This window comes from Prevotella sp. MA2016, from assembly GCF_000619825.1.
Taxonomy (GTDB): domain Bacteria; phylum Bacteroidota; class Bacteroidia; order Bacteroidales; family Bacteroidaceae; genus Prevotella.
In genome coordinates this window covers 461,373-519,043 of sequence record NZ_JHUW01000006.1, presented here as the reverse complement: position 1 = coordinate 519,043, position 57,671 = coordinate 461,373, and the positions used below count along the sequence as shown (strand labels likewise).

The window sequence follows — 57,671 nt, the reverse complement described above, 5'->3', positions numbered from 1 at the left end:
CCGACAAGATGGACCCCGTGACGAGCTATGTGGAGAGTGGCAACCTGCAGCGCATCCGTCTTGACTCCGGTCTCGACGGTAATCCACAGGCCACCGGCAATATCGGTGGTAGCATAGACCTGAAACTGCGCAAGGCAGGATTTGACGCCAAGTCGCACGCATATAATGCCACCATGGGCTATGAGGCCAACGGGCATCTGCAGGTGTATGGTGCCGATGCAGCATTCTCCACCGATAGATTCTATAGTAATGTGGGAGCCTTTTACCGCCATGCAGACAACTACAAGGCTGGTGGACATGAGGAGGTGGAATTCTCACAGTTCCAGAAGGTGAACACATTTCTGAATCTCGGTTGGCAACCGGTCAAGAATCACATCATCGAGGGTACTGTCATCTTCGATCGTGCCACCGATGTGGGCTATCCTGCCCTCACCATGGACGTGAGCGATGCCACAGGTTTCATCTCGTCGCTCTCCTACCGTCGCGAGCAGTTGCATGGACTTTTCTACCGTTGGGAGACCAAGGCTTATTACAACCATATCACCCACAATATGGACGATACCCATCGTCCCGATGTGGTTATCCACATGGACATGCCAGGGCGCAGCAGCACCACAGGTCTCTATAGCCTATTGCAGGGCAGCAGTGCCAACCACCAATATCAACTCAACTACGATGCCTATTACAACACCCTCTTTGCCGATATGACGATGTATGTTAAAGGCGCCAAACCCATGTATATGCTCACGTGGCCCGATGTGGGCACCCTGAGTCAGGGACTGGCACTGACTGACGACATCCAACTGGCACCCCATCACACCATCCATCTGTCGGCCAAGGGGGCATGGCAATATCGCCGCATCAACGATGATGAAGGTTTTCGTGCACTGAGCATCTATTTTCCTGGTATGGAGCGCACAGCATCCGACCTGACAGGACGCGTGGCATTTAGCTATGCTTACAGACACAACGGTTGGAAACTGGCTGTGGGCACAGGCTATGGCAGTCGTACCCCCTCTGTCACTGAGGCCTACGGCTATTTTCTCAACAACACCTTCGACCGCTACGATTACATCGGCAATCCCAACCTGAAGCATGAGCGTGCTTTTGAACTCAACGGCTCACTGGCCTGGACATCCGAAACAGTTGAAGCCAGTTTGGAGGCCAATACCTTTTTCTTTCAGAACTATATCATCGGTACCCCCGACGAACGCCTGTCACCCATGACCATCGGTGCCGAGGGTGTAAAAGTGTATCACAACCTGAACGACGCACAGATCATCAATGCCGCAGCCGTGGTAAACTGGCAGTTGACCGACTGGCTCAGTTGGCACAATCGCCTGACCTATAGCTATGGCAAGGAGAACACCGGTGCCCGACTGCCCATGATAGCCCCACTCACCTATCAGGGTGCACTCAAGTTATTCTGGAAGAACCTTGAGTCGGAAGCCGGCGTACAGGCTGTGGCACGCAACAGTCATTACGGCAGCAAATACGGTGAGACCCCTACGGCAGGCTATGCCATCTGGCATTTCAACATTGGCGGTCATTTCCAGTTTGGCACCGTAGGCACCGACATCCACCTTGGTGTAGAAAACCTTTTCGACCGCCATTACTCCACCTATTCCGACTGGAATCACATTCCCCAGAAAGGTCGGAACATCTATTTCAATCTTTCTTTCCAGCTATAATAACATATTAAATAATTGTTAGATATGAAGTTCTTTGCTAATATTTGTATCTTTGCAGCCGAAAACGTATGGTCAGATTCGTGTGTAGCCACCATGGTAAACCACGATGAATCCATATAAATAGGGATTGCGAAAAAAACGCAGAACCACTACCTTTGCACCCGATTTCAATGATAACGAGAATCGGATTTAAGCAATAGGTATGATACAATACAAATCCATCAACCATCTCAACACATCGCTAGATGAACGTGAGAATTACTTCAAACAGCTAAACCGCGATACCGAGAGTCCTTCGGTGTTTCTTCAGACATGCAACCGTGTAGAGCTCTACTACGGCGATGGCGAGGTACCCGACGACGTGGCACGCCACTTGTTTCGTGTGGTATGCGGCTTAGAGTCGGCTATCGTTGGCGAGCGTGCCGTACAGGGTCAGGTGAAGGAGGCCTATCAGAATGCCCGCAACAGCGGCAAGAAGCTGTCAGCAGGACTGCACAAGCTCTTTGAGTGCGCTCTGCAGATAGGCAAACGCGTAAGAACAGAGACACAGATATCACAAGGTGCCGTGAGCCACAGTCTGGCAGCCATCGAGATTATCGAGCAGCAGCATCTGGACCTTGTGAATGCCCATATCACCATCATCGGTGTGAATAAGTTGACCGAGGATATCATCAAGTTCCTGAAGAACAAGGGTGCCAAGGTGATGATGCTGGCCAACCGCACGGAAGAGAAAGCCCGCAAGATGGCAGCACCTTACGGCATAGACGTGCGACCACTGAACGAGAAAAATGATTTCCTGAAGGATACTGACATTCTGATCAGTGCCACATCATCTGAGCACGCCATCATCTACAAGGAAGACTTGAACCCTGAGCGTCCCTTGCTAGCCATCGACCTGGCTTTCCCACGTGATATCGACCCTGCAGTGGTTGACTACCCCAACGTGACGCTCTATAATCTGCAGGATGTGGAGCGCAAGGTGCAGGACAACATTGCCATCAGAGGCGATGAGGTGAAGAAAGCCGAGCTCATGATTGAGGAGGAGATAGGACTGCTACGCGAGATTATGGAGCGCCGCCGCAGTCATAACACCGTTCGCATTGTGGCGCGCAGCAGCAAACTGTCGCAACTGCAGGTGCAGGAAGTGATGAACCGCCTGCCCGACGTGGCCTATAAACTCAAGATACAACAGTCATTTGGCGATAAGCACCAGAAGATATCGCTGCTGAATGGCGAAGCCCCCGACGACATGTTCACCCGCGAACTAGACCAAGCCCTGCTGAAGGGTGAGGCCGACATTGCCATCCACTCGGCCAAAGACCTGCCCGAACGGCTCAATGGCGGACTGGAGGTGATAGCACTCTACGAGGCTTTCGACAAGACCGACTCACTGGTGAGCCGCAACCATCTCTCGCTGGCACAACTGCCTGCTGGCAGCAAAATAGGTACCAGTTCACCGCTGCGCCGCAAGGAACTGATGGCCCTGCGACCCGACGTTGAGATAGTAGGCATCCGCGGATGTATTGAAGACCGCGTACAGCAGGTGCGCAACGGTGAGGTGGATGCCGCCATCGTGGCCACCTGTGCCTTGAAGCGATTGGGGATGGAAGATGAGATAACCGAGGTGCTGCCTTTTGCCACGCATCCCATGCAGGGCCGACTGGCCATCACCGCACGCAAAGGCCGCGAAGACCTGAAAACCCTCTTTGCCAAAGACAGCATCCTATGACCACACTCTATACAGGCATCGTCAGCCACGACAATCAGGAGCAGCTGCAGCAACGCTATGGCGCTGATGTGGTGTGCACCCCGCTGATAGAGATTGTGCCCGTGAGCGACGAGCGCACACTGCAGGAAACCGCAGCAGGCATCAACAGCTACGACTATCTGCTTTTCACCAGCAGGCATACCGTCAAGCACTTTGCCAAGTTTCTGCATCAGCCCCTGCCACCATCGGTGCGCATCGTGTCAATCGGCTGCACTACCACTGCCGCTCTGCAAAAGGCTGGGTTTAAGGATATCAGTCAAACTGCCAGCGACAACTCATATGGTGTTATCGAGTGGTTCAGCCAGCAGCCCCGAGGCCATGTTCTCATACCGCGCTCCGACATAGCTCTGAGCATCATCCCCGACGGTTTGCGCTATCGTGGCTTCCAGGTGACCACCGTCACCGCCTATCACAACCGCATGCCGGAAAATCCGCAGAAGGTGGATATCAGCACCATCGACCGCATTGTGTTTACATCGCCATCCACCGTGAGCCATTTCATCAGTCTATATGGCTCATTACCCACCGACAAGGTTTATGAGACCCGAGGCCCCATCACCCGCAATTATTTCGAAACCCAATTTAAAATATAAACGATATGAAACGATTCAGAGAATTCAGAAAGGACCAAGCTACACGCGACCGCTATGCCGACGTGAGTGTAGATGTGAAAGACTTTATCTACCCCTACTTTGTAGTAGAAGGTGAGCATGTAAAGGATGAAATCAGCACGATGCCAGGCATCTACCGTTTCTCTATCGACACCCTCGTTGAGGATATCAAGGAAATCTACGCCCTGGGCATCGACAAGGTGCTGCTGTTTGGCGTTATTGAGGATTCACAGAAAGACGAGCGCGGCTCACTGGCTTATGCCGAGGATGCGCTGGTTTGCCGTGCCGTCATGGCCATCAAGGCAGCCCAGCCCGAGGTGTGCGTCATCACCGATGTTTGTCTGTGCGAATATACCAGTCATGGCCACTGCGGACTGCTGCACGACCATGATGTAGAAAACGACTCTACCCTGCCCCTGCTGGCTGAGATGGCTTACGTGCATGCCAAGGCCGGTGCCGACTTCGTGGCTCCTTCGGCTATGATGGACGGACAGATTGAAGCGCTGGACAAGCGTCTGCGCGAGGCCGGTCTGCGCGACAAGTGCAAGATCCTGGCTTACTCGGCCAAGTATGCTTCGGCCTTCTATGGCCCATTCCGTGATGCTGCCGACTCGGCTCCTGCCTTCGGCGACCGTAAGACCTATCAGATGGACTACCGTACCCACGATCAGGGTCTCGATGAGATTGCCGCTGATATTGAGGAGGGTGCCGACTGGACCATGGTGAAGCCCGCCATGCCTTATCTCGACATGATAGCTCGCGGTGTGGAGCGATTCCCTAACATCCCCATGGTGGCTTATCAGGTGAGTGGTGAGTATTCGATGCTGAAGGCTGCTGCCAAGTTGGGTTATCTCGATGAGCAGCGCGTGGTTTACGAGAGTCTGATTGCCATCAAGCGTGCTGGTGCGCAGTATATCATTTCGTATTACGCTAAGGAATACATGGAAAAATTTAAAAATTAAAGAATTGAAAAATTAAATGATAAACGAACGTATAAAATCTGCGGCGGCTTTTGAGCAGGCACTGAAGGTGATTCCCGGCGGTGTGAACAGTCCGGTGAGAGCGCTGAAGAGCGTGGGCACCACACCCCTCTTTGTGAAGGAGGCCCAAGGAGCCTATTTCACCGATATCGATGACAACCGCATCATCGACTTCTGTATGTCGTGGGGTGTGTTTATTCTGGGGCATAACAATGCGCGTGTCAGTCAGGCTGCTATCGACGCTGTAGGTCGTGGCAGCAGCTACGGCATCCCTACCGTGAGCGAGACCACCTTGGCCGAGAAAGTACGTCAGGCATTCCCATCTATGGAGCGCCTGCGCTTTGTGAACAGCGGCACCGAGGCCACCATGTCGGCCATCCGTGTGGCACGTGGCTTTACTGGTCGCAACATTTTGGTGAAGTTCGAGGGCAACTATCATGGTCATGCCGACCACCTGCTGGTATCGGCTGGTTCGGGTGTGGCCAATATCTCTAACGCCTCATCTGCCGGTGTGCCCGATGGATTTGTGAAATATACAGCCGTGCTGCCTTATAACGACACCGAGGCCCTGCGCCAGTTCTTCAGCGAGCATGGCCATGAGGTGGCAGCACTCATCATCGAGCCTGTGGCTTGTAACATGGGTGTGGTGGTACCTACCGAGGACTTCCTCAAGGCTACCCGCGAGGTGACTGAGCAGTATGGTGCCATCTTGATTTTCGACGAGGTGATTACCGGTTTCCGCCTGTCTCTGGGTGGTGCGCAGCAGCGCTTCGGCATCAAGCCCGATATGACCACCGTTGGTAAGATTGTAGGTGGCGGATTCCCAGCAGCCGCCTTTGGTGGTCGCGAGGATATCATGAAGGTGCTGGCTCCCGACGGCCCTGTCTATCAGGCTGGCACACTGAGTGGCAACCCTGTGGCTATGGCAGCAGGTATCGAGACGCTCACACAGCTGTCGCGCCCTGGTTTCTACGATGAGCTCGAAGCCAAGAGCGATGCCTTCATTGCTAAACTTGAGCAGATTATTGCTGGCAAAGGTATTCAGTTGAACCGTTGTGGCTCGATGTTCACATTGTTCTTCAACGACAGTGCGGTGCGCAATTTCAAGGACACACAGCGCTCCGATCAGCAGCGTTTTGCCCGCTACTTCCGCAACATGCTCAGTCGCGGCATCTACGTCAGTCCGTCGCAGTTCGAGGGCAACTTCATCTCCGAGACTCACACACCTGAGATTCTCGATTATGTATTACAAAGCATAGCCGAAAGTATTGATTAACTTTCGGCTATGATCTTAGTGATGCGCTTGGCCAGTGCCATGATAGTCAGGATGGGTGGCAACCCTAATGACTGCGGCAGCAGCGAAGCATCGCAAACATAAAGATTATCGGGCAACAGTGGCGAGTGGAGTGTCTCCGCTTCGGCCTCAGTCAGTGGCAGCATACCACCTGGATGCCCAGCGTTGAGCGTGCCAAGGAAGACATCCTCTTTTTTGGCACCCATACGTAATAACACCTCACGACAGTCGTCCACACCTTGCTGAAGGCGCAAATGGTCCATCGCTGTCAGTTTCTTCTGCATTTTATTGTGGTGCACATCACCCTGCTCTACATCGGCCAGTTTGATCATCAGACTGACCATACCATCCATGGGCTTATACCACTTGCGGTTGAAGAAGAAGCTGAGCCAGTCCATATAGGGTGAGATGATATACTTCTCGCGCATGCTCACGAAAGGCATGAGCAACTGATGGTCCTGACGGGCTTTCTCCATAGGTGCAGCCACACAGAGCACAGGATCTACGAACAGACGGGGCTCGCACTCGATGCCCGACGCACGCAGAATATCCGGGGTGCCATAACCGCCAGCAGCCACAATCACCACATCGGCATCGAAGGTCAGGTGCTGCAGACCTTTGGTGGCATGCACACGCTTGGCCTTACCATCGCCAATCTCGATACGGCTGACACGACAGTTGGTCACCACATTGATGCCATCAAGCAGCTCGCGCACATCCCACTTGGCACGCGTAGGGCAACCGATAGAGCAATGGCCACACATACGGCAACCATTGGGACGCAACAGCTTTGGCATGGGTTTTGGATCCAGCCCCATCTCCTGCATCACCTTGAAAGTCTGCTTGGTGATAGAGTTCCAGTAGCGCTGATGATCGGTGGTGATGGGCAGTTCGCGATTCAGCTCTTCGAATTCGGCATCCAGGTTGATGCCAATCTTCTTCAAGCCCTCGTCGGCACGCACGGCATTACCCGTGGCCAGTGTTGTGGTGCCACCCACGCCACGGCCATACACCATCACCATGTCTTTATCGCGGTCGATACGCATCGATGGCAACAGCAGCTGAATCATGCGCTCATCGAAGTAGATACCAGTCTTGCGAAACATCGCCAACTTATCGAGCGAGAATGAGAATGGCTTGAAATTGCCACCGGCCTCCAGCACAGTCACGTCGAAGTTTTTTGCCAGCATGCGGGCTGCCATAGCTCCACCGGCTCCACTACCAATAACGATTGCTTTCTTCATGTTCCTTTATATATTAATGTTTTTGTTTGGTTCTTTTTTGATCACTGCCTTACAGCAACTGCACCCTTCGGTGATGCGCTGACTGAAGTGCAGCTGACCGGCAGCCAGACCAGTGATGCCACGGATGATGCCATCATCCAGGGCCGAGGCTGCCCGGCAAACAGCAGGCGTGTAGAAACGACTGAAATAACAGCTGTGGAAACACAACTCATCATCAGCCGTAAACTGCATGTTGATGCCTATATGACGATAAAGCTTCACCACCAGTCGCTGTGCAGCTTTGTTGCTGCACACGAAGAAGAGCCTGCGCAAGCGGCACCCCATCAGATAGGCCTCGCTATTCATGCGCTGCAGCAACTGCCTGCTGGCTCCACCCTGCAGATGGCGGTTGGTATAGGTAGCATAGGCACGCAAGGCATCGGCACTGGATAATGTCCAGATGCGTTCTGCAGGCTGCTGAATAGCCTTGGCTGTGAGGTTCATCAGCAGCTGCAGTTCCACGCGTGCGTAAAGATTGCTAACCATACAGTTCATTGATTTCTTTCTGATAATGCGCTATCACCACCTGTCGCTTCACCTTCAGACTGGGTGTCAGCTCGCCACGACCTATCGTCAGCGGCGTGTCGATGATTTTGTAGCGCTTCACCTGTTCCGGATGCGACAGTTGAGCGTTCATGCACTCTATGTCGGCAGCCAGATGCGCGGTGTCGCCAATGGTCCACAGCAGTGCGGTGCAGTAAGGACGCTGCTCGCCTACCAGCACGGCCTGATCCACACATGGGATGTCCATCAGTCGCTGTTCAATCTTCGTACAGTTGATGTTCTTGCCGTACGAGGTGATAAGCATGTCTTTCTTTCGGCCGCTGATATACACATTGCCTGCGTCATCAAGATAACCCAAGTCGCCTGTGTACAGCTTGCCGTCCCTGAAGGTATCACTATCCAGCTGATAGTAACCCAGAGCCACCTGCGGACCACTCACCACCAGCTCGCCATCGGCAGAGGTGCTGACGGTGGTGTCGGGCAGTGGCTGGCCGATACTTGGCACCACATTATGCCCCAGTCGGTTCAGCGTGATGAGCGGTGCCTCGGTCTGTCCGTAGGCATTGTGAATCTCGATACCTAACTTTCGGAAATGCAACAGCAGCTCCTCGCTGATGGGGGCTGAGCCCACCAGCAACTGATTACACTGATCGAGACCGGCCTTTCGCAACACCATCCGACGCAGCATGCGCCCTGCGAGTCGTTTCAGCATGCCATCGCTCATCTTCAGGTAGCAGCGGCCTACGGGATTCTGCTCTATCTGCTCCCACAACTTCTCATAGAATCGTGGTACCGAGAAGAACACCGTCGGGCGCACTTTGGGCAGGGCACTGGTGAGCAACTGGAAGTCGGTCAGATAATAAATCTTAGCCTTGCACAGCATGCAATAAGGTGCATAGGCAGCCAAGATACCCTCTACCACATGACTCATCGGCAGAAACGAGAGGTATCTCATCTCGCTGTTGCGGTCGCGCCACGACAGCAAGTTTGTAAGAACTTGGCCCATCCATTTCAACTGGTTGAAGTTGAACATCACGCCCTTAGGTTCGCCTGTGGTGCCTGATGTGTAGCGGATGGTGGCCAATTCCTGACTATATATTGAAAGTTTTGTGTTTCGTATGTTGAGTGTTGAGTGTTCTTGCGTCCCTCCGGTAGCAAGCGAGCAAAGCTCGAGCGGAGGGTTGAGAGGACCGAACTTGATGATCTGCACGGGCAGACCGTCGGTATTCTTCATCACGCGCTCGTCACCAACAAAGAACCAGCGTGCACCGCTCTTTTTCATCAGCAGGGCAATCTCGTCGGCAGGTGTGGTGTAATAGATGGGCACACTCACGGCACCAAGCAAACCGATGGCATTGTCGATGGCAGCGTGCTCGGCACAGTTGATGCCCGAGAGTGCCACCGCATCACCGGCCTTCACACCGATGGTTTTCAACTTCGACACATACATATCTACCAGTGCATTCATCTCGCGGCCTGATACGCGCTCCATGCCCTTGGCTGTGATATTATAATAGGTGATGGGATAGTGCTTGCTGGCACGACGGGTTACTGCCTGCTGGAAGATGGTCTGATCGGTGAGTCGCATAAAATTATGACGACAAGCGAAATCCAGCATTCTGGGCACAAACTCACGCCAGTCGAGCGTATATTCTCCACCATACAGATTGGTGTTGGTACGATCGAAGATATGGTCGTCGAAGAAATAAGGCATCAGCGCCGTCAGATTCGACAGGATGGTGCGCTTCTTCTCGTCCTTACCCTCGTTGTAGCGGCGACCGATGTTGCGCAGAAATGGCATTGGCAGATAGATAGGCTTGGGCACGTCAATCTGCAACTGCTCCTTGGCCCATGCTCTCACCGCCTCTACCAGATCTTCCACAGTGGGCAGCATGCTGTTAGGAGCTGTCAGGTGGAAAGTGCTATACTCTGCAGCCGTTGTCAGCGTCAGGTCGGCCACCATTTTTGCCACATAATCCACGGGCACCACGTTCACCGTCTGCTGACGGCTCACAGGCATCACGCGCATCTTACCCTGCAGTATCAACTTGAGCACATAATAAACGGTGTTGAACACGCTGGTTCTACCCGTCTGACTATTGCCCACAATCATACCTGGTCGGCACACAATGAATGGCAGACCAGAGTCTCTTACAATCTTTTCGGCCTCGGCCTTGCTACGCTCGTAGTGTGTATAAAACTCGCTTCCTAATGGTGCTGACTCGGCTATGCGCCCCGTCTGCATGCCAGCCACATAGGCTGTTGAGATATAGGTGAAGCGCTTCAGCATGGGCAGGCCCTCGGCCATCTCCACCACGTTGCGCGTACCGTCAACATTAATGCTGCGCAACTCCTGGCGCGACTTCTGCACACCCGTTTCGGCAGCACTGTGAATCACGTGCGTCACATGGGGTGGCACGTTCATCATGCGCTGGGTGATATCCCCCACCACCGGTAATATGCGACTACCCACGGCAGCCACCAGCTGCTCGCTGTCGCTCCAGAGCGCACGCAGTCGGCGCTCTGCATCATCATCATTCTCGGCTCTCACCAGCACATAGATGGTACTCTGGGTAGTGGCAAGCAAATATGCCACTACCTCAGTTCCTACCAGTCCAGTAGCGCCTGTAATCAAAATTGTGTTTTCAGCCATGTCGTAAAGAATTGGCTCATCGCCTTTGTTTTGCGTTTATACTCAGAAAGGTGGCGCTTAATGGCCTCACTTATTTCCTGCTCATGCTCTCCGGCAATGCGCAAGGAGTTTGTTATCCTGTTTTCTAAATCTTCATCATTAGCATGGTGCAGATAGCCGTCGGCCAGCTCCACCTCGCGCATCACACCATTCAGGCGGGCATCGATAGATACGGCCACGATGGGGCAGGCTTTCTCCATACTCAGCACCGATGCATGGTAGCGCGATGTGAGCAGGATAGAGAGCTGGCGCAGCAGACTTGTCATCTGAAACACGTCGTTTGTTTTCGAGGTGAAGATGGCATGCTTACCATCTAAACGGCGGGCCAGCTGTTCGCACACACTGGCATCCAGTTTCTCCATGCCCAGCACCACCACAAAAGCGTCATGCTCCTTGCTGTACTTGTTGGTGGCAGCGGCCATCGCCTGCAGGTAATGTTCGAACTGTAGGCGACGCTCTGCACTGTCACTGAAAAAATAGAATTTATCGTATTGCAATGAAAAATCACGTGTCAGCTGTGCCTTCAGCCAGCGTCCTATCGACGGGCGCACCGGCCAGCAGAAGGGGTTCAGCGGTGCCACTCCCATCAGCGGCTGCTTGCCGTCCCAGCCTGCCTGTATCAGGCACTGGCGGGCCCACGACTCATCGTCGGCACTGCTCTCGAAGGTCCAGGCCGTGTCGGTACCTACATGTCCTTTCAGTCCCAGAGCCTGCAGATTGCGCAATGACTCTTCCGTGCGCACCATGAAATAGGTGTCGCGACACATGTCGCTACTCAACCGAGCCAGCCAACCCGACAGACTGCCCACCTCAGAACCATAAGCCATACAAGGCTTGCCCTGACGGCGCATCACGCCTGCTGCCTCGCAGAAGAACACGCAGAGGGCCTCGGCAAAGGTGGGTGTGAGTGTGGATCCCTCGCATAATATCGCAACATGATGCTGCGAACAAGCACGCATCAGCTTGAGCACGAATACGGTTGAGAAATGTAACAGCTTGATCTGTTTCGAGAAGTAGCCGGCCACGTTATCCATGTCGAGCGTCATCACGGTGAGCTCGGATGTATGTGCCCCCATGGCCTGCTGCAGCTGCTGCACCAATGCCACCACGCGTGCGTCAGCACCTGTGTTGCGAGCGCCGTTGTAGCCAACCAAGAGAATCTTGAGGGGCTGTCCCTGCGTGTGACTCTCAAAACGAGCCAGTCCCAGGCGCGAAAGAGGCTTCGCAAAGCCCGAAAGCCATACCACTATACGTACTATAAAAGATAGAATTCTGTCCATTTACAACTATATCATACTCATTTTGCGGTGCAAAGTTACAAATAATAGGTTGTATCGCGAGCGATTTATGTTAAACTTTAAGTATGTTTAACAATATATCGTCTGCGATACATAAAAAAGATTAAAGCGCATCGGCGTTCATGATTTTTTTGTACCTTTGCAGCCAAATTTAAACAAGATGGCAATACAAGACGCAATTTTCAGACGTTCGGAGCTTCTGCTTGGCAATGAAAGCATGGACATGATAGCACAAAAACGAGTGATTATTTTTGGTGTAGGCGGTGTAGGCTCATGGTGCGCCGAGAGCCTGATACGCAGTGGCATACGCCAACTGACGATTGTGGATAGCGACCGCGTGTGCATCACCAACATCAATCGCCAGCTCATGGCCACCACCAAGACCATCGGACAGGTGAAGGTGGATGCACTGAAGGAGCGCCTGCTCACCATCAACCCTGCAGCCGAGATTACTGCCCTGCAAAAGATTTTTACGGCAGAGAATGCGCATGAGTTTGAGCTGGAGAGCTATGACTACATCGTTGACGCCATCGACTCGCTGAAAGACAAGGCTGCCCTGATATTGCTGGCTTGCAAGACCCAAGCCAAGTTCTTCTCATCGATGGGTGCAGCCCTGAAGCTGGACCCCACACGTATCAAGGTGACTGAATTCTGGAAGGTGCAAGGCGACCCTCTGGCACGCGCGCTGCGCAAGAAATTCAAGAGTCAGAAGCAGTTCCCCAAGCACAAGTTCCAGTGCGTGTATAGCGACGAGCTGCTGGAGAACCGCGGTCACAATGCCACCTGCGGCACCGAGAAATGCATGTGCCCCAAAGCCCAAAATGGTCCAGGAGACCAAAGTCTGCTGAACCATGAATGGTGCTCATCAAAAGCACAAATAAACGGAACCTTGTCGCATATCACGGCCATCTTCGGCTTTATGCTGGCAGGACTGATTATTGAGGACGCTGCCTCTTGATACAAAAACTATAGGTGCGGTTATGCCTTCTCGGCTATCACCTCTATCTCTACCAAGGCACCCTTAGGCAGCGTCTTTACAGCCACAGCCGAACGGGCTGGGAATGGCTCTGCAAAGAACTCGGCATAAACGGCATTCATATCGGCAAAGTCGGCCATATCAGCCAGAAACACAGTGGTCTTAACCACGTTGGCCAGTGATGTGCCAGCCTCTTCGAGAATGGCCTTCACATTGGTGAGCGACTGGCGGGTCTGACCCTTGATACCACCCTCGGCAAACTGGCCTGTAGCAGGGTCGATGGGTATCTGTCCTGATGTAAACACGAGATTACCCACCTGGATGGCCTGACTGTAAGGACCGATGGCTGCCGGAGCCTTTGGAGTGCTTATTACCTTTTTCATATATATACCTTATTTCTTTTTCTGTGAAAGATATTTTTCCAACTTATCCACCACTACTGTGGCCAGATCAATCTTACCCTCGGGGTTGATCACTACGATGGATGGAATCCACTTCACACCGTAGGCCTTAGAGATGTCTGTATCGTGGAATTTCTTGAGCTCGCTCACCTGCAGATACTCTATACCAAACTGCTTGACCACCTTGCGCCATGCATCCACATTGGTATCCATCGACACACCTACAAACACCACATCGTCAGAGTGATAGGCATTATAGAGCTTCACCACCGCTGGGGCATCCTTGCGGCAATCGGGGCACCACGATGCCCAGAAATCCAGCACCACCGTCTTTCCCTTCAGCTCGCTCAGCTGGAAGGGCTTGCCGTCGATGGTGTTCATCTTGAAGTCGGGTGCCACTGTTCCTGGCTGCAACAGCTCGGTAGCATACTTGGCATCCAGATCCTCCTCGGCAGCCTGCGCCTTCACGTCGATGACAGCCACACTCGCCATGAGTGCCACCATCAGGCTTACATACATTTTTCTTATCTTCATCTTATTTCTAATTTAATTCCGGATGCAAAAGTAAGCATTCTTTTACAAAAAACACACCAATCTATCATTTTTTAATAAAAAATACCACACGTTTGGTATATCAGTTTAGAATATTATTCTATGAAACGGGCTCTGGCACTCAAAAGAAAAGAAAAATAGTCTAAACAAGCAACATTTGTAGATAAATTATCTGTTTTTTGGCAATTATTTGGAGGTTATATCTAAACTTCGTATCTTTGCACCCAAAATCTGAACAATATGGCAAAGTATATATTAGCTGACAACCAAGAAATCACCCGATTCGCCATCGACAGTCTGTTGCGACAAGATGAAGAGAATCAAATCTACCGTGCCTCAGACAAGACCAGTTTGGTAGAGCAACTCAAGGAGCACGAGAATGCTATTGTTGTGCTCGACTACACACTATTCAACTTTGCCGATGAAGACCAGCTGCTCATTGTGAGCGAGCGCTTTGCCTTGTCGCAGTGGCTGCTCATCAGCGAGGAGCTCACCCCCCAGTTTCTGCGCCGCGTCATCTACTCTTCCCACCAGTTTAGTGTGATTTTCAAGGATGGCCCGATGAAGGATCTGCGCGATGCCCTGCGCGCTGTGACCCACCACGAGCGCTTTATCAGTCAGCGTGCCCTCGAAGTGATTATCAGTCAGCAGCAAGACGAGGAACGTCCCGACATCCTGACTGCCACCGAGGCCGAGATTGTGAAGGCCATTGCCCAGGGCAAGACCACCAAGGAGATAGCCGAAGAGCGCTACTCCAGCATCCACACCATCACCACCCACCGCAAGAACATCTTCCGCAAGCTGGGCATCAACACAGCCCACGAAGTGATAAAATACGCCATCCGCGCCGGCCTGGTAGATCCTTCGGAGTTTTATATATAAAAAAAACAGGGAAGGAGAAACATTCGTTTCCCCTCCCCCAAGCCTTTCGACTCATTAACCATTCAGCTTAATACCCCATACACGAGGTAGTGCCCAGCGCCGTGATTATCGCCGACGCAATCGACGCTATCAGCTGCGCCACAAACTTAATCGTCTCTTTCTTGCTCATAACTCAATTTTTGCATTTTTGCATTTTCAATTTTTGCATTTTTACATTTTTCAATTTAAAGTTGGGTGGGGCCGAAGCCCCAAACCCTTAGTCACCGTTCGGCTCGTCTATCGGATCATAGCTACCACCGCCAGAGGTGTTTCCACCGCCGCTATTCTCCCCTCCCTGGGAGGGGCTGGGGGAGGTCCCAGGGGAGGTTTCCTCTCCCTTCACCAAACTCTCGATGTTGATAAACTCGGCCTTCTTCAGGAACTCTCTCGACGAGATATTCTCCTCGGCAGCCTGCTCGGGCAGGAATCGGATGTGCAGCGCCTTCAGGTGCTTACCCACGTTGAAATCCTCCTTCTTCACCGCACCGTTCTTCTGGTTCTCCAAGGTGCAGTAGAACGTGCCAAGGCCGTCAATCTTCACCTTCTTACTCTCCAGCAGCATCTCAATGAGACACGAGCGAAACTTTTCCAGCACGCCAAACACCACGTCGGGGGTGTAGATAGAGCCATGCTCCGAGATGTGATTAGCCAACCTGCGCGTGTTCAGCGTTTCCAGGTTCTTGATGTTAGCGAACCACTTACCAAAAGCACTCGATGCGCTGTTAGTGTTCTGCTTTACTTCATACAAAATTTTTGCCATAATTTAAATGTGTTTTACATGGTATTAGATTCATTGCGGCCAACTACATCGGGTGACCTGCCTCCCGCTTCTACTGCAAGTGAAGTGTATCTCCAAATGCACTGCAAAGGTACAACATTTCTCGTGCGCATCCAAAATTCGTCCCTCCAATTGGCCCGATTTTGATGAAGAATTTGATGAATTTTGAAGAGAAGTAATCTTCGAGGCTCGAAGCCGTAATTTTCGGCCCTCGTGTATTACTTTTCGCCGATAACGGGCAAGATGCGCATTTTCGGTTGCCACATCGCCACTTTGCCACTTTGCAACATTAAGCCCCCTCAAAACTGCACCCCTGCCCTAACTACAAATATATAATAATTAAAATTATTATATATTCTAAAGACACACCCACGGAAACAAGCAAGTACCTTAATGTGACATTGTCACAAAGTGGCGATGTGACGACAAATTATTAAAAAGACACAAATTTACGTCATTATGATTTCACTATGACGTAAAAATGATTATATTTGCAGCAATAAAACAGATAAGAATATGGCACAGGTATCTATGACCGTGAGGCTGGACTCACAACTAAAGAAGCAGTTCAACGAACTGTGTAACGAGATCGGGATGAGCGCCAACACCGCCATCAACGTTTTTGTAAAAGCTGCAGTGAGAACGCGTAGCATTCCATTCAAGATTGATCTCAACGAGCCCGAGGCCGAAAATCCCGCACTAAAGAGGTTTCAGGAATTTCGCGCGAGTGTAGTTGCCGATGATTCCCGTCCGGAAATGACTCTTGATGAAATCAACGAAGAAATTAGATTGGCCCGCGAAGAAAGGAAAAGGCGGAAACAATGAAGATCTTGGAATCATTATAAAGATAGATATGACAAATCCCCCAAAATTTAAAGTTGGCGATACAATATACTGGTATTGCGATGAGGATGGACGAGTGCATCATGCAGAAGTCCAGTATGTAAATTATGCCAAAGTTGGCAACTATTATATTGAGGTGAATTATGAAGTTGAAGAAGAACGTAATGGCATAAAGAAAACGTTTTTCATAGACGATTATGACGCAATGGATAGTGAATTATAATATCAGGTAGATATAAATTTACCGCAGAGCTGACAATGGAACAGACAAGAACTGACACATATTGAGAGAAGGTTATTCAAAAGAACTGGACAAATGAAACGGTGGCAAATTGTCACCAGTTGAAAAAATGAATGTTGTCAAGACTGGTGGTACATAAATATGATGCGATTGACAATATTTAACCATAAAATTTTCCCCGTTCGTATCAAGAAGAGCGGGATTTTTTCTATCTTTGCGCGCTGAAAAAAAAACTATAAGACAACATGAACATAGAATACTATAAAGAGTACATTCAGGATAGCGTCATCAATCCATTAGAGCTGCTGATGGGTAATGATGTTGAGGAGGTGTCGGTCTACAAGAAGTATTACCATCGTGAAGGTTTCCCACCGAAAGATGCAACATACCAAAAACTACTGCACGAAATGATGCTACCTTATTACAAGATGTACCTGAATGGCGACACGCGTATTTGTTGTGTAGGAACAAAGTTGGAAAGCATACGCCACAAGATGGATCACGCCATAGAGGACGATGACCAATTTGGCCAGTGGGCCTCTGAGCAAGACCTGATTGTGGCGGCTGAAGGCTGGGGTGACAACCTGAATCGCTTTGAAAAGGAGGAGAAACGTATCTACCGGTTCTTCCATCTGCTGAAAATGCTGTTCGAAAGCGGTTGCAAGCAAGACTGGGTGAGACTGTCGGAGAAATTGAAAGAGATGCTTTTCAAGGCTGAGATGTGCTACAATTATAAGACCGACGAGGTGCTGTGTATATTGCACGCCTTCACAATGATTATGCAGCAGGAGTGGACACTGGAGAAGAAGAGGGAACAGTTGGCTCTGCTCAACAACCAATGGAAGTTTCTGAAGCACTACTATTCGGTAATGATACGGCATATCATCGGTGTCAGATGGACCAGCTTCAAGAAGGTGGCTGAAACCGTGTTGAAGGCAAGCCAGTCGTTCAGACCCCACATGCACATCTTCTACTGCGGCCTTATTGACTGCGTGGACGAACTGCATCTTGACCGCAGGCATCAACGTGAGATGGACAAGATCATCATGCTGATGGGAGAGGAACTGAACCGGATAAAAGACCATTCGGAGGTACTCTATGAGTTATGCGACGCACTGTTCCCTGAGGATTTCCAACGTATGCTCCGTGAGAACAGACCCAAGAGCTATAAGGAGGTGGAGGACGAGAGTAATCATAAAGACGAACTGATTGCCGAGATGGAACATCAGACAAAACTATTGCACAAGCAGCTGGACAGGGCAGAGGACATGTTGCAGAAGATGGTGCTTTCGGCTATCCCTATCGAAGATGTTGACAAGGAGCTGATGAAGTATCCTCCAGGTGTGGCGTGGGATTTTCTGTTGAAGTTGAATGCCAATCCCATCATCTGTATGCAGGAGGCTTGGCGTGAGAATTATCCATCTCTGCTTGAAAAATATCGCAAGCGTCTATATGAACCTATTGACCAGCAACGCGACTTGACCGATGCGATAATGAAAGTTGCCGAGCGGCCAACCACCTCGTACAACTATGCCAGCGGAGCCACCCACGATGATAAGCGCAGCCAACTGGTGCTGGGAGAAGAAAAAGACAAGGTAGTACAACTAAAACGACTGACCAATGAGTGACAATTATCATTATGAAGACGGAGCCATTCATCATGACCACAAGAAGGTGCTCCATATTGACCATGTGAGCGGCGACAACTTAGGTACACTTATCAAAGCATTCTTCAAAGACAATGTCGAGGAAGCCGAGGTTGTGGAAGAAGTCAAGGAAACCGCAGGGGAATGTAACGAGTTGCTGGTCAATGATGTTTTCTCTGATGAGTTGTTTACCACCAACGAGCGATTGTTGCAGTTGCGAACAATCATCAACGAATCCGTCGGCATGGGTGATCAGGAAAAGATAGACCTTAGCACAGGCTTGGAGTGGTATTGGCTATATCAGGCCATCTACGATGCCGGATTGTTTGAGACACGCAGCAATCACGAGAATGTGGTAACCGCGGTGGGCTTTGTGCGCCAGATAGCCAAATGGCTCCCTGATATCATCAGTACAGATGATGAGGAACGTATCCGTAACATCTGTAAAAGCGTCTCTGCTGAGCAGGCCAAATGGATGATGAACGGCAGGCCCGTAAACCTTGTAGATATCGAGGCTAACCGCCGACGCATGACGGCAATGAAGCCCGCGAAAATAGAACGTATCGTCAGAGTTGCCTATCATGGGCTATACACAAAACTTATTGCCCTGAAACAAGATATATTGAAGGAGAATATTACTCGATAGGCTTTTTTAGAAATGCAGCCAACTCATCAAAACGCGCCAGGATCAATTCTAGGTCTGGGTGCGTTTTTTCTACGATAATAGCGCCATAGTTGGGAGTATTATCGTCCATCACGTCCTCAACGGTACGGATTTCATATAGGTCGCGATGCTCATAGGTATTGAACCAGCGCAGAAACAAGCGGAAGCGGTACTTCTGCATATCGTCGCCAGTAGCACAGATATAAAGCAGTACGCCACCATTAGTACGGAAGAACTCTTCGATGATGGCAAGGATGGTATCGCGGAGTTTGCGGTCATTGGGTGATGGCTTTTTATTCTTATTATTGATATCGAAAGCACATACCTCCATCTGTAGTATCTCTGTATTGACGCTCAAACCAATTTCGTAACATACTTCGTAATCAGTATCAAACGCAAAAACTCCGTCCTTCACCTTCCAAACAAAATAGGGAGAACGGAGATTAAGCCGATTTAAATCAAGTGTGTACATAAATGTCTAAACAGCAAGTTCGTGTTCAACGACTCTCTTTTCCAAACGTTTGTTTGATTCCTCAAACCATTTACGCTGCCTTGCCTGAAATGCTCGCACTGCAGCAAGCATCTCTTCGTTTGAACGTGGTGTGAATCTCTTGTCCATTTTTGTCCTTTCTTCTTTTCTTGGTGCAAATATATTGCAAATAATTGAGAATTCCAAGAAAAGAGGCAAAAATCTGAATATTATACGTTTTTTGAGTCATTTAGTTAGACATTTTATTAGATTCATTAGACAGAAATACGCCAATGAATTAGACTCATTAGACAAGCGAGGATATAGTGCAAAAATTATTCGGAAGGGCCCCTTTTTCCATATACCTTTGCACTCGGAAAACAGAAAAACCGAATGCAACGGTGCGGAGGTTAAGCCCTGTGAGTACACCATTATTTTTATGTCAATAAAAAAGCAAATTTTCAAAGAAAACTACCCTCTGATGGTTAATCAGGCTCGACAGCAGATGGCGCTGATGAACAAGTGCAGAATGCTGAGTAGAAGAACTAACAGAGGGGGCAATCAACCTTTCTACATGCAGTATCTTAATCGCTAACAAATTTTCAAGTTTTTAACTCTGAGTTGAGGTGAACGGAGTCTCGCGAGATTTCAATCACAATCGAAAGGTGGCCACCCTTCTGAAGCTTCGCTCAACCAAAACCCAGAAACAATGAATCCTCAGAATTATCAAGAACAGATTCTTAATAGCACCATCCAGATGGATGCAAGTATTAACTTCATGGCCAACGGCGATATCAACATATATCCATGTCCGTGGGAGAATGAGAAGCAGGTGACTGATGGCAGTCGGGTGCGCTATCGTGCAGGCGTAGAGGTGGATGCCGACGGACGCACCAGAGTGAAGCGCTACAATGTGGGCAAGAAAGGTCCTAGACACGAGACGCTTTACGAGACGGCACATGGGGCTGTGAAAATAACCAGACCGCAGTATCGCCTCAAGGCCGACGGGTATCACAAAGAAGGACCACGCCGACGTATGGACGAGGAGTTTGTATACGTAACCTTTAAGTTCCCGAAGAAATACGGGCTGGCACTCACCAAGGCTCTCTACCAAGAGGAGGCCGACGAGATTATGTCGTACTTTAAAACAAGAAAGGAGGAAACAATATGGAAGTAAACGAGCTGATGGAACAGGAATATTTCACTTGTATAGGTAGGGGACACGGTGCCCCCTGCCTACCCTCGACCCGAAAAGAATGGGAAGCCCTGCGACGCGAACCTTGGTTGGCTGAGATGTGCCAACGCATAGAGAACGGTCAGGACGAGCTGAAGCACAGACTGCCCGTGTGGACACCGAGTTGCGCTGAGTTTAAGGATAACCATCGCGCTGCAGCTGATGCACTCAAACCTTTGAACCGCCTGATGATGGACTTTGATGAGAAGGGACACACGGAGGAGATCCTTCAAAAGTTGAAGAGTGGAAGTGTTGAAGAGTGGAAGTTATCGCTGCCAGCGGGCATGGAGGTGCTGCTGGTGGAGGAGTCGGCCCGTAGGGGTACGCATGTGCTGGTGGAGTTGCCTGCCGGCATGGATGCTGCCACTGCCCAACAGCTGATGAAAGAGGCTACGGGGTTTGAGCCTGATAAGCAGGTGAAGGGTGTTGACAGATGTATCTATATGGTGCCGGAGGATCATACCCACTATGTGAGTGAGAGACTGTTCACCTCACCCGTCACCTCCCCGCTCGAGTTCTGCTCGCTTGCTACCGAAGGGGTGCAAGAAGGAGAGGAGAGGTGCTTCAAAGGCATTTCGTATTCAGACATTATCGCTGAGTGGTGGCATCGCAATGGTGGTGAGCCTGCCGAGGGCGAGCGTAATGTAAAGCTGCACCAGCTGGCCGTGAACCTGCGCGCTATCTGCGATAATAAGAAAGAGGTGCTGATGCAGGTGATGCCACGATTCGGGCTCGCTGAGACTGAGTTGAAATCGATTATCGATTCGGCCTGCAAAGAGGAGCCTAAAGGCATCTCGAAGGTGATACAGCAGATAGTGGATCAACTATCAATCTGCCCCGACCCCTCACAAGCAGCAGAGATGGATCAGGATGAAGCTCTCTCTCCCTGGAAGAAGGTTGGGGTGAGGTCGCTGCCCATCGGACTGAAAGAGTCGCTGGTTGGTGTGCCCGCGTCGATGCACATGCCTGTGCTCTGCGGTGTGCTGCCGATAGCTGCTGCCTATGCCGACCAGGTGGAGGTGGAGTATTGCGACGGCAACCGTCAGCATCTGGGGCTGATGTCGATTATCCGTGGTGAGCAGGCTTCTAATAAGAGTGTGGTGAAGAATGCCGTTGACATCTGGAAGCGACAGTTTGACGAAGAGGACAGACTGGCCCGCAAGCGCGAAGAGGAATGGAAGGAGCGCAAGAAGAGTCGTAAGGCTAATGAAAAAGCTCCCGACGACCCGAAGGTGCTGATACGTATGGTGCCGGTGACGGTGAGCTGCTCTACCCTCTTGAAGCGACTGAAGAATGGACAGGGACACACACTCTACAGCTTCGGTGAGGAACTGGACACGCTGCGCAAGACCAACGGTGCCGGCTCATGGAGCTCGAAGTACGACATCTACCGACTGTCGTTCGACCGAGGTGAGTGGGGTCAGGACTACAACAGCGATGCTGCCGAATCGGGTGTGGTTGACGTGGCCTACAACTGGACGATGCTGGGCACCAACGGTGCTATGCGCAAATGCTTTAAGAGCGACAATATCGAGAACGGTCTCTCATCACGCATATTGGTGGCCGAGATGCCCGACAGCTCATTCTCAAAAATGCCCAAATTTGGCCGACGTTCTGCCGACGACGAAGCCAGGATTCAAGAAGCCGTGAGCCGTCTGCGCTCTTACAGCGGACTTATCGACACTCCCCGACTGCGCAAGGCTATCGAAAACTGGGTAGAGCAGAAGCGCGTAGAGGCAGCCAAGGACATCGACCACGTGAAGGACACCTACCGCAAGCGTGCTGCCGTCATCGCTTTCCGCTGCGGCGTGGTTTTCCACCTGCTCTCAGCTGCAACCCGCGAATCCAAGGCTTGTATCGACTTTGCCCTGATGATGGCCGACTACTGTCTGATGCAGCAAATCAAAACCTTCGGCGATGCCCTGCAGAACCAGTATGTAGAAGCCAGCGAAGAATGCCAGCGATATGGTGCCAACCACAGCGTGTTCGACCAGCTGGCTCCCACCTTCACCCTCGACGACCTGCGAGCCCTGAAGCGCGGCTACTGCTCGGAATCGGCCCTGCGCATGATCATCTCACGCTGGATGCGCGACGGATGGATCATCAAAATCGACCGCCACCACTGGAGGAAGGAAAAATTGAAAAATGTAAAAATGTAAAAATTGAAGGCTGCGATTAAGCGAAGGCAGAGCCATGCTTGCATGAGCTATGCTGAGCGTGAGCAGGCTCAATACGAAGTATTAAGAATTGAAGTTATGGAATTGATATTAGAACGTATAGCAAAGCGCAAAACTTATACCATCGGTCATATCTACATTCAGCGACATGTGGATGATGAGTATCTGGCAGGCACGGAGAACCAGTACTTCTGCGACACACTGGAACCCACTTGGCGCGACTATGCCCATGGTGCCTACAAGGTGAAAGGCCACTCGGCCATACCTGAAGGTAGGTATGCCGTGGTGATCAGTTGGAGCCCCAGGTTTCAGCAGTGGTTGCCCATCCTGCTTGGCGTGCCCAAGTTTGAGGGCATACGCATCCACGCAGGCAACACAGCCGCCGACACCGAAGGCTGCATCCTGGTAGGTAAGAACAAGCTGGTGGGGCAGGTCGTTGACAGTCGCATCTGGCTGCACCGTCTGAAACAGAAGATTGTAGAGGCCAAAGACCGCGACGAGCCGGTGTGGATAACCGTCAAGTAGTCGCTCTTCGTAATTCGTTTTGGCCGGTTCGCTGAATTAATTTGGCGGATCGGCCTCATCATACTACCTTTGCAGCATGAAAAAATAAGTTTAAGTTTTAATTTAAAACAATATGAAACAGGTAATACTCAACTCGATGCTTATCGCATCGATGATTACAATGGCCAGCTGTTCGACCGAAGATCCGTTCAGCGGCAATAGTGACAATTGGTTCGGCGGTGACAACAGCAGCGAGATGCCTACACCAGGCGGTACCGGTAATTCGACGACTACCGGCGAGCTGACCACCTTTGCCGTGACTATCGACAAGACAACGGCAGAACCCAGCGCCACAGCCACTGCCTATCTGCCCGATGAGGAGGATGCCCTGGAGAACAACAGCTTTACGACTGAGATCGCTATCGACCTGAGCAACCCTACTGCCAAGACAGAGAACGGTGTAGAGATCACGGTGAAAAACGGTCATATCACAGCCAATCACGGCTCTACCAAGAGCATCTGCTACGTATTGAGCGGCACTACCACCAATGGCTCGCTGACCGTTCTGGGTGATAAGAAATACGAGGTAAAACTGAATGGTGCCAACATCACCAATCCCGATTCAGCAGCACTCAACCTGCTGAGCGGTAAGCGTGCCTTTATCGTGCTGGCCGACGGCACCAGCAACTCGCTGACCGACGGCACCAGCGGCAGTCAGAAAGGTGCGCTCTACTGCAAAGGAAAACTTCTCATCAACGGCACAGGACAGCTGAGCGTGACGGGAAACACCAACAATGCCATACACTCGGCAGACTACATCATCTTCAATAGGGGTAACAATATATATGCCAAATCCACAGCCAATCATGGCATCAAAGCCAACGACGGTGTGTTTATCAACGGCGGCATCATCAATGTGGAGGTATCGGCCGCTGCAGCCAAGGGCATCAACTGCGAGAGCAACATCATCGTCAATGGCGGCCGCACGACCGTGATCACCACTGGCGACGGCACCTACGACACCGACGACAAGGAAGCGAAAGGAGCAGCTGGCATCAAAGCTGACTCTACGTTCACCATCAATGGCGGTGAGCTGTGGCTCAAGAGTACTGGTAGCGGTGGCAAGGGCATCAACGTGGATCAGAACGCCAACTTCTGTGGTGGAGCCGTCTATATCGTGACCGAAGGTGGACAGTTCAAGAGCAACAATGACACCGCCTCTCCCAAGGGCATCAAGGTGGATGGTGATATCAACATCAGTGGCGGCACCATCTGGGTGCGCACCAACGGCTATAACGGCGAAGGCATAGAAACCAAGAGCGCGCTGAACATCAGCGGTGGCGAGGTAGCCAGCTATGCCTACGATGATGCCATCAACTCGAAAGGCGACATGACCATCACTGGTGGCTATGTCTATGCACAGGGCAAGAACAACGACGGTCTGGATGCCAACGGCAATATCTACCTGAAAGGCGGACTGGTGTATGCCATCTGCTCAGGCCAGCCCGAAGTGGCCATCGATGCCAACAGCGAAGGTGGCAAGAAGATCTACCTCACCGGTGGCACCATCGTGGCCGTAGGCGGACTGGAGAGTGGCAGCAGTCTGAGTCAGGCTTGCTATCAGACTTCATCATGGAGCAAGAGCACCTGGTACACGATGACCATCGGTGACAACACCTTCTCCTTCCGCACCCCGTCCAGCGGTGGTTCAGGTCTGGTGGTTTCTGCTGCATCCACTCCCACCCTGCAGTCGGGCACCAGCATCAGCGGCGGCAGCAGTTTCTTTGGCGGACTGGGCATTGCCGGCGGCACCATCTCAGGCGGAAGCAGCGTTTCGCTGTCCGGCTATACTGGCGGTAATAGCATGGGTGGAGGCGGTGGCTGGCCTGGTGGCTGGCATTGAAAGAAATCTCACCGAGAGCACAATAAATCACTTTTCCACACGTTATTATTAGTAGTAATAGGTATGTACTGGATGAAGAATCAATCTCGACAGGAGAATCTGCTATATCTGGCGGTGTGGGGACTGCTTTTTGCAGCCCCACTCATCAGTCTGGGAGTGCGCAGCGTGAACGAGGCCGAAACGGTGTTCAACTGGCACGAAGTGCTGATGGTGTGGGACCGGTTTGGGGTGTTTCTCCTGCTGTTTCTGCTGCACAACTTCCTGCTGGCACCACTGCTCATCCACCAGCATCGCCGTGTGCTCTACACCACACTGACGATATTGCTGATAGCAGGATATATGGTATTCCAATACCAATACGCTCCCCGATACATGGGGGTCCGCCGACCGCCTATGGAGCAGCGCGGACCATATCCTATGGATATGCGCGAACCGCATCCTATGGATCAGCACGAGCCTCCCGGCATGCCTCAGCCGGCAGCGCCTGACGACAGAACACCACGGCACGAGTTGCGCCAAGAACATGAGATGCGCGCAAGGCGCCACCACTTTGGTGAGCGCGACATCATGGGGGGAGTGATGCTACTGCTGATGCTGGCCGCCAATCTGGGTGCCAAGCTCTACTTCCGCAGCAGCAACGACCGACGGAAACTGGAGGAGCTGGAAAAGCAGAATCTGGAGCAGCAGCTGGAATATCTGAAATATCAGATTAACCCACACTTCTTCATGAACACGCTCAACAACATCCATGCGCTGGTGGATATCAACCCTCAGAAAGCCCAAGACACCATCTTGGAACTGTCGAAGATGATGCGCTTTGTGCTCTACGAGGGGGATAAGAGCGGCGTGCCCCTCACCAAGGAGTTTGAGTTCATCCGCAACTACACCCGACTGATGCAGCTGCGCTATACCGACAAGGTGAAAATCAGCGTTGATCTCCCCACCGAGGCACCCGACAAAACCATTCCTCCCCTGATGCTCATCACGTTTATCGAAAACGCCTTCAAGCATGGGGTGAGCTATCAGCACGACTCGTTTATCAACATCAAGATAACGATAGACAATGACCACCTCTACTTTGACTGTCAGAACTCCAAAGCCGAGAGGCTGCATAAAGAAAATGCACAGGGAGCCAACGGCACGTCGGAAAAGAAAGGAGGAGTAGGTTTGACCAACGTCAGGAAACGACTCAACCTGCTGTACGACAAGCGCTACACGCTCGACATTAAGGATGAACCCGATATTTACACAGTCAAACTAGTTTTACCACTATGATACGTTGTTTAGCTATCGATGATGAGCCGCTGGCTCTTGAGCAGATCACTGCTTATATTAATAAGGTGCCGTTTCTGGAACTGGCTGCCAAATGCCAGAGCGCACTCGAAGCACGTACGTACTTAGAGAGCGACACCGTTGATGCCATTTTCTGCGATATCAACATGCCCGACCTGAACGGTATGGACTTTGTGAAATCGCTGGCCGTTCCGCCGCTGATTGTATTCACCACCGCCTACTCAGAATATGCGGTAGAAGGGTTTAAAGTGAATGCCGTTGACTATCTGCTGAAGCCTTTTGGCTTGCAGGACCTGCAGCGTGCTGCCAATCGCATCAAGGACCGACTGACCGAATCGGTAGCTGCAGCAAAGCCTGCAACCGATAGCGACGACTCGCTCTTCCTGAAAACCGACTACCGCATTGTAAAGGTGAGCATCCCCAACATCAGGTATATCGAGGCCATGAGCGAATACCTGAAAGTGTGGATAGAGGGTGAGTCCAAACCCATCATCACCCTGCTTTCGATGAAGAAGATGGAGGAACGTCTGCCCAGCAATTTCATGCGCATCCACCGCTCTTATATCATCAATCTCAATAAGATACAGGAGGTGAACAAGAATCGTGTCATCATGGACGCCGACACCTATCTGCCTATAGGCGATATGTACAAAGAAACCTTCCAGACCTATCTCGATACCAAGTTTTTAGGTAAATAAATACCTATTATTGATTATATTATTTAAGGAATCTCCCGACAGTGTGATGCCTAAACACTCAGTTTTAGGTATTGCACTGTTCTTATTTTACCTGTACCTTTGCACCCGGAATTCTTAAAAAAGACAAAATTAGGAGATGAAAAGGATTGTAAACACATTGATGATGATGGCCATCTGCTTAACTGGAAGTGCCCAGACAAGCAGCGCCGACAGTACTAAAACTTCTCGCCTGACCGTTGGTGGCTATGGCGAAGCTAACTTCACACGCAACTATTATAGCGACCACGTGAGCCGCTATAGTCAGCCCGAAGAGCATAAGAACGACCCTAGCCATGGACGTTTCGATATCCCCCATGCTGTGATATACCTTGGCTACGACTTTGGTAAAGGTTGGAGCTTTGGCACCGAGATAGAGTTTGAGCACGGTGGTGCTGGCATCGCCTATGAGAAAGAAGACGAAGAAGGCGGTGAATGGGAACAGGAAACCGAGAAAGGCGGCGAGGTGGAGCTGGAGCAGTTCTGGCTGCAGAAGTCGTTTGCCCGTTGGGCCAACCTGCGCGTAGGCCATATCGTGGTGCCTGTAGGTTTGAACAATGCCCACCACGAGCCATTGAGCTACTTCACCGTTTACCGTCCTGAAGGCGAGAACACCATCATGCCCAGCACATGGCACCAGACGGGTGTATCTTTCTGGGGCCGCCATGGCAAATTCCGCTATGAGGCGCAGTTCCTGGCTGGCTTGAATGCCGACCAGTTTACCAACGTGGGTTGGATTCACAAGGGCCACAAGTCGCCACTGGAGTTTGATGTGGCCAACAAATATGCCACTGCCCTGCGCATCGACAACTACTCTATCCCCGGTCTGCGCATCGGTTTGAGCGGCTATTATGGTCATAGCATCGGCAACACCTATCCTAATGATGCCAACGGCACTGGTGCTACTAATAAAGGTAAGGTGGCCATCGGCGCCATCGACTTCACTTATAAAGCCCACAACTGGATTGTGCGCGGACAGGCCGACTACGGCTATCTGAGCAACGCCAGCGAGCTGAAGTATATGTACAACCGACTGAACTCTAAATCGCCTTTCAAGCACTCGGCTTTTGTGAGCAGCAATGCTTATGCCATGGGTGTAGAGGCTGGTTACGACATCTTCTCGCAGATTCAGAGCATGCGCCAGCAGGGCGAGCGCCTGTATGTGTTCGGTCGCTACGAGGCTTACAATCCTTATGCCAGCGACACCAAAGGCGTGAGCTACGACTACACCGCCGTGAAGCGTATGGCTGTAGGTTTGAACTATCACCCCATCAGTCAGATTGTGATCAAGGCCGAATACTCTCAGCGTTTCCTGAAGAGCCAGTATAACAACGAGCCTTCTATCAACATCGGCGTGGCCTACGAAGGATTCTTCCTCTAAGAACAGTTAGTAATAACCATATAAATCGTAAAAAAAGCAATGAAAAAATCAATTTACGCAATGTCGGTCCTGATGCTGGGACTTTCATTTACTGCCTGCAGCGACAGTGAGAACAACAACGAAGAGAACAATAACGAGTTCAACGTTGTCAACACTACCCCACTGGTAGATGAGGACACTTACGCTCAGAATACTACAGCTGGAAACTATAGCAGCAAGGCCTTCGGTCAGGGTGCTATCGACAACTGCCTCTCACTCATCAACGAGCTTGAGAATGCCAATACCATCATTGCCACCTCAAAGCTCAACGAGGCTCAGGAGGCCTATCTGCACAAGGTGCTCGAGACGCTGGTTGGCAATGTGATTGTGCCTACCTACACTCAGTTGGCCGATGATGTAGAGGACCTGGAGAAGACCCTCAACGGTCTGACCGTCAACAACATCACTCAGGCTCAGATTGACAAGGCTTGTGCCGACTTCAAGCAGGCTCGCCAGAACTGGGAGCGCTCGGAGGCCTTCCTGATGGGCGCCGCCAGCGATTTCGATATCGACCCTACCATCGACTCATGGCCACTGAACCGCAGCTTGTTGCTCAACTATTTTAATAATGGTATGAACGACGAGATGCTTGAAGATGCCACCATCCTTGGTTTCCACGCACTGGAGTTCATCCTGTTCCGCAACGGTCAGAACCGTAAGGTGGCTGAGCTGCAGGGCAACGACACCTATACCAACTTTGAGAAGATAAGCGGTGCTCAAGAGCTGGCTTATGCTCAGACCATCTGCAACCTGCTCAAGCAGCGCTGCTTCCAGCTTCAGGTAGCCTGGGAGGGTGAGACAGCTGCCAACGCAGCACGTGCGGCCGTAGTGAAGGCTGCAGGTCTCGACATCACTACCGAGGCTGGATTGTCATACGGTGAGAACCTCACTCAGGCTGGTATCAGCGGCAGCAAGAGTACCTTCCCCACACTGAAAGACGCTATTGCACAGGTGCTGAGCGCCGACGAGGGTTCGTGTGTAGCCATCTGCAACGAGGTAGGAACAGCTAAGATTGCCAACCCATTCTCTGCTGGCGACATCGCTTATGTAGAGTCACCCTATAGCTACAACTCTATCACCGACTTCCGCGACAACATCCGCAGTATCCGCAACGTATGGTTGGGTTCTACCGACAAGAAGGCCAACACCTACAGCTTCCACACCTTCTTTGCCAGCGTAAAGAGCGACAAGGTGAACGCTGCTGTAGAGAGCAACTATGTTGGTGCCATCGAGGGTATCAGCAACATGCCTACACCATTTGTAAAATACTGCAGCGTGGTATGGGGCAAGAACTTCGACGATCCTGATAACTGGGACTCTACATCTGGAGAGTAACAGTCGAAAAAAAGCACCTGATATTCAACTAAACAAATATTATATATATAATGTATAAGACGAAACTTTCTAAAGTTATATGTTTCGGAATGCTGTCGGTCGCAGGACTGACAGCATGTTCCGATAATAATGAGTCGGGCAGCGACCTGGGTCAGCTGACACCCGAAGAACAGTCATTTGGTAAGGCCACGGGCAACTTCACTGCCGAGGAGTGGTATCCTGGCGGACAACTGGGTACTACCGAGAAGGCCAGCTATTCGGCCATCACACCAGCTGCTCAGGCTGCAGGTATGGAGGACGACTTCAACACGGGTGAAGGCTTCTTCGAGAAGCTCTACACCTTCGAGCAGGAGCCCCGTAAGGGCTTAGGTCCTGCGTGGGTGCGCAACTCATGTATCGCCTGCCACCCCAGCTACGGTCATGGCAAGCGACAGACCGAGTATCGTGCCAACACCATTGGCAACGGCTATCTGCTGGTGATTTATCATCCTGATACTAACGGCTATATCACCGAGGTTACAGGTATGCCGCAGACTCAGGCTATGTCGCCTTTCAAGGCACCTATCGATGAGAGTCAGATCACGATTGACTGGAAGAACGTTACAGCCATGGAGAGCGGACTGCCTATGCAGTTTGAGGATGGTGAGAGCTACTCTCTTATCTATCCCGACGTGACTATTCCGCAGACAGCCTTCAACACCAATCCTAAGCCCACCAACTACGAGGTGCGCTTGGAGTCAACCATCGGTGTATATGGTACCGGACTGCTTGATGCCATCAGCGATGAGGATATTGAGGCACAGTGGAAGGCCGAGTCGATGCATGCCACACTGAACCCCGCCATGTGGGATCAGGCTGCAGGCACCTTCAAGCCTGCTGCCTACTACTCAGCAGCTTATAACGACCTGGGCACCTTCCGCAATGGCCATGGTCCGCTGAAGCGCTTCACCTATGCCATGACGCGTGGTTCGCTGCAGGATGGTGCGGGCTCTAACGCCATCTGGAACATCACCAACGTGACCCGCAGCGACCGCCACTTCCTCTACACCACACCAGCATGGGCCAAGGCGCAGAGTGAGGATAAGGAGGTTATCGCCTATATCAAGGAGCATGGTGCATCGCCACTCAGCATCCTGCACCCCTACTATGCCGATGGTACCGACGAGGGTATCGCTCAGCGTGTGAACGAGATACTGAGCTGCTCATCAATAGCAAAAAAGGATATTTTTGACAAATACCTCTTCCAGGGAGCACCTTACAATGGCAAGGACGAGATGAGCGACAAGCAGTACTACCAGTTCATGGTATGGCATCGCGGTCTGGCTGTTCCTGCTGCCCGCAACCTGAACGATGCCGACGTGCAGCGCGGCAAACAGTTGTTCACCGAGATGGGTTGCGCGCGTTGCCACCGTCCTTCATGGACCACCAGCAACGACGATATGTGGGTAGATGCGAGCATCAAGAGCTATGCCAAGAGCGTGGGCAAGGATGCCGCAAAAATGCTGCCAAAATATCCCAACCAGACTATCTGGCCTTATACCGACATGGTTCAGCATCGCCTGATGATGAAGAATGACATCCGCACTGGCTGGTGCCGCACCACCCCACTCTGGGGCCGCGGACTGTCAATGCAGCTCACTGGTGCCAACGACCGTATGCACGACTGTCGTGCCCGCAGCGTGCTCGAAGCTATCATGTGGCACGGCTACTCTAAACAGTCGGATGCCTACGGACCAACAGAGAAATTCTATCATCTGCCCAAAGCTGATCGCGACGCAGTGATAAAATTCATCGAATCCATATAATAAATATGGTATGTATGCGTTAATATAAACATGAAGCAAATAATAATCATCCTTTATGTCGTGGTGGTTGCCGTGATGGCAGCCGCCACGATTGTTGAGAAATATCAGGGCACAGGCTATGTGTCTGATCATATATATGGTGCATGGTGGTTCTCGGCTCTCTGGGCCTTGCTGACCGCTGCCACAGTGTTCTGGTTTATCAAGCGCCGTGTGCACCGACCCTCGGTAGTGGCGCTCCATCTGTCGTTCGTGATTATCCTGGCTGGAGCATTGCTCACGCATCTCACTGCCCAGAAAGGCATTGTACTGCTGCGCCAGGGTGAGACTACCAATCATTATCTCACCCGCGACATGGTGACCCACCAGCTGCCCTTCAGCATCACGCTCAAATCGTTCGAGATAACGTATCACGAAGGTACCAAAGCGCCTGCCGACTACATCTCGCATGTGGTTATCGACGGCGAGCCTACCACCATCTCGATGAATCAGATAGCCAGTCATCGTGGCATCCGACTCTATCAGAGCGACTATGATGAGGATATGCAGGGCAGTATTCTGGCTCTGAACAGCGACCCTTGGGGCATCCCCGTTACCTACGGCGGCTATGCGCTGCTGTTTGTATCGCTGGTATGGATGCTCATCGACCCTCGTGGTGCCTATCGCCAGGTGCTGCGCCGCATGTCGGCTGTAGTCTTGCTGTGTATGGTGTTCAGCTTAGGTCATGCAGCGCCGCGCGCACTACCGGAAGAGACGGCTCATAAGTTCGGACAGCTGTTTGTAGTGTACAACGAACGTGTGTGCCCCATGCAGACTTATGCACTCGACTTCACCAAGAAGCTCTATGGCAAGCGCCACTATCAGGAGTTCAGCGCCGAACAGGTGCTCACGGGCTTTATCTTCTTCTACGACGACTGGGTGAAAGAGCCCCTGAAGCAGGAGAAGAAGGAGATGAAGATGATGGACAAGCAGGCACTTATCAGTCAGATACACGAGGGCATCCCGCTCAAGCTCTTCCCTTACAACGATAAGGGCACCATCACCTGGTATGCACCTACCAGTTCGCTGCCAGAGACAATGGATCCGGAGCACCAGAAATACATGCGCGATGTGTTTACCCGACTGAATGGTGAGATACAGGCCGGCCGCTATGATGTGGCAAATCAGTACCTCGACAAACTGCTGCAGTATCAGCTCACCTTTGGCGAGCGCTCGCTACCCAGCAGTATGCGTATCGATGCCGAGCGCCTGTATAACCGCATCCCCTTTGCCACCATTCTTTTCATGGTGTGCCTCACGCTGGGCTTCGTCATGTTCTTTGTGGATATCTTCCGTCCGCAGTGGCAGCGTTCGCGCATCCCGTTGGTGCTGATGGCCTTGTGCTTCGTAGCGCTGTCGGTATGTATGGCACTGCGCTGGATTGTTACAGGCACCATACCCATGAGTAATGGCTATGAAACCATGCTCACCCTGGCATGGCTCATCATGCTGCTTTCGATGCTGATCAGAGGTCGGTTTCCCATCATGCTCACCTTCGGATTCCTGCTGGCAGGTTTCTTCCTGCTGGTGAGCCATATCTCGCAGATGGACCCACAGATGACGCACCTCATGCCTGTGCTCAACTCGCCTCTACTCACCATCCACGTGTCGGTCATCATGATGGCCTACGCCTTGCTGTCGCTCACGTTCATCAGCTCGCTCACGGCACTCATCATGCCCAAGAAGCGCGAAGAGATGCACCTGCTGTCGCAGCTGATGCTGTTTCCTGCCCTCACCTTCATGGGCTACGGCATCTTCATCGGTGCCATCTGGGCCAACGTGTCGTGGGGCACCTACTGGTCGTGGGATCCGAAAGAGACCTGGGCACTCATCACCTTCATGATCTATGCAGCCCCGGCTCATCGCCAACTCAAGATAAACTATCATGTATATATGGTACTGGCATTCCTCACCATTCTGATGACCTATTTTGGGGTTAACTACTTCCTCGGAGGCATGCATTCCTACGCATAAAAACACAAGGTGGCTGATCGTTATTGATCAGCCACCTTCTTTTATATCTCTCTAAAATAAACTTATCTTATACTCTTCTCTTACAGTGGATAGTCCTCGAAAGCGTAGAGCACTGTAGAGAGATAGCGCTCACCAGTATCAGGCAGCAGCACTACAATCTTCTTACCCTTGTTCTCAGGACGCTTAGCCACCTCGCTGGCTGCATAGAGGGCAGCACCTGCTGAGATACCTACCAGCAGACCTTCCTGCTGTGCAATCTCACGACCGGTACGGATGGCATCGTCGTTCTCTACGTCGAACACCTCGTCGATAACATTGGCATCGTAGGTCTTAGGAATAAATCCGGCACCAATACCCTGAATCTTGTGAGGACCGCTCTGACCGCCGTTCAGCACAGGGCTCGACTTGGGCTCTACTGCGATGATCTTCACATCAGGATTCTGCTCCTTCAGGAACTTACCTGTGCCCGAGATGGTACCACCAGTACCTACACCACCGATGAAGATATCTACCTGACCATCAGTGTCGCGCCAGATTTCAGGACCGGTTGTAGCATAGTGCTTGGCGGGGTTAGCAGCGTTTTCAAACTGCTGCAGGATCACACTTCCAGGAATGCTGTTGCGCAGCTCCTCAGCAGCGCGGATGGCACCTGGCATGCCGTCTTTACCAGAAGTGAGTCGTACCTCGGCTCCATAGGCTTTCACCAGGTTGCGACGCTCTACACTCATGGTCTCAGGCATGGTAAGGATCAAGTGGTAGCCCTTAACGGCAGATACCAGTGCCAGTCCAACGCCTGTGTTGCCACTTGTGGGTTCAATAATGGTTGCTCCGGGCTTCAAAATGCCTTTTGCTTCAGCATCCTCAATCATTGCCAGAGCAATACGATCCTTCACACTTCCTCCAGGATTAAAGAATTCTACCTTGGCGATAACAGGAGTGTCAAGACCCTTAGCCTTAGAAAACTTGTTGAGCTCAAGAAGTGGAGTGTTGCCGACGAGCTCAGTCAGCTGTTTTGCAATCTTAGTCATAATCCTTACCTTATTTTAAATTAATAACAAATAAATATTTCTTTTTCAATTGGAACTTATTTCCAAGTGCAAAGGTACGACATTTTTTCCGAACCCACAATCCCCTTAGTAGGGCATTCTATATACCAAACGTTTGGTATATTAACAAAAAACGGGGTTTTTAGCCCCGTTTCCTTGTTTTTAAATCTGGTCGAACGCCTGTTTCAGGTCTTCCAGGATGTCATCGATATGCTCCGTACCGATGCTCAGTCGGATGGTTGAAGGTGTGATATGCTGTTCGGCCAGCTCCTCAGGCGAAAGCTGAGAGTGAGTGGTGGTATATGGATGAATCACCAGACTCTTCACGTCGGCCACGTTAGCCAGCAGTGAGAAGATCTTCAGAGCGTCGATAAACTTCCAGGCCTCTTCCTGTCCACCCTTAATCTCGAAGGTGAAGATTGAGGCACCACCATTGGGGAAGTACTTATTGTAGAGTGCGTGGTCGCGATGGCTCTGCAGGGCTGGATGGTTCACCTTGGCCACCTTGGGATGATTAGCCAGGAAGTCAACCACCTTCAGGGCATTCTCTACATGGCGCTCTACACGCAGACTCAGTGTCTCTACACCCTGCAGCAGGATGAAGGCATTGAATGGCGACAGGGTGGCACCAGTGTCACGCAGCAGCACGGCACGGATACGGGTGACGTAGGCGGCAGCACCAACAGCATCGGCAAACACAATACCATGGTAAGAGGGATCGGGCTTAGCCAGTGTGGGGAACTTATCGGGATTGGCCTTCCAGTCGAACTTGCCACCGTCAACAATCACACCACCCAGAGATGTGCCATGACCACCCAGGAACTTGGTAGCAGAGTGAACCACGATGTCGGCGCCGTGCTCCAAAGGACGAATCAGGTATGGTGTTCCGAAAGTATTATCAACAATGAATGGGATTCCATGCTTATGTGCCACAGCAGCCACACCCTCAAGGTCGAGCACATCGCTATTAGGATTGCCGAAAGTCTCGGCATATACAACCTTTGTGTTGGGTTGGATGGCTGCCTCGAGGGCTGCCAGGTCGTTCACGTTCACAATAGTGTTGCTAACGCCCTGTGTGGCCAGTGTGTGGGTGATGAGGTTGTAAGAACCACCATACAGGTTGTCGGCTGCTACAATATGGTCGCCAGCCTGAACGATGTTCTGCAGGGCATAGGTGATAGCGGCTGCACCACTGGCAACTGCCAAGCCCGCTACACCACCCTCGAGTGCTGCCACACGATCCTCGAACACACCCTGTGTAGAGTTGGTCAGGCGACCGTAGATATTACCAGCATCGCGCAATCCAAAGCGATCGGCAGCGTGCTGAGAATTGTGGAACACATAACTGGTGGTCTGATAAATGGGCACGGCGCGGGCATCAGTAGCGGGGTCGGCCTGTTCCTGGCCTACATGCAGTTGCAGTGTCTCGAAACGATAATTCTTACTTGTACTCATAACTTGATTCCTTTCTTTAATTTTTAATTTAACTTTGTTTATCTGGGTGCAAAGGTACAACGTTTAGAAATATCTTCCAAACTTCTTGCATAATTCAGAAAATATGCCTATTTTTGCAGTCAAGAAAGAAAATCTTTCCAAAAGGGCTATGATTTAAGCCCTGAAACAGAATAAAACTCTAAATTATGGCAGAAGTATTAGACGAAACCGACCTGCAGATACTGAAAACGCTGCAAAAAAACGCTAAATTGACCACCAAAGAGCTGGCCGATGCTGTGCATTTGACACCAACCCCCGTGTTCGAACGCCAGAAGCGACTCGAACGTCAGGGGTATATCAAGAAATATGTTGCTGTGCTCGACCCCGAAAAGCTGGGTCAGGGCTTACAGGTGTTCTGCAATGTAAAGTTGAAGCATATCAACCACGAGATTGCCGATGCGTTTGTGCGCCGCATCCAGCGCATTCCTGAGGTGACAGAGTGTTATAACACCTCGGGCTCTTACGACTACCTATTAAAGGTACGTGCGCGCGACATGAAGCAATACCAGGAGTTTGTGCTCAACAAACTGGGTGAGATAGAGAGTCTGGCCTCTATCGAGAGCACGTTTGTGATGAGCGAGGTAAAACAGAACTACGGCATCCACATCGGTTAGAATGTCTCGGCTATAGCGGCAGCCTGCTGAATGCGGTTGCCCATGCCGATGCCGTCGCGCAGATTACCTGCGATGATGAGTCCGGGATACTGCTGCTGGATGGTCTTGACAGCCTCGAAACGCTTGCCGCTGTCAGCACCATACTGTGGGATGGCACGCTCATGACGGAAGATACGAATCATGTCGGGCTTTACATCCTCCGGGTATTTGAGCATACGGTGGAAGGCCTCTACTACCAACTGTCGTATCTCGTCGTCGGTCTTCTGCAGATAGTCGGCATGGCGCACGCCTCCCAGGAAGTATGAATAGAGTGCACCACCTTCAGGCGCACGCTTCACAAAGCAGGCTGATGGGAACAAGATGCCAAGCACCTGTTGCTGCTCCTTACTGGGCACCAGACCGCCAAAGGCAGGATAGTCTATACCACCTGTATTCTTGATGCCCACACACACCTGGATGACAGGTGCATAGTGCAGACTGCTGATAGGCGCCATCAGTTCCTGACTGACGAAGGGCAGCAGTTCGGGCAGCGCATAGGCACCCACGGTGGTGATCACGTGGTTGCAACGTATCTCGTCTTTTCCATCGTTATACAGCACACGCCAGGTGTTATCCTCGGCAGGCTCCACACGGATGCCGGCAGCACCGGTCACGATATCCAGATTCTGAGCCAGCGCATCCACCAGCTTCTGCAGTCCACCAACAGCCGAGAACACTTTCTTAGTGGCCAGTCGGTCACGATCGGTCTTTGGCTCTTTGGCCTTGGCAATGGCACCACGCACAAAACTGCCGTAGTTGGCCTCCAGATTATAAAGCTTAGGCAGCGCATAGCGGGTAGTGAGCTTCATAGGGTCGCCGGCATAAACGCCGGACACAAAAGGATCAACAGCATACTCATAGAACGAGCGACCCAGTCGGCGGCATGCCAATGCACCTACGGGTTCATCGGGGTCGGTACCCTTCTTGCGCCAGGGCTCACCCAGGATGCGGAACTTATCCTTCAGCGTGAACAAAGGGGTAAAGACGGCTCCTGGCAGACTGCTTGGCAGGGCATGAAAACGACTACCCTTCCAAATCAGTCGGCATTTCGATGAGTCGCGTGCCGTCTCCAGTTGGCAACGGCCTTCCAAATCCTGAAACAGCTCAGCCACTTCGGGAAATCCCACCACACCTGTATTGGGTCCACTCTCAAAGGTAAATCCATCCTCGGTGTGAGTATGTATCTGTCCGCCAATGCGGTTCTGCTTCTCGAGCACCACCACATCGCGACCTTTTTTCTTCAAATCGAAAGCGGTGCTCAGTCCTGTCAGACCAGCACCTATCACTACTATATCACGTTGTTGCATCATCAAATGGGTTTTGAGAATTGTTTGTCGGTATGCGCCATCAGAGGGTCGAAAGCGGCAGCCACACAGCGCACAAAGGGACGACCACAGGTGTTCACATCAATATGGTCGGCATCGTAGCGCAGCAAGCCGTCGGCCTGCATCTCGCTCAGCCGGGCCTCATCATAGCCACAAGCCTCCTTCACAGCCGCTGCACTCACACCTAAGTGCTCGGCCACGTCGTTCCAGTTGAGTGCGTAGTTGCACATCAGGGCTTCTATCACCTGTCGCACCAGCTTCTCCTGTGCTGTCAGATGGTAGCCACGCTTCACGTAGAGCTGACCACTGTTCACGGTCTCGATATACGCATGGATATCACGGCCGTTCTGGGCATAGGCATCGTCGAGCTGACTGATACCGGTGACACCGAAGGCATATACCTGAGCTGTGGTGCGACGTGTGCAGTAGCCTTGGAAGTTGCGGTGCAACTGTCCTTTGCTCAGTGCCACAGCCAACTCATCGTTAGGCAGCACGAAGTGATCCAGTCCGATAGGCTGATAGCCAGCAGCCGTCAGCACCTCGGCAGCCACATCGTACATACGTCCTTTCTCTTTCTGTTCCGGCAGCCCTACCTTGTCGAGTATCTGCTGGCGGGGGAAGAGCTTTGGCAGATGTGCATACGAGAATGTAACCAGTCTGTCGGGACGCCACTCTGCTGCCTGCTCGATGGTCAGGCGGAATGAGTCGGCCGTCTGCAAAGGCAGGCCGTAAAGGAAGTCGAGATTCACCGTAGCGCCGCTGTCGTGCAGCAGACTGATAATCTCACCTACAGGCATCAGCGATGGACGGCGATTCACCGTCTTGAGCACATCCTCGCGCAGATCCTGCACACCCAGACTATAACGTGTAAAACCACAGGCGGCCAACTGCTGCCACTGCTGGGCATCCAGATATCCCGGATGGCACTCGATGGCTATCTCAGGGCGCTCGATGGTTGGGGCAATAGAGAGCATGTGCTCGTTGAGCTCCTTAATCATCTCAATAGGCAATGACGTAGGACTGCCTCCGCCATAGTGTATCTGTGCTATCTGGCGACCGCTGCTGATGTGCTGGGCCACCATATCTATCTCCTTATGCAGCGCATCCACATAAGCCTTCACCACCTCAGGTTTGGCCTGGGGATAGGAGTTGCAGCCACAGTAGTGGCACAGGTGCTTACAAAACGGGATGTGCAGATAGAAGGATATCTGATTCTGTCGGGCTTGATTGCTCTGATCAACCATTGCCAAGTAGTCGGCTTCCGAAAAATCACCAAAGAAATTGGCTGGTGGATAACTTGTGTATCGCGGTACAGGACGATTATATTTCTCTATTATATCTGTTTGCATGGTGCAAAGGTACTACTTTTTTTTCAAATAACCAATCCATACTTATATGGATTTTTTGCGATATTGCATGGGTGTCATGCCCGAATTCTTCTTGAAGATGCGGTTGAAATAGGAGTAATCATCATACCCCAACGAGTCGGCAATGCGCTTGATAGGCAAACGGGTTGTCACCAGCGAGAGTTCGGCTTTCTCCAGTTTGCGCTTGGTGATATACACATTGGGGGTTTCACCCGTCTCCTGCTTAAACAGTCGTATATAGTAGTCTTTCGACATATTGGTCATCTCGGCCAGTTCGTCGATTTCAAGCTTGCTACCCAGGTGCTTACGTATATAGCTGAGCGACACCTGTATGCGGTTGTCGCGTACGTCGGCCTTAGGTGTGGCATGCTTCAAGAAGCGCGACATGAGGATATAGAGGATGCCTCGCGATTCAACCTTGTCGCAGAAGGGGCGCCGCTGGTTCAGTTCGATATTGCTCATCAGCGTCTGGTGATTATCATACACCCCAGGGTCGGTCTGTCGCAACTTCAGGAAGGGGTTCACGAAGCAAAGGCGTTTCACCAGGTCCAGATCGCCGTTGACGGCTTTCACTTCAACGGGAAAATCCCATTCGTCGAGCATACTGCCGTCATTCTGGTCTTCCTCGTAGATATGGATATAATAGTGCGAAAACGGTGCATGACAGATATAGCTGTGCTGGGTGTAGGCAGGAATAAAGTAGAGATGATGGGGGCGCAGCGTGATGATGCCCGATGGCAGCTCTAACTGTGCAGTGCCCTCGGTGACGTAATACAAGCGTGCAAACGGACTGCGCACGTTTTTCCAGTTCCAGTCGGAGTAGTTTTCGGCCAACCCGACATTGAGTGTTAGCAAGTGAAGTTTATCTATAGGATAGTTCATAATTTGTTGTCATGTTGTTCACTGTACAAAATAACCACCTTTTTTTATATTATGCAACATTTTGGTTCATTTATTAAATGATCGTTCGAAATAAAGCCATAAAATATCGATAAAATCCTACCAATCTAAATCAAAATTAACTTTTTTCCCTTTTCTACCGATAAAGAGCCCAAAATAATTGATGAATATCAATCTTGTTTGAAAAATAATGGCTACCTTTGCGCTCGAAATTAAAAAAGGCTACGATAAATGAGCGAGATTGTTTCAGGCTATAAGTGCAAGGAGCACGGCATGCCCACCAAACGGTACTGCCAAACCCTAGATCTGAAAGATGACCCCGAGCTGATTGCCAAATACAAGGAGGCCCATAGCCGCCTGAAGGTTTGGCCTGAGATTATGCAGGGTATCCGCTCGGTAGGCATCCTCGAGATGGAGATATACATTCTCGGCAATCGCCTGTTTATGATCGTAGAGACGCCACTCGATTTCGACTGGGGCTCTGCCATGGCCCGACTGGCCACGCTGCCCCGTCAGGAAGAATGGGAGGCTTATGTGTCCATGTTTCAGGCTTGTAGGCCTGATTGCACTTCCAATGAGAAGTGGCAGCTCATGGAGCGCATGTTCCACTTGTATGAATGACATCTTACTAACAACTACTAATGAAGTTCCCTTAAAAGGGAGATCGGTGCGGCTCTTACGAGTCGCACCGATTCTTATTTCAACAGACTTCTTCGTCAAGCGAAGCTGCTATTAGTATCCATCAACACAGTGATATCAGCAACTGGTGCAGACGGGTGTCATCATCGAGTTCGGGATGGAAAGCGGTGGCAATCTGATGCCCCTGACGAGCAGCAACGATATGGCCATCTACTTCGGCTATCGCCCGACAGTCGGCCGACAGCACCTCTTCGATATATGGTGCACGGATAAAGGTCATCGGCACATCGGTACCTATGCCATCAACAGCACCCACAGTATGGAAACTGCCCAACTGACGACCATAGGCGTTACGGCGCACACGGATGTCCATCGTACCCAGATAACCATTGGAGAGCAGAATCATGCCAGCACAGGTGCCCAACACGGGCAGACCGCCGGCAATGGCCTGACGGATAGGCTCCAGCAAGCCCAGCTCCCTGAGCAGACGCATCTGCACAGTGCTTTCGCCACCAGGCAGTACCAGTGCATCGTAGGGACCAGCCTGCCAGTCGCGCAGCTGACGGATCTCCACCGTCTCAGCACCTAAGCGCTGCAGCACCTGCTCGTGCTCTATAAATGCCCCTTGCAGAGCCAACACAGCAATTCTCATTACTTCAATTCTTATTTACCGCGCTCGGCCATTAAGAGTTCAATCTCGTGCTCGTTGATACCCACCATAGCCTCACCAAGATCCTCACTGAGTTCGGCCAGCAACTTGGCATCCTGATAGTTGGTCACAGCCTGTACGATGGCGGCAGCACGCTTGGCTGGGTTGCCACTCTTGAAGATGCCGCTACCTACGAACACACCCTCGGCACCCAACTGCATCATCAGCGCAGCGTCGGCAGGGGTAGCCACACCACCTGCAGCAAAGTTAACTACAGGCAGTTTGCCATTCTCGTGCACGAACTTCACCAGCTCGTAAGGGGCCTGCAACTGCTTGGCAGCCTCGAAGAGCTCATCCTCGCTCATTGAAACCAGACGACGGATCTCGCTCTGCATCAAGCGCATGTGACTCACGGCCTGTACCACATCACCTGTACCTGGCTCACCCTTGGTACGAATCATTGTGGCACCCTCGGCAATACGGCGCAGGGCCTCACCCAGGTTCTTGGCACCACACACGAAAGGTACATCAAACTTGGTTTTGTCGATGTGATAGATGTTATCGGCAGGCGAGAGCACCTCACTCTCATCGATATAGTCAATCTCGATAGCCTGCAGAATCTGAGCCTCGGCAATATGACCGATACGGCACTTTGCCATCACTGGGATGCTGACAGCCTCCTGGATACCACGTATCATCTTAGGGTCGCTCATACGACTCACACCACCTGCTGCACGTATGTCGGCAGGGATACGTTCGAGGGCCATTACTGCGCAGGCACCAGCCTCTTCGGCTATCTTGGCCTGCTCGGGAGTAGTCACGTCCATGATAACACCACCCTTCAGCATCTGAGCTAACTGGCGGTTTAACGCTTGTCTTTCGTTTGTCATTTTATATATTATTTTTTATGTTGAAATTCAGTAGGAGAAACCCCTCTTCGCTTCTTGAAGAAGCGCGACAGATGGGCTTGCGAGGAGAAACCCAGCGACTGGGCCACGTCTTTCAGCGGTTTATTGGTGGTAGTGATAAGCTTCACAATCTCTGTGGTGATGCGCTCATCGATGATGGCCTTTGGCGAACGACCGGCTATCTGTCGGGTGACCTGAGCCAGATAACGCGCACTGACGTTGAGCTGCTCGGCATAGAAAGCCACATCGGCATAGCGGTTGTAATAGTGCTCCACAGCATCAAGAAACTGATTGTAGAGCTCTTCGCTGCGCGTGTTACCATCGGCATAGTCGGCAGGCAACTGCTTCAGATAGGTCTGTGCATGCAGCATGGCATCACTCACCTTCTCGTCGAGACTGAGATAATAGGCCAGCGCAGAACCAAGCTGGTTGGCTGCACCATGACGACGCGGTCCGATAGGCAGGTCGGTAGGTGCCAGCACAATGGTGCACAGGGGGATAATCAGGCGCTGGATAGCCTCATAGACACGGGGCTCTACCAGCTGCTCGCCACGGGTAGAAGTGAGCACGGGGGCATAGATGATATGACAAGGCTTATAGCGCTTCAACACATCGGCCAGCATATCCACCACATCGATACGGCGCAGCAGACCTATCTTGACGATTTGTGGCTGCAGGTCGTTGATGATAGCCTCAACCTGTTGACGTACTACTGATGCAGGCAGGTCGTGGAACTCCTGAATACCCAGGGTGTTCTGCACGGTGATCGACGTAATGGCTGATGCGGCCACACCACCCAGTGCACTGATAAGTCGGATGTCGGCCTGTACACCCGAACCACCTGTGCCGTCGCTACCTGTTATCGTAAGTATCGTTTTCATGTGTGCAAAGGAAACAAAAATCACCGAAATAGCCAAATATTATTCCCACAATGATAAAAAAAACTGCAATTTGGAAAAAAATTGCAGTTTTTCTATCGTTTTTACTCACAAATGATTACTTATCGGCGCCAGCCGCGGTTGCGGTTGTCATGGCCGCCCCACTTCTTGTCGTAACGGCCTTCGGTATCCACTTTTCCACCAAACATATTCAGGCGGTAGCGCACATGGAGCATAGCGTAGGAGTTGACACTGTTGAAGCGGGTATCACTACGACCTGAGGCATTCACCCAGCGCTCGTAGTTGCTCTGCTGACTAAGCAGATCGTAGAAGTTCAGGGCCACGATGAGCGACTTACTCTTCAGGAAGGCCTTTGACACCTGACCATTCCAGATCAGCTCGTTGGTGTTCATCGACTCGTCGTTATAGCCACGACGACTGCGCTCATGCAAGTTCATGCTGAGCTCTACCTCGAGCGGCAGGCGCACCAGGAACTGTCCACCATAGTTAAACTGCCAGGTGTCGAGGTTGGCCGTTGGCTGCAACTCGTTGCGCGAGTGCTGGTAGTTGAGCAGACCGTCGAGCGTTACTTCCAACCAATCATTGCGGTAGCCCATCGAGACGCGCTCAATGAGGTTGGTGGTACGTGTGGTGTTCTTGGCGGCATCGGCTTTGTCTTGAGCCACATAGCTCACATAGTTATTATAACGCACGCGCGAGTCGGTGCCTACATTCCAATGGGCAGTGGTGTCGATGGCGGTATTAAAGGTAAAGCCGGCATTCATATTCCAGTTGCCATTGATATTCTCTGGTCGGGTGATGCTTCCACCTGTGGTGGGGTTATAGCGCACCAGGTTAGAGATGGCATTACGGATGTGACGATAGTTGGCATACACCACGATAGAACGCTTATGGCGCACAATATAGTTATTGTAATAACCATTGAGCGAGCTGGTGAACTGCGGCTTCAATCCGGGGTTACCCTGTGTGATGTAGAGAGGATTAGAGTCGTCAGTAATGTCGAGCAACTGTGTCATCTCTGGCTGACGGGTGTCACCACGATAATGAAGCCACAGGTTGCTCTGATCACTGAATTTATAATGAAAGTCAAATGTTGGCGTGAGATTGGTGACATTGCGCACGGTATCTACATATACACCACGATAGTCCTGTATAAAGTTAGAGTGCTGGGGCTGAACCAGGAAGCCGAGGTTATAATCATACTTCTCCACACGGTGGCGCAGGTTCAAGCGCACGTTGTGGGTATAGTTCTTATACTCGGAATAGCGGCTCAGGTCGCGATCCAGATAGTCGTCGAGGGTGTTATACACGCTGTGCAGCCAGGGGTCCCAATTGCGATATTCGGGGATGATGCCGGCAAAGATATTCTGCGGCAGACTCCTAAAGTCGTAAGTAAGACGGTCGCTCTTGTTCTGACTGTAGCGCAGTTCATAGCTCAGCTGCAGGTGGGCACCCTTCCACAGTGGCTCGCTGTATGATGTGCGCAATACGTAACCATAGTTGTCGGTAGGCGTGGTGTTGTAGCGGGCCGTGAAATAGGTTGAGTCGTTGCCATACTGGTCCTGCTGACGGAAGAGGTGCACCTCATTATCGCTCACACTCTTGTTCTCGCTATCGCCGGCACTACCCTCTACACGCAGGATGATATTGCGACCGCGAGGATTCAAACGGCGATAGAGTTGCAGCATGGCCCAGGCATTCTTGTTCTCGCCATAGGTAAGACTGGCATTCACATTCTGGTTGATGATATAGCTATCCAACTGCGAGAGCTGGTTCAGCGGGTCGGTAGCATAGAGATAAGGGTCGGCATCGAAGGTGGCAGCCAGCGACTGTGTGGTGCCATCGTTGGTGCCGTAGCTACCATTGGCACGCACCAGGATATTAGTCAGACTGTCGGGCTTCCACTCAAAACGCATGTTACCCCACCAGTTGTCGCTACGGGTGTAGTTGGCAGTGAGGGTGTTAGAGAAGGTGCTGCTCTGACTGTAGAATTCCTCCTTGGCATTCTCAGTCTGGTTGTCGCCACCACGGTGATTCCAACGCACACTTGCATCAATCTTCAATTTATCATTATCATCATAGTTGAAGTTGGTGCCCAGCATCTTGCGTGAGTTCAGACCACGACGATTCCACCAGCCCGCATTCTCTTCCTTGTTATTAAAGTTGCCCAGCAGCACAAAGCGTGTCTTATCGGTAAAACTGCTACCCATACCTCGCGAGGCATAGCGGTGCTTCGTACCGCCACCCAAGTCAAGATTGGTCATGTAGCCACGGTTCATACCTTTCTTAATAGAGAAGTCGAGCACGGTTTCCTTCTCACCATCCTCGATACCAGTGATACGCGACTCATCGCTCTGCTGGTCGTAGAACTTCATGTTCTGGATGATGTTCACAGGGATGTTCTTCAAGGCTGTTTCTACATCACCTAGCATAAACTCCTTACCATCCAGCAGGATCTTCTTCACCTGCTTACCGTTGATGGTGATGTTGCCTTCTTCATCCACCTCGGCACCAGGGATACGCTTAATCAACTCTTCGATAGGCGATCCTTCTGGCGTACGATAAGCTTCAGGGTTATAGACAAGTGTATCCTTCTTAACAATCACTTGAGCTGCACGACCGGTGACAACTGCCTCACGCAGCATGATACTCTCGGTCTCCATCAGCAGGTTGCCTAAATCCTGATTGACATTGCGTCGCAGAGTTATCTCACGATCGATGGTCTGATAACCCACCGAGGATATCTTCAGACGATAGGTGCCACTGGAAGGGGCTGTGAGATAAAAATTACCTTTATCATTACTAACTGTGCCTCCTACGAAAGTGCTATCTGAGGCTGAAAACAACTGAATAGTAGCCTGAACCATCGGTTCCTTAAGTTCGGCATCACGAAGCTGACCTCGTATCGTCAACTTACGGTCCTCAGTATCAGGCTGAGCCTGGATACTGAGGATAGTAAAGCATAAAAATAAAGTAAAAAAGAATAGTTTTTTGTATTGAAACATCATTTATTAATTATTATTTAGTAACTATATTCTTAAAGGAAGAACCAAAGATGACGTACTGGGTGTTGCCAGCGATGGTACCTTCGTTCTGTCCCCAGAGGAAGGGCCAATCATCATAGTTCTCAAAGTGGTCGGGCTGACGGAACAACAGACCTGGAGCCACATTGCCTGGAATGAATGAAAAATCGGCGCGGTTATTGCCATAGAACACCTGTTTTGGACGGGCTGCACCTACAACAGCCACAAACGAATAGTTGTGATAGGGGTGACAGCCGTAGAGCCAATTGCTGACACGATAGACCTCATCCTTGCTCACCACTGCCAAGCCAACTGAAGTCGGCCTCCATCTGACGGTCGGCAGCTATCTTGTTCATCAGGGCATCAGCCTCCTGCTTCAGACGTTTGGATTGAGCCAGAGCACGGGCAGCCAGATCATCGTTATACCCCTTCAGCGCTTTGCTGGCAGCAGCAAACATGGTGGCAGCCTGCTGGTCCAGACGCGGACTACGGGTGGTAAAGGCCCACATATCATCGGGTGTACCACTACGCTTGCCATCAGCCGACACCTCGTAAGGTTTCAAACTAGGATCGTAGTGCAGTCCATCGGTAATGGAAGCGGCATCACCCAAGTGATGGTAGTTGTCGAGCACCGAGTTAGAGAGTGTGGATGCCATGTGACCAATCTGCTCAGCCTGAGCCACCAGATTAAGGGTGCCATGCTCGATAAACTGCAGGATATCGGGCACGCCATCAGGACGATGCAGATCCACATAACGCTGCTGCTGACTCACAAAGGTGACATCGCGCTGGGGCTTGAAGAGTTCCCATGTACGGATAAAGTTCTGCACCACATTGATGTTAGAACCGGTCTCTATATCAAAGTCGCCTGCATCAAAGAAGCCACCTACATTCAAACCAGGAATCAGTTCCAGAGGCTTATACTTGGTGTCGGTAGTGGCACCCTGACGGTGCAAATCGAAATGATCGCTCTCAGGGGCCTGCAGATAACCTTCCTTGAAGGGTTCACCATGCCAGGTGCGGTAACCCTCGTTCACATACATGTGGTTCATACGGATAGGCACCCACACATCGGTGGTGGCATCGGTAATCTGGTCATACACATGCTCATCAATCAGGAAATCATTGGAGCGGGTGGCACCATACTGAATATAATAGACACCAGGTGTGGTGACAGAAGTGAAGTCGAACTTCACATAATTATATTTATAATAAGGCCCCCAGTTATTAACAGCTCCGACGAAGGCCTCCTCGGCAGTACCATCTGCCAGGATGCGCATGAGCGAAGCGGTGGCCTGAGGCTGGTCGTTCTTATCAAGCTCGATGACAGCTACCTTAGGCTGCTCAGGAACGTAACCCACTTGTGAGAAACCGATGTTAGGTTCACGAATCCAACCTGGAATAGCATGGGGTTCAACAGTCCACGAGAGCACCTTTCCCGTCTGATTGGCAGGCAACACGCTACGAAGCACATACCAACCATTCTGAGCCAGAATACGACCATCATAGAGCTTCAACTCGGCATCGCTGCTGATGCTGACCATACGATCGGCCTGATCAGTAGCCAGCGTGATATGATGAGCGGTCTCAATAGGCAGCGGATCAACAAAACGTGCTGTTCCGCGGTCGTCGTAGGTCTTAAAGCCTTTAAACTGGCGGGGCTTCTCGTCGTTAAATCCGCCATTGAAATTATTACTGTACACCAGCACATTCACACCTTGGCGTTCAAAATACTCACGGGCGTTGAGCTGTAACGCCTGAGCCCGACCAGCCAGTGACACTGTCACTAATATAAATAATGATAATAAGTTCTTCATAAATCGTTCTAATATAGAATATAAGTCCTATCGCGTACTGTCACGCACCTCGAAGAAAGCATTCACGATGACATGATTGATACAGCTTTCTCCATCAAGCTGGTCCTTCAATAACTTGAACGCCTTACAACCTATCTCTTTTTGGTTCTGGCGCACGAATGATAAGCGTGGTGTCACCACCTCAGATATCCAGTCGCTCATATATCCTACTATCGCTATGTCCTCTGGTATCCGAAGACCACGACTCTCAATGGCCTTCATAGCAGCCATGGCCAACAAACCATGACTGGCAATAATAGCATCTGGTGCCTCTGGCTGGTCTAACAGCTCAAGGGTATTGGCGAATCCTGATTCATAGCTGATAGGACTACACTTCACCATATCCTTACGGATGACGTAGTCATGCTGGCGCAACGACTCCAGATAACCATGCTTTCGATTAGAAGTCTGCTTCATCTTGTTAGGACCTCCAAGGAAGGCGACGCGACGTGCACCACCATCAATCAAGTAGTTGGTAGCCTGATAAGCCGAGTCAGCATCATTGATAACTACCGATGATATGTCGATATCAGCATCTCTATCAAACAGCACCACAGGCATGTGAATCTTTTTAAGATGCTGGATATGCTGGAAGTCAACAGTATCTTGAGCCAGACATATAATAATACCCTCTACATGCATATTAACCAACAAGTCGATACAATGCTTCTCGTTTTCGCATTTATCGCCAGAATCAGTAATGATGCACATATATCCAACTTTCCTTGCTTCAGACTCTATACGCTTCACGATATGCGCATAATGACTGAAAGATACATCAGGCACCACAACACCAATAGTACGCGTAGTGTCATAACGCAAACTTACAGCAAAAGGATTAGGACGATAGCCTCGCTCCTTAGCAAGACTCATTATCTTCTGTCTCAACTGCTGACTTACACCTTCTAAGCCACGAAGTGCACGGGAAACTGTGGAAACGTTGACACCCAACAAGTTAGCGATTTCTCGCTGTGAGATTCTTTTCATCTGAGTTCATGTATAATGTTAGCCAGCACAAAATTACATATTTTCGCGCAAATAGAAGCGCAACAAAACACAAAAAAGTATCGCAACGCGTTGCGATACTTTTCTATCATTTAAAGGGGATTTTTTACTCTTTATCCCACCTTCAAGCACATCATGGTCAAGTCGTCGTTTGGCTCGGCACCATTACGGTGCTCCTCAACCTGACGCTTCAGTGTCTCGATCACCTGCATAGAGTTAGCAAAGTGGGTCTCACGCAGCACATCGAGCATGTGCTCATCACCAAAGCGCTCGAGCTCAGGATTCTCAGCCTCGTTCAAGCCATCAGTATAGATGAAGAGAGGCTTGCCCTTGATGCTCTCGATAACCTCTCCCTCGAACTCCAGACCTTGCCACAGACCGATAGGTGCATTTGGAACCATCTTGAGGAAGTTGCCACCATCGGCATCACCACCCAGTACAGGAGGATTATGACCGGCGTTACAGAAGTCGAGACGACCTGTAGTGAGGTCAACCAGACCAATGAACATGGTGATGAACATACCGTTCTCATTATTCTCGGTCAACTCATTGTTGATACGTGTACAAATCTCAGCTGGTGAGTAGTGCTGCTTAGCCATAGCACGGAACAAACGAATCACCTGAGCCATGAACAGAGAGGCAGGCACACCCTTACCAGATACGTCACCAATAGCGATATAGAGGTGATTCTTCTCCATGAAGTAGTCGTACAGGTCACCTCCAACCTCCTTGGCAGGTGTCATAGATGCGAAGAGGTCCAGACCTTCGCTGGTAAGATTGGCCGCAGGAATCATAGACATCTGGATTTCACGGGCAATGCGCAACTCACTCTCGATACGCTCACGGGCTGTGGTAGCATCCTCCAACTGATCGTAGGCATCCTGCAACAGAGCAAATGCCTTACGCTTGTGGATGACATAGAAGCCCAGGAATCCAGAGAGTAATACAAAGATGATACCCAAGGTAATCAGGCGCTGACGGAACATCTCGTGATCACGCTTCTCTACCTCCCACTGACTGCGAGCCAGCTCTTCCTCCTTCTGGTGAGTCTCGTAGATGGTAGCCATCTCGGCAGTATCATCGCGCTTAGACCATACCAGCGCAGAATCGTAAGCATTACAGATCTGAACAGCTACATTCAGGGCTGAGTCACGACGACCGGCACCAAAGTTAGCGCGGAACTTTGGAACAAGATACATAGAGATGTTGTCCAGGTTCATCTTCATATCGCGGAAACCAATCCAGTGGTCGAGCATCTGGAAGTTCTTGGCAGCTTCGGCATAGCGATGCGCCTTCATCAGATAGTCGTTGGCATCCAACTGACCCTGCTCGCTCTTGGCATACTCTGTCTTCTGGAAAGCAGCAAAGCTGGCTTCAGCTTCAGCTACACGTCCTTCAGAATAGGCTGTGAGCGAGTTGAACAAGCGGATACGGGCACGGAAATGATCGCAGAACTCAGAGTCGGCATCTGGACGCAAACGATAAACGTAGAGCACAGAGTCGGTACGGTCGTTCCACTTCTGACCCAGATCATAATGCTGGGTGTTCAAGCATGCCACCGTGATGTTGTTGATACCTGTAATAGCCGCACGAATACGAGAACCGTTGGTATCCTTCTCGTTGATTGAGTGTCTGTACTGCTGATACGCCTTCTCGTAGCTTTCCTCAGCATCCTCAACATGCCCCAGATACATCTGTGCCGAACCAATCACATAGTAGAGGACAGCCAAGTCGCGTGACTGCGCTTTGGGATTATCCTCCAACTTTTCAACAGCAGGTGTCGAGATACGCAGGGTAGTCTCGTAATCGTTCTTAACAGAAAGCTGCTGTGCCAATGTACGAGCCGAACGACTATAGAACACTACGTCCTCATCATCCAGCGTCTCTACATCCAGCGCCTTCTTGAAATAAAGCTCAGCACCAGCCTTGTCTTTCTTGCTGTTGAGTGCTGTACCACGCATGTAGTTCGCTCTTACATGACTGATGTCACCAGCTTTCTCCAGACTATCAGCCAGAGCGAACTTGCGATCATAATCCTTTGCCTGTTCTACAGCATAAATCACGCTGTCGATGGCATTCACCTTTAGTGAATCTTTTTCTGATCTGCCATTTCCTTTTCGTGAGTCATTACCACACGATGACAGAACCACTGTAGCCAGAATAAATAAAATCCTGAAACAGCCTCTTTTCCAATCTCTCATATAATAGTTTTCCTTTATTTTCTTTCTTATGTTATTTCACGTATTCAGCAAAGTCTGTCAGTTTCATATCACCCTTACGAGCTAGTGTGTCATGCATGGCAAATGCTGCTGTCAGTCTGTGTCGGGTCTGTCCCATCTTGGCAATCTTAAGGTAATCCCAGAGCAACTGCTTGTAATCAGGGTGAGCACAGTTCTCAATAATGCACTCTGCACGCTGTGCGGGACTCTTGCCACGCAAGTCGGCCACTCCCTGTTCGGTAACAATGATGTTGACATCGTGCTCTGACGAATCCTGATGGCTCACGAATGGCACGATAGAACTGATCACACCACCCTTAGCAATTGAAGGACAGGTGAAGATTGAGAGGTAAGCGTTGCGGATAAAGTCACCGCTACCACCGATACCATTCATCATCTTCACGCCACTGATGTGGGTTGAGTTCACATTACCATAGAGGTCGGCCTCGATAGCCGTATTAATAGCAATAACACCTAATCGACGAATAATCTCAGGCGAGTTAGAAATCTCACTCTGGCGCAATGTCAGATGATGCTTCATATAGTCCATATTGTCATAAACCTGCATCAGGCAGTCGTTAGATACAGTCAGCGAACAAGCCGATGCATCTTTCACACGTCCGTTCAGCATCATCTCAATCACTGAGTTCTGAATAACCTCAGTATAGATATTGAAATCGGGCACATGCTTATCCTCACCCAATGCCCCAAGAATAGCGTTGGCAGTAGAGCCTACACCACTCTGCAGAGGCAGGAACTCCTTAGGGATACGTCCTTTGTGCATCTCCTCTACCAGGAACTCGGCTGTCAGGAAACCAATCTTCTCGGTTACAGGGTCGCTATCCTTAAAGGCGCGAGCCTCATCAGGAATATTACACTCTACAACACCTACCACCTTTTCCTTGGGAATACTTACGTATGGCTTACCAATTCGGTCGCCTACATGTTCGATGGGTATAGCCTTGCGGTAAGGAGGATCAAGGGGCTCATAGACGTCATGTATGAATTTGGCATTTGGATTGTGGAATGAGTTAAGTTCCAGAATAACCTTCTTGGCCAAGCGGGCTGCTGTAGGCGAAATACCGCCAGCAGCTGTCAGATAGACATGATAGTCGTTGCCCACCTCTTCGATGTCGCACACCTCGAGGATAGCCCAATCCAAATCGCCGTAGAAACCATAGCGCAGCTCTTGTGCCATGTGGCTCAAGTGCAGGTCGTTGTAAGGGATTTCACCCAGATTCACGTGCTTACGAAAATCGGGGTTAGTAGTATAAGGAGCACGATATTTGATTGCTTGCGCATTTGCCAAGTCACCATCAGTACTCTGTCCAGTAGAAGCACCAGTAAAAATGCCTACCTTAAATTCGCGACCAGCCTCATGTTCAGCCACCGCAAGTTTAGCTAGTTCTTTAGTTGTTGCTTTGGCCACACCTGCAGGTGTAAAGCCGCTCATGGCGATATTCTCGCCATTCTTAATCAATGCTGCCGCTTCAGCAGCTGTGATACGTATAAATGCCATAATAGACCTAATTTGCAAATTCGCGTGCAAAATTACTAAATTTCGGCGAAACTACCAAGAAAAAAGCCGAACTTTTAACCATTATAAGTACTCCATCAACACATCCCACACGGCAATGATGTGACAGATGCTGCCCGCCAACACAAAAAAATGGAAAACAGAGTGCATATATTTGGTCTTATTCAAAGAATAAAAAACAGCTCCTGTAATATAACTCACCCCCTCTGCAATAATCCAAATGACAGCGGCTGTAGAGACCGAATCAATGAGCGGCTTGAAGGCCACAAGAACACTCAGTCCCATACCGACGAAACAGAAGGTTTCCAGGTTAGAATGCTCTTTTAGATGGATAAAACTAACTATCGTACCGGCGATAGCACATGCCCAAACAAAGCAAAAAAGGCTCCATCCCCAATAGCCTTGTTCGCGCAATGCAATGAGTGTCAATGGCGAATAGGAACCTGCTATATGCCAATAGATAGCTGCATGATCCCATTTCCGCAGGCGCTCTTTCCACTTTGAGTGATGCTTTATAGAATGATAAATCGTAGAAGCAGCATACGACCCGAGCATACCAAACAAGTAAAGGATAACACCAACTCTTGCCCAGTTATTATCACCCTTGAAACACCATACCAAAAAGATAACACCAAAGACAATGCCCATCAGAACACCTCCTCCATGAGAAGCGGCATTCCATATCTCTTCCTTTTTGGTATATCTAATCATACACTAACCACGACTTATTAATGGTGCGTGCAAAGGTAACAACTTTTATCGAAAACTCACTATCTTTTGAAACGTTTTTTATAATTTAACAAAGTAAAAATGACCAAATAATAGGAAATATCGACTATTTCCCAAGTTGAATGCCAAAGGCACAATAAGTGAGATAGAGCACACAGCACAGCGTCACAACGATACCACCAACAATACCCACAGCACCTATTGCCAACCCAATGGCTGGCGTCACAACGCCACCACCAGCCACAGCGGTAATCATAAGTCCGGAGATCTGGTTGGCCTTATCAGGCATAGCCTGCAATGCCATGGAATAGATGATAGAGAAGATTGACGAGGCAAAGAATCCCACTGCCCCTATACATACCAGATTGATCACATCATCTTGTAAGAACGTCATCACCAGCAACGCAGCCATGCAACATAAGATATTGACTCTGAAGTACTTAACACCCGGCACACGTGCCAAAGCGATAGTACCGACAAAAGCACCAATAGTACGGCAGAAGAAATAGACCTGGGGTGCAAATTTCACCTCGCTTTCGTTCCAGCCAAACCGCATTGCCATCAACTTAGAACTGATATAATTGGTAGCCACATCAATGCCTACGATAAAGAATATGCCAAAGAACAGCAGACATATCGTGGTATCACGCAACAAAGCGAATGACGAGCGGAGCGTGACTTGATCGGCACACTTCTGCACCGTCTCATGCTCTATCGGCGTCAGCATCAGCCAAACAGCCGACACCAACGTCATCAAACCTAATATCGGGAAACAGTAATACCACTTATCTGCCCCCCAATACGCCACAGCCATTAACACAATCTCTGGACCTAACAACGAAGATAGGGCCTTGATTACCTGACCAGCAGTCAAACTACTGGTCAGGAGTTTCTCATCGGTCATCACATTGCTCAGCAATGGATTCAGAGAAACCTGCAGGATGGCATTACCAATACCCAACAAGGCATAGGCCAGCATACAGGTTGTACTATTATAATGCACCAGTGGCATGAGCATACCCAACACGGTGATACCCATACTCAGCAGAACAGTATTCTTTCTCCCCCACTTGGTCATCTGATTGCCTACAGGGATACCCAGGAACAGGAACCAGATGAACACCAGCGAAGGCACCAGTCCTGTCATCGCAGGCGACCATCCGAAGCTACGCTGCACATAGTCGGATGAGATACCTACGATATCACAGAAGCCCATTACAAAGAAACCGAACAATATCGGAAGCGCCGAAACGATTGTCTTCTGTTTCATCACTTTAATCATATTATAGGTGGTACAGTTCGACAATTACTGTGGACATGGCACAGACTCTTCTATTCCCCACAAACTGTTGGGCTGGGCACCCATCTTGAGCTTAAGCACACCACCCTTGAAGAGTTCATCGCGAAACAACCAACACTTGTTCCAAGCCTTACCATTCAATTCGGCCGACTGGATATAACCAGCATTGGCACCATTACCCTCGGTCTCGATAACAAAGGTTTTACCAGAGGCATACTTATCACTCAACTGAATCTCGATTCTGTCGAAGAGCGGACTACCAATCTGGTAAGTAGGATGCTGACAAGCACCACCCTGCACATCAAACAATCCCATTGCAGCCAGCACAAACCAGGCGCCTAACTGACCTTGGTCTTCGTCCTGACCATAGCCATAGCCATGCTCTCCTGTTGTACCATAGAACTCTTCACAGATGAGTCGCGTCCACTTCTGTGTAAGATAAGGCTTGCCAGAGAAATTAAACAACCAGGGGATATGCAGACTTGGCTGATTGCCATGATTATAGGGGCTTGACAAACCAGAGAAGGCATTCACCACCTTACCACCACCGAAGATAGTCTTTCGGGCTTCAGTAAAGATAGAGTCGAGACGATGATTGAATTCACCTTTACCAACACGAGCCACCAAACCTTCAGGGTTATGGGGCACAAAGAATGTGTATTGAAATGCATTTCCCTCCTGAAAGCCTCTCCATGATTCAAGGGGATTAAAGTGGTCAATGAAATTGCCATTAGCTACACGCGGACGAATCATCTTCAAGTCGTCATCAAACAGTTTTGCCCAACCATTTGATAGCGTCATCAGCTGCCTGTAGTCAGCCTCTCTGCCTAACGACTTAGCCAACTGAGCCACAGCATAGGCACTGAAACTATACTCAACAGTATGAGAAACAGAGAACTGTGATCCGCCAGGATGCGTACCATAGAAGATACTATCATCAAACGGCACAAAACCCTTTTCTACAAACTGCCCGACATCGGTCTTGCCTGCACCTTCGATACGGTTTGCCGAGCAGAGTTCGTTCTTCAGCACTGCCTCATAAGCTGTATTGATATCATAATCACGGATACCGCTGTTATAAGCACCTGCTATGGCCACACTTACCATATTGGTACCTACACCCGACACATACTTGCTATTAGCGATGCCATCACCTAACCAGCCAGCATCTTTATAGACAAGCAACTGACTATTCACCCAGTCGTTATAATACTCAGGGAAAGCCATAGCCCACAAGGGTGTAAGATTCCAATAGCCACCCCAGATAGCATCCGTGTTATAATGATTATGAACCGGCTTGCCATCTTTTCCTGTGGGAATAACACCTACTGTACCATCATTCTTAGGATAAGCACCGTTCACATCACTGGCCAGTCCTCTACCCAGCAACACATGATAAAGACCCGTATAGAATTTAATCTTGTTATCTTCCGTTCCTCCTGAAACTTTGATACGATTGAGTGCCTGATGCCATTTTTGTGTGGTGGCAGACAGTGCCTCGTCAAACGACATATGCTCTGCCTCAGTCTTCAGATTCAACTTAGCATTGGCGATAGAAGTGTACGAAAGACCGATCTTCACGTTCACCTGCTCATCCTGGCGTGTAGAGTAGTTCAAACTCATCATAGCACCCGGACCCTTAATCTCCGAACCTGCTTTCAGTTCGCCATCCTGATAGAACACATCTACTGATGCGGGCACTCTGTCAAGCACAGCATAGAAATACATTGAAACGGTGGCGCCTGCCTGATATTTCTTCACGTACTCAGGCTCTGTTATCACATAACCCTCGATGATATTACTATCCACTTGATGGATATAAGCATCTTTCACAGCACCGCTTTCACCTTGACGGTTACCGATATTAAAAAGGATATGCGACTCCTTGGATGCAGGGAAGGTGTAACGCTGAAAACCAACACGTGAGGTTGCTGTCAGCTCGACCTTCACCTGATAGTCCTTCAGCAACACGGTATAATAGCCAGGACGGGCAGTCTCATCAGCTTTATCAAAACGGGAACGGAAACCCTTGTCAGGGTCTTCAAGCTTACCCGGATTTGTCTTCACTTCACCAGTGACAGGCATCAGCGAAATA

49 protein-coding genes (2 of these 49 cut by a window edge) are annotated in these 57,671 nt (G+C 50.5%); 23 read left to right on the top strand and 26 right to left on the bottom strand.

Features of this window, described 5'->3' with window-relative positions:
- The 5 genes from T360_RS0101920 to hemL form a co-directional block, all read left to right on the top strand.
- A protein-coding gene (locus T360_RS0101920) for a TonB-dependent receptor (protein ID WP_155949352.1) crosses the window boundary here: on the top strand, positions 1 to 1,691 show its 3' portion. The gene continues 340 nt to the left of window position 1, outside the view; 1,691 of the gene's 2,031 nt are visible here — the last part of the coding sequence; the start codon falls outside the window, past its left edge; the stop codon is at positions 1,689 to 1,691.
- Positions 1,692 to 1,893: 202 nt separating this feature from the next.
- Positions 1,894 to 3,420, top strand: coding sequence for a glutamyl-tRNA reductase (gene hemA / locus T360_RS15605; protein WP_051523283.1), 1,527 nt, complete (start codon positions 1,894 to 1,896; stop codon positions 3,418 to 3,420).
- Entirely contained in the window at positions 3,417 to 4,052 is a 636-nt protein-coding gene (locus tag T360_RS0101910) for a uroporphyrinogen-III synthase (protein ID WP_028911291.1), read from the top strand. The genes hemA and T360_RS0101910 overlap by 4 nt, the downstream gene beginning before the upstream one ends.
- A 5-nt stretch (positions 4,053 to 4,057) precedes the next feature.
- Positions 4,058 to 5,032 (top strand): porphobilinogen synthase, encoded by a 975-nt coding sequence (gene hemB / locus T360_RS0101905; RefSeq protein WP_036928460.1) that lies wholly within the window; start codon positions 4,058 to 4,060, stop codon positions 5,030 to 5,032.
- A gap of 16 nt (positions 5,033 to 5,048) precedes the next feature.
- The gene (gene hemL, locus T360_RS0101900) at positions 5,049 to 6,326 is read left to right on the top strand and encodes a glutamate-1-semialdehyde 2,1-aminomutase (protein WP_028911289.1); all 1,278 of its coding nucleotides are present in this window, start codon (positions 5,049 to 5,051) and stop codon (positions 6,324 to 6,326) included.
- On the opposite strand, the gene T360_RS0101895 is transcribed toward hemL, so the two are convergent.
- Genes T360_RS0101895 through T360_RS0101880 form a run of 4 tightly spaced genes read right to left on the bottom strand, consistent with a single transcriptional unit; the run spans position 6,323 to position 12,103 of the window.
- Positions 6,323 to 7,588: a GMC family oxidoreductase N-terminal domain-containing protein gene (locus T360_RS0101895; protein WP_028911288.1), complete on the bottom strand. Its 1,266-nt coding sequence runs from the start codon at positions 7,586 to 7,588 to the stop codon at positions 6,323 to 6,325. The genes hemL and T360_RS0101895 overlap by 4 nt on opposite strands.
- A 6-nt stretch (positions 7,589 to 7,594) precedes the next feature.
- Positions 7,595 to 8,122, bottom strand: a complete 528-nt coding sequence (locus tag T360_RS0101890) for a hypothetical protein (protein ID WP_155949351.1) — start codon at positions 8,120 to 8,122, stop codon at positions 7,595 to 7,597.
- The gene (locus T360_RS14390) at positions 8,106 to 10,784 is read right to left on the bottom strand and encodes an AMP-binding protein (protein ID WP_051523282.1); all 2,679 of its coding nucleotides are present in this window, start codon (positions 10,782 to 10,784) and stop codon (positions 8,106 to 8,108) included. The genes T360_RS0101890 and T360_RS14390 overlap by 17 nt, the downstream gene beginning before the upstream one ends.
- On the bottom strand, positions 10,763 to 12,103 hold the full coding sequence (locus T360_RS0101880; RefSeq protein WP_028911286.1) for a polysaccharide pyruvyl transferase family protein: 1,341 nt from the start codon (positions 12,101 to 12,103) through the stop codon (positions 10,763 to 10,765). The genes T360_RS14390 and T360_RS0101880 overlap by 22 nt, the downstream gene beginning before the upstream one ends.
- 178 nt (positions 12,104 to 12,281) lie before the next feature.
- On the opposite strand from T360_RS0101880, the gene T360_RS0101875 reads away from it, so the two are divergent.
- Positions 12,282 to 13,079 carry a ThiF family adenylyltransferase gene (locus tag T360_RS0101875; protein WP_028911285.1) on the top strand — a complete coding sequence of 266 codons (798 nt, stop codon included), beginning with the start codon at positions 12,282 to 12,284 and terminating at the stop codon, positions 13,077 to 13,079.
- 20 nt (positions 13,080 to 13,099) lie between these two features.
- On the opposite strand, the gene T360_RS0101870 is transcribed toward T360_RS0101875, so the two are convergent.
- On the bottom strand, positions 13,100 to 13,480 hold the full coding sequence (locus T360_RS0101870) for a RidA family protein (protein WP_028911284.1): 381 nt from the start codon (positions 13,478 to 13,480) through the stop codon (positions 13,100 to 13,102).
- Between the two features lie 9 nt (positions 13,481 to 13,489).
- Positions 13,490 to 14,032 (bottom strand): TlpA family protein disulfide reductase, encoded by a 543-nt coding sequence (locus tag T360_RS0101865; RefSeq protein WP_028911283.1) that lies wholly within the window; start codon positions 14,030 to 14,032, stop codon positions 13,490 to 13,492.
- 258 nt (positions 14,033 to 14,290) lie between these two features.
- Between T360_RS0101865 and T360_RS0101860 the strand changes: the two genes are divergently transcribed.
- Positions 14,291 to 14,932, top strand: coding sequence for a response regulator transcription factor (locus T360_RS0101860; protein WP_028911282.1), 642 nt, complete (start codon positions 14,291 to 14,293; stop codon positions 14,930 to 14,932).
- Between the two features lie 67 nt (positions 14,933 to 14,999).
- On the opposite strand, the gene T360_RS16120 is transcribed toward T360_RS0101860, so the two are convergent.
- Both T360_RS16120 and T360_RS0101855 read right to left on the bottom strand, forming a co-directional pair.
- A complete protein-coding gene (locus tag T360_RS16120; RefSeq protein WP_155949350.1) occupies positions 15,000 to 15,101 on the bottom strand; it encodes a smalltalk protein in 102 nt (33 codons plus the stop codon).
- Between the two features lie 87 nt (positions 15,102 to 15,188).
- The gene (locus T360_RS0101855; protein ID WP_028911281.1) at positions 15,189 to 15,731 is read right to left on the bottom strand and encodes a hypothetical protein; all 543 of its coding nucleotides are present in this window, start codon (positions 15,729 to 15,731) and stop codon (positions 15,189 to 15,191) included.
- Between the two features lie 534 nt (positions 15,732 to 16,265).
- On the opposite strand from T360_RS0101855, the gene T360_RS0101850 reads away from it, so the two are divergent.
- The 4 genes from T360_RS0101850 to T360_RS0101835 all read left to right on the top strand — a co-directional run bounded on the left by T360_RS0101850 (position 16,266) and on the right by T360_RS0101835 (position 19,125).
- A complete protein-coding gene (locus T360_RS0101850; RefSeq protein ID WP_028911280.1) occupies positions 16,266 to 16,574 on the top strand; it encodes a type II toxin-antitoxin system RelB/DinJ family antitoxin in 309 nt (102 codons plus the stop codon).
- Positions 16,516 to 16,815 carry a hypothetical protein gene (locus T360_RS0101845; protein ID WP_155949349.1) on the top strand — a complete coding sequence of 100 codons (300 nt, stop codon included), beginning with the start codon at positions 16,516 to 16,518 and terminating at the stop codon, positions 16,813 to 16,815. Before T360_RS0101850 ends, T360_RS0101845 begins: the two co-directional genes overlap by 59 nt.
- A 263-nt stretch (positions 16,816 to 17,078) precedes the next feature.
- Positions 17,079 to 18,461, top strand: a complete 1,383-nt coding sequence (locus T360_RS0101840; RefSeq protein WP_028911278.1) for a hypothetical protein — start codon at positions 17,079 to 17,081, stop codon at positions 18,459 to 18,461.
- The gene (locus T360_RS0101835; RefSeq protein WP_028911277.1) at positions 18,454 to 19,125 is read left to right on the top strand and encodes a hypothetical protein; all 672 of its coding nucleotides are present in this window, start codon (positions 18,454 to 18,456) and stop codon (positions 19,123 to 19,125) included. Before T360_RS0101840 ends, T360_RS0101835 begins: the two co-directional genes overlap by 8 nt.
- On the opposite strand, the gene T360_RS0101830 is transcribed toward T360_RS0101835, so the two are convergent.
- A complete protein-coding gene (locus tag T360_RS0101830) occupies positions 19,115 to 19,558 on the bottom strand; it encodes a DUF6169 family protein (protein WP_155949348.1) in 444 nt (147 codons plus the stop codon). The two genes, T360_RS0101835 and T360_RS0101830, sit on opposite strands and share 11 nt — an antisense overlap.
- A gap of 763 nt (positions 19,559 to 20,321) precedes the next feature.
- Here T360_RS0101830 and T360_RS0101815 point away from each other — a divergent pair.
- The 10 genes from T360_RS0101815 to ccsA all read left to right on the top strand — a co-directional run bounded on the left by T360_RS0101815 (position 20,322) and on the right by ccsA (position 34,027).
- Positions 20,322 to 20,789, top strand: coding sequence for a hypothetical protein (locus tag T360_RS0101815; RefSeq protein ID WP_028911274.1), 468 nt, complete (start codon positions 20,322 to 20,324; stop codon positions 20,787 to 20,789).
- Positions 20,780 to 23,005, top strand: a complete 2,226-nt coding sequence (locus T360_RS14385; protein ID WP_051523280.1) for a DUF3987 domain-containing protein — start codon at positions 20,780 to 20,782, stop codon at positions 23,003 to 23,005. Before T360_RS0101815 ends, T360_RS14385 begins: the two co-directional genes overlap by 10 nt.
- A gap of 96 nt (positions 23,006 to 23,101) precedes the next feature.
- Positions 23,102 to 23,548, top strand: coding sequence for a DUF5675 family protein (locus T360_RS0101805; protein ID WP_028911273.1), 447 nt, complete (start codon positions 23,102 to 23,104; stop codon positions 23,546 to 23,548).
- Between the two features lie 112 nt (positions 23,549 to 23,660).
- Complete coding sequence (locus T360_RS0101800) at positions 23,661 to 25,430, top strand: carbohydrate-binding domain-containing protein (RefSeq protein ID WP_028911272.1); 1,770 nt, start codon at positions 23,661 to 23,663, stop codon at positions 25,428 to 25,430.
- Positions 25,431 to 25,502: 72 nt separating this feature from the next.
- On the top strand, positions 25,503 to 26,705 hold the full coding sequence (locus T360_RS0101795) for a sensor histidine kinase (protein WP_028911271.1): 1,203 nt from the start codon (positions 25,503 to 25,505) through the stop codon (positions 26,703 to 26,705).
- Entirely contained in the window at positions 26,702 to 27,421 is a 720-nt protein-coding gene (locus tag T360_RS0101790) for a LytTR family DNA-binding domain-containing protein (protein WP_028911270.1), read from the top strand. The genes T360_RS0101795 and T360_RS0101790 overlap by 4 nt, the downstream gene beginning before the upstream one ends.
- Before the next feature lie 136 nt (positions 27,422 to 27,557).
- Positions 27,558 to 28,838: an autotransporter outer membrane beta-barrel domain-containing protein gene (locus tag T360_RS0101785; protein WP_028911269.1), complete on the top strand. Its 1,281-nt coding sequence runs from the start codon at positions 27,558 to 27,560 to the stop codon at positions 28,836 to 28,838.
- 39 nt (positions 28,839 to 28,877) lie between these two features.
- Complete coding sequence (locus T360_RS0101780; RefSeq protein WP_036928455.1) at positions 28,878 to 30,212, top strand: imelysin family protein; 1,335 nt, start codon at positions 28,878 to 28,880, stop codon at positions 30,210 to 30,212.
- Between the two features lie 50 nt (positions 30,213 to 30,262).
- Positions 30,263 to 32,017, top strand: a complete 1,755-nt coding sequence (locus T360_RS0101775) for a di-heme oxidoredictase family protein (protein ID WP_051523278.1) — start codon at positions 30,263 to 30,265, stop codon at positions 32,015 to 32,017.
- 30 nt (positions 32,018 to 32,047) lie between these two features.
- On the top strand, positions 32,048 to 34,027 hold the full coding sequence (gene ccsA / locus T360_RS0101770) for a cytochrome c biogenesis protein CcsA (RefSeq protein WP_036928452.1): 1,980 nt from the start codon (positions 32,048 to 32,050) through the stop codon (positions 34,025 to 34,027).
- 80 nt (positions 34,028 to 34,107) lie between these two features.
- Here the strand turns inward: ccsA and cysK are convergent, their stop codons facing one another.
- Positions 34,108 to 35,055: a cysteine synthase A gene (gene cysK / locus T360_RS0101765; protein WP_028911265.1), complete on the bottom strand. Its 948-nt coding sequence runs from the start codon at positions 35,053 to 35,055 to the stop codon at positions 34,108 to 34,110.
- Positions 35,056 to 35,235: 180 nt separating this feature from the next.
- Positions 35,236 to 36,528 carry an O-acetylhomoserine aminocarboxypropyltransferase/cysteine synthase family protein gene (locus T360_RS0101760; protein ID WP_028911264.1) on the bottom strand — a complete coding sequence of 431 codons (1,293 nt, stop codon included), beginning with the start codon at positions 36,526 to 36,528 and terminating at the stop codon, positions 35,236 to 35,238.
- A gap of 185 nt (positions 36,529 to 36,713) precedes the next feature.
- On the opposite strand from T360_RS0101760, the gene T360_RS0101755 reads away from it, so the two are divergent.
- Positions 36,714 to 37,181 (top strand): Lrp/AsnC family transcriptional regulator, encoded by a 468-nt coding sequence (locus tag T360_RS0101755; RefSeq protein WP_028911263.1) that lies wholly within the window; start codon positions 36,714 to 36,716, stop codon positions 37,179 to 37,181.
- Here T360_RS0101755 and hemG read toward each other — a convergent pair.
- Genes hemG through T360_RS0101740 form a run of 3 tightly spaced genes read right to left on the bottom strand, consistent with a single transcriptional unit; the run spans position 37,178 to position 40,794 of the window.
- A complete protein-coding gene (gene hemG, locus T360_RS0101750) occupies positions 37,178 to 38,527 on the bottom strand; it encodes a protoporphyrinogen oxidase (RefSeq protein WP_028911262.1) in 1,350 nt (449 codons plus the stop codon). The genes T360_RS0101755 and hemG overlap by 4 nt on opposite strands.
- A gap of 2 nt (positions 38,528 to 38,529) precedes the next feature.
- Entirely contained in the window at positions 38,530 to 39,894 is a 1,365-nt protein-coding gene (gene hemN / locus T360_RS0101745; protein WP_028911261.1) for an oxygen-independent coproporphyrinogen III oxidase, read from the bottom strand.
- 42 nt (positions 39,895 to 39,936) lie between these two features.
- Positions 39,937 to 40,794: an AraC family transcriptional regulator gene (locus T360_RS0101740; RefSeq protein WP_028911260.1), complete on the bottom strand. Its 858-nt coding sequence runs from the start codon at positions 40,792 to 40,794 to the stop codon at positions 39,937 to 39,939.
- A gap of 249 nt (positions 40,795 to 41,043) precedes the next feature.
- On the opposite strand from T360_RS0101740, the gene T360_RS0101735 reads away from it, so the two are divergent.
- Entirely contained in the window at positions 41,044 to 41,433 is a 390-nt protein-coding gene (locus tag T360_RS0101735; protein WP_028911259.1) for an L-rhamnose mutarotase, read from the top strand.
- 121 nt (positions 41,434 to 41,554) lie between these two features.
- Here T360_RS0101735 and pdxT read toward each other — a convergent pair whose 3' ends face one another.
- The 12 genes from pdxT to T360_RS0101680 form a co-directional block, all read right to left on the bottom strand.
- Positions 41,555 to 42,103 (bottom strand): pyridoxal 5'-phosphate synthase glutaminase subunit PdxT, encoded by a 549-nt coding sequence (gene pdxT, locus T360_RS0101730; protein WP_028911258.1) that lies wholly within the window; start codon positions 42,101 to 42,103, stop codon positions 41,555 to 41,557.
- 11 nt (positions 42,104 to 42,114) lie between these two features.
- Positions 42,115 to 42,990 (bottom strand): pyridoxal 5'-phosphate synthase lyase subunit PdxS, encoded by an 876-nt coding sequence (gene pdxS / locus T360_RS0101725; protein WP_028911257.1) that lies wholly within the window; start codon positions 42,988 to 42,990, stop codon positions 42,115 to 42,117.
- A gap of 8 nt (positions 42,991 to 42,998) precedes the next feature.
- Positions 42,999 to 43,889 carry a bifunctional hydroxymethylpyrimidine kinase/phosphomethylpyrimidine kinase gene (locus T360_RS0101720; RefSeq protein ID WP_028911256.1) on the bottom strand — a complete coding sequence of 297 codons (891 nt, stop codon included), beginning with the start codon at positions 43,887 to 43,889 and terminating at the stop codon, positions 42,999 to 43,001.
- A gap of 119 nt (positions 43,890 to 44,008) precedes the next feature.
- On the bottom strand, positions 44,009 to 46,915 hold the full coding sequence (locus T360_RS14380; RefSeq protein ID WP_231488031.1) for a TonB-dependent receptor: 2,907 nt from the start codon (positions 46,913 to 46,915) through the stop codon (positions 44,009 to 44,011).
- Between the two features lie 10 nt (positions 46,916 to 46,925).
- Positions 46,926 to 47,228: a hypothetical protein gene (locus T360_RS16455; RefSeq protein ID WP_231488029.1), complete on the bottom strand. Its 303-nt coding sequence runs from the start codon at positions 47,226 to 47,228 to the stop codon at positions 46,926 to 46,928.
- Positions 47,215 to 48,747: a cellulase N-terminal Ig-like domain-containing protein gene (locus T360_RS14375; protein ID WP_231488027.1), complete on the bottom strand. Its 1,533-nt coding sequence runs from the start codon at positions 48,745 to 48,747 to the stop codon at positions 47,215 to 47,217. Before T360_RS14375 ends, T360_RS16455 begins: the two co-directional genes overlap by 14 nt.
- Before the next feature lie 27 nt (positions 48,748 to 48,774).
- Positions 48,775 to 49,773 carry a LacI family DNA-binding transcriptional regulator gene (locus tag T360_RS0101705; RefSeq protein WP_028911255.1) on the bottom strand — a complete coding sequence of 333 codons (999 nt, stop codon included), beginning with the start codon at positions 49,771 to 49,773 and terminating at the stop codon, positions 48,775 to 48,777.
- Between the two features lie 131 nt (positions 49,774 to 49,904).
- The gene (locus tag T360_RS15600) at positions 49,905 to 51,992 is read right to left on the bottom strand and encodes a PP2C family protein-serine/threonine phosphatase (RefSeq protein WP_231488025.1); all 2,088 of its coding nucleotides are present in this window, start codon (positions 51,990 to 51,992) and stop codon (positions 49,905 to 49,907) included.
- 31 nt (positions 51,993 to 52,023) lie between these two features.
- Positions 52,024 to 53,529, bottom strand: a complete 1,506-nt coding sequence (locus T360_RS0101695) for a succinate CoA transferase (protein ID WP_028911253.1) — start codon at positions 53,527 to 53,529, stop codon at positions 52,024 to 52,026.
- An 81-nt stretch (positions 53,530 to 53,610) separates the two neighbouring features.
- Positions 53,611 to 54,258, bottom strand: coding sequence for a hemolysin III family protein (locus tag T360_RS0101690; protein WP_028911252.1), 648 nt, complete (start codon positions 54,256 to 54,258; stop codon positions 53,611 to 53,613).
- 124 nt (positions 54,259 to 54,382) lie between these two features.
- The gene (locus T360_RS0101685; RefSeq protein ID WP_028911251.1) at positions 54,383 to 55,546 is read right to left on the bottom strand and encodes an MFS transporter; all 1,164 of its coding nucleotides are present in this window, start codon (positions 55,544 to 55,546) and stop codon (positions 54,383 to 54,385) included.
- Between the two features lie 36 nt (positions 55,547 to 55,582).
- Positions 55,583 to 57,671, bottom strand: the 3' portion of a protein-coding gene (locus T360_RS0101680) for a GH92 family glycosyl hydrolase (RefSeq protein ID WP_028911250.1). The gene runs 299 nt beyond the window's last position; the window shows 2,089 of its 2,388 coding nt (coding positions 300-2,388); the start codon falls outside the window, past its right edge — the gene reads right to left on this strand; the stop codon is at positions 55,583 to 55,585.

Bases quoted from the DNA above. Each gene is read 5' to 3' on its own strand.
- hemA (WP_051523283.1), top strand. From the start codon at position 1,894: ATGATACAATACAAATCCATCAACCATCTCAACACATCGCTAGATGAA.
- T360_RS0101910 (WP_028911291.1), top strand. From the start codon at position 3,417: ATGACCACACTCTATACAGGCATCGTCAGCCACGACAATCAGGAGCAG.
- hemB (WP_036928460.1), top strand. From the start codon at position 4,058: ATGAAACGATTCAGAGAATTCAGAAAGGACCAAGCTACACGCGACCGC.
- hemL (WP_028911289.1), top strand. From the start codon at position 5,049: ATGATAAACGAACGTATAAAATCTGCGGCGGCTTTTGAGCAGGCACTG.
- T360_RS0101895 (WP_028911288.1), bottom strand. From the start codon at position 7,588: ATGAAGAAAGCAATCGTTATTGGTAGTGGAGCCGGTGGAGCTATGGCA.
- T360_RS0101890 (WP_155949351.1), bottom strand. From the start codon at position 8,122: ATGAACTGTATGGTTAGCAATCTTTACGCACGCGTGGAACTGCAGCTG.
- T360_RS14390 (WP_051523282.1), bottom strand. From the start codon at position 10,784: ATGGCTGAAAACACAATTTTGATTACAGGCGCTACTGGACTGGTAGGA.
- T360_RS0101880 (WP_028911286.1), bottom strand. From the start codon at position 12,103: ATGGACAGAATTCTATCTTTTATAGTACGTATAGTGGTATGGCTTTCG.
- T360_RS0101875 (WP_028911285.1), top strand. From the start codon at position 12,282: ATGGCAATACAAGACGCAATTTTCAGACGTTCGGAGCTTCTGCTTGGC.
- T360_RS0101870 (WP_028911284.1), bottom strand. From the start codon at position 13,480: ATGAAAAAGGTAATAAGCACTCCAAAGGCTCCGGCAGCCATCGGTCCT.
- T360_RS0101865 (WP_028911283.1), bottom strand. From the start codon at position 14,032: ATGAAGATAAGAAAAATGTATGTAAGCCTGATGGTGGCACTCATGGCG.
- T360_RS0101860 (WP_028911282.1), top strand. From the start codon at position 14,291: ATGGCAAAGTATATATTAGCTGACAACCAAGAAATCACCCGATTCGCC.
- T360_RS16120 (WP_155949350.1), bottom strand. From the start codon at position 15,101: ATGAGCAAGAAAGAGACGATTAAGTTTGTGGCGCAGCTGATAGCGTCG.
- T360_RS0101855 (WP_028911281.1), bottom strand. From the start codon at position 15,731: ATGGCAAAAATTTTGTATGAAGTAAAGCAGAACACTAACAGCGCATCG.
- T360_RS0101850 (WP_028911280.1), top strand. From the start codon at position 16,266: ATGGCACAGGTATCTATGACCGTGAGGCTGGACTCACAACTAAAGAAG.
- T360_RS0101845 (WP_155949349.1), top strand. From the start codon at position 16,516: ATGAAATCAACGAAGAAATTAGATTGGCCCGCGAAGAAAGGAAAAGGC.
- T360_RS0101840 (WP_028911278.1), top strand. From the start codon at position 17,079: ATGAACATAGAATACTATAAAGAGTACATTCAGGATAGCGTCATCAAT.
- T360_RS0101835 (WP_028911277.1), top strand. From the start codon at position 18,454: ATGAGTGACAATTATCATTATGAAGACGGAGCCATTCATCATGACCAC.
- T360_RS0101815 (WP_028911274.1), top strand. From the start codon at position 20,322: ATGAATCCTCAGAATTATCAAGAACAGATTCTTAATAGCACCATCCAG.
- T360_RS14385 (WP_051523280.1), top strand. From the start codon at position 20,780: ATGGAAGTAAACGAGCTGATGGAACAGGAATATTTCACTTGTATAGGT.
- T360_RS0101805 (WP_028911273.1), top strand. From the start codon at position 23,102: ATGGAATTGATATTAGAACGTATAGCAAAGCGCAAAACTTATACCATC.
- T360_RS0101800 (WP_028911272.1), top strand. From the start codon at position 23,661: ATGAAACAGGTAATACTCAACTCGATGCTTATCGCATCGATGATTACA.
- T360_RS0101795 (WP_028911271.1), top strand. From the start codon at position 25,503: ATGAAGAATCAATCTCGACAGGAGAATCTGCTATATCTGGCGGTGTGG.
- T360_RS0101790 (WP_028911270.1), top strand. From the start codon at position 26,702: ATGATACGTTGTTTAGCTATCGATGATGAGCCGCTGGCTCTTGAGCAG.
- T360_RS0101785 (WP_028911269.1), top strand. From the start codon at position 27,558: ATGAAAAGGATTGTAAACACATTGATGATGATGGCCATCTGCTTAACT.
- T360_RS0101780 (WP_036928455.1), top strand. From the start codon at position 28,878: ATGAAAAAATCAATTTACGCAATGTCGGTCCTGATGCTGGGACTTTCA.
- T360_RS0101775 (WP_051523278.1), top strand. From the start codon at position 30,263: ATGTATAAGACGAAACTTTCTAAAGTTATATGTTTCGGAATGCTGTCG.
- ccsA (WP_036928452.1), top strand. From the start codon at position 32,048: ATGAAGCAAATAATAATCATCCTTTATGTCGTGGTGGTTGCCGTGATG.
- cysK (WP_028911265.1), bottom strand. From the start codon at position 35,055: ATGACTAAGATTGCAAAACAGCTGACTGAGCTCGTCGGCAACACTCCA.
- T360_RS0101760 (WP_028911264.1), bottom strand. From the start codon at position 36,528: ATGAGTACAAGTAAGAATTATCGTTTCGAGACACTGCAACTGCATGTA.
- T360_RS0101755 (WP_028911263.1), top strand. From the start codon at position 36,714: ATGGCAGAAGTATTAGACGAAACCGACCTGCAGATACTGAAAACGCTG.
- hemG (WP_028911262.1), bottom strand. From the start codon at position 38,527: ATGCAACAACGTGATATAGTAGTGATAGGTGCTGGTCTGACAGGACTG.
- hemN (WP_028911261.1), bottom strand. From the start codon at position 39,894: ATGCAAACAGATATAATAGAGAAATATAATCGTCCTGTACCGCGATAC.
- T360_RS0101740 (WP_028911260.1), bottom strand. From the start codon at position 40,794: ATGAACTATCCTATAGATAAACTTCACTTGCTAACACTCAATGTCGGG.
- T360_RS0101735 (WP_028911259.1), top strand. From the start codon at position 41,044: ATGAGCGAGATTGTTTCAGGCTATAAGTGCAAGGAGCACGGCATGCCC.
- pdxT (WP_028911258.1), bottom strand. From the start codon at position 42,103: ATGAGAATTGCTGTGTTGGCTCTGCAAGGGGCATTTATAGAGCACGAG.
- pdxS (WP_028911257.1), bottom strand. From the start codon at position 42,990: ATGACAAACGAAAGACAAGCGTTAAACCGCCAGTTAGCTCAGATGCTG.
- T360_RS0101720 (WP_028911256.1), bottom strand. From the start codon at position 43,889: ATGAAAACGATACTTACGATAACAGGTAGCGACGGCACAGGTGGTTCG.
- T360_RS14380 (WP_231488031.1), bottom strand. From the start codon at position 46,915: ATGATGTTTCAATACAAAAAACTATTCTTTTTTACTTTATTTTTATGC.
- T360_RS14375 (WP_231488027.1), bottom strand. From the start codon at position 48,747: ATGAAGAACTTATTATCATTATTTATATTAGTGACAGTGTCACTGGCT.
- T360_RS0101705 (WP_028911255.1), bottom strand. From the start codon at position 49,773: ATGAAAAGAATCTCACAGCGAGAAATCGCTAACTTGTTGGGTGTCAAC.
- T360_RS15600 (WP_231488025.1), bottom strand. From the start codon at position 51,992: ATGAGAGATTGGAAAAGAGGCTGTTTCAGGATTTTATTTATTCTGGCT.
- T360_RS0101695 (WP_028911253.1), bottom strand. From the start codon at position 53,529: ATGGCATTTATACGTATCACAGCTGCTGAAGCGGCAGCATTGATTAAG.
- T360_RS0101690 (WP_028911252.1), bottom strand. From the start codon at position 54,258: ATGATTAGATATACCAAAAAGGAAGAGATATGGAATGCCGCTTCTCAT.
- T360_RS0101685 (WP_028911251.1), bottom strand. From the start codon at position 55,546: ATGAAACAGAAGACAATCGTTTCGGCGCTTCCGATATTGTTCGGTTTC.